At 69.4% G+C, this 57377-nt stretch carries 50 protein-coding genes and 2 pseudogenes (1 of these 52 running past the window's edge); 33 read left to right on the forward strand and 19 right to left on the reverse strand.

Annotation, left to right across the window (positions count from 1 at the left end; genetic code table 11):
• A partial coding sequence (locus QNA08_RS05650) for a hypothetical protein (RefSeq protein WP_283739716.1) occupies positions 1-204 on the reverse strand: 204 nt, incomplete at its 3' end.
• 631 nt (positions 205-835) lie between these two features.
• Here QNA08_RS05650 and QNA08_RS05655 point away from each other — a divergent pair.
• The 6 genes from QNA08_RS05655 to QNA08_RS05680 all read left to right on the forward strand — a co-directional run bounded on the left by QNA08_RS05655 (position 836) and on the right by QNA08_RS05680 (position 11109).
• On the forward strand, positions 836-2173 hold the full coding sequence (locus tag QNA08_RS05655; RefSeq protein ID WP_283739717.1) for a hypothetical protein: 1338 nt from the start codon (positions 836-838) through the stop codon (positions 2171-2173).
• Between the two features lie 194 nt (positions 2174-2367).
• Positions 2368-4083 carry a hypothetical protein gene (locus tag QNA08_RS05660; protein ID WP_283739718.1) on the forward strand — a complete coding sequence of 572 codons (1716 nt, stop codon included), beginning with the start codon at positions 2368-2370 and terminating at the stop codon, positions 4081-4083.
• 94 nt (positions 4084-4177) lie between these two features.
• The gene (locus QNA08_RS05665) at positions 4178-6196 is read left to right on the forward strand and encodes a type I secretion system permease/ATPase (protein ID WP_283739719.1); all 2019 of its coding nucleotides are present in this window, start codon (positions 4178-4180) and stop codon (positions 6194-6196) included.
• 77 nt (positions 6197-6273) lie between these two features.
• A complete protein-coding gene (locus QNA08_RS05670) occupies positions 6274-7614 on the forward strand; it encodes an HlyD family type I secretion periplasmic adaptor subunit (RefSeq protein ID WP_283739720.1) in 1341 nt (446 codons plus the stop codon).
• Positions 7615-8100: 486 nt separating this feature from the next.
• Complete coding sequence (locus QNA08_RS05675; RefSeq protein ID WP_283739721.1) at positions 8101-9237, forward strand: helix-turn-helix transcriptional regulator; 1137 nt, start codon at positions 8101-8103, stop codon at positions 9235-9237.
• 558 nt (positions 9238-9795) lie between these two features.
• Positions 9796-11109, forward strand: a complete 1314-nt coding sequence (locus tag QNA08_RS05680) for a methyltransferase family protein (protein WP_283739722.1) — start codon at positions 9796-9798, stop codon at positions 11107-11109.
• A gap of 14 nt (positions 11110-11123) precedes the next feature.
• On the opposite strand, the gene speB is transcribed toward QNA08_RS05680, so the two are convergent.
• Positions 11124-12179, reverse strand: coding sequence for an agmatinase (gene speB, locus QNA08_RS05685; protein WP_283739723.1), 1056 nt, complete (start codon positions 12177-12179; stop codon positions 11124-11126).
• A gap of 205 nt (positions 12180-12384) precedes the next feature.
• Between speB and QNA08_RS05690 the strand changes: the two genes are divergently transcribed.
• From QNA08_RS05690 to QNA08_RS05700, 3 genes are all read left to right on the forward strand, one after another.
• A complete protein-coding gene (locus tag QNA08_RS05690; protein WP_283739724.1) occupies positions 12385-13554 on the forward strand; it encodes an aminotransferase in 1170 nt (389 codons plus the stop codon).
• A 166-nt stretch (positions 13555-13720) separates the two neighbouring features.
• Entirely contained in the window at positions 13721-14950 is a 1230-nt protein-coding gene (gene rocD, locus QNA08_RS05695) for an ornithine--oxo-acid transaminase (RefSeq protein ID WP_283739725.1), read from the forward strand.
• A gap of 41 nt (positions 14951-14991) precedes the next feature.
• A complete protein-coding gene (locus tag QNA08_RS05700; RefSeq protein ID WP_283739726.1) occupies positions 14992-15891 on the forward strand; it encodes an arginase family protein in 900 nt (299 codons plus the stop codon).
• 202 nt (positions 15892-16093) lie between these two features.
• On the opposite strand, the gene QNA08_RS05705 is transcribed toward QNA08_RS05700, so the two are convergent.
• Both QNA08_RS05705 and QNA08_RS05710 read right to left on the reverse strand, forming a co-directional pair.
• Positions 16094-16588, reverse strand: coding sequence for an Lrp/AsnC family transcriptional regulator (locus QNA08_RS05705; RefSeq protein ID WP_283739727.1), 495 nt, complete (start codon positions 16586-16588; stop codon positions 16094-16096).
• A gap of 118 nt (positions 16589-16706) precedes the next feature.
• Positions 16707-17324: a biotin transporter BioY gene (locus QNA08_RS05710; protein WP_283739728.1), complete on the reverse strand. Its 618-nt coding sequence runs from the start codon at positions 17322-17324 to the stop codon at positions 16707-16709.
• A gap of 217 nt (positions 17325-17541) precedes the next feature.
• Here QNA08_RS05710 and QNA08_RS05715 point away from each other — a divergent pair, with 217 nt between their 5' ends.
• Positions 17542-18453, forward strand: coding sequence for an MBL fold metallo-hydrolase (locus QNA08_RS05715; RefSeq protein ID WP_283739729.1), 912 nt, complete (start codon positions 17542-17544; stop codon positions 18451-18453).
• Between the two features lie 142 nt (positions 18454-18595).
• Here the strand turns inward: QNA08_RS05715 and QNA08_RS05720 are convergent, their stop codons facing one another.
• From QNA08_RS05720 to QNA08_RS05740, 5 genes are all read right to left on the reverse strand, one after another.
• Positions 18596-19051: a DUF1842 domain-containing protein gene (locus tag QNA08_RS05720; RefSeq protein ID WP_283739730.1), complete on the reverse strand. Its 456-nt coding sequence runs from the start codon at positions 19049-19051 to the stop codon at positions 18596-18598.
• 267 nt (positions 19052-19318) lie between these two features.
• Positions 19319-20095: a DUF1499 domain-containing protein gene (locus tag QNA08_RS05725; protein WP_283739731.1), complete on the reverse strand. Its 777-nt coding sequence runs from the start codon at positions 20093-20095 to the stop codon at positions 19319-19321.
• Positions 20095-21171 (reverse strand): M48 family metallopeptidase, encoded by a 1077-nt coding sequence (locus QNA08_RS05730; RefSeq protein WP_283739732.1) that lies wholly within the window; start codon positions 21169-21171, stop codon positions 20095-20097. The genes QNA08_RS05725 and QNA08_RS05730 overlap by 1 nt, the downstream gene beginning before the upstream one ends.
• An 11-nt stretch (positions 21172-21182) precedes the next feature.
• Positions 21183-22412, reverse strand: a complete 1230-nt coding sequence (locus QNA08_RS05735; RefSeq protein ID WP_283739733.1) for a DUF898 family protein — start codon at positions 22410-22412, stop codon at positions 21183-21185.
• 77 nt (positions 22413-22489) lie between these two features.
• The gene (locus QNA08_RS05740; protein ID WP_283739734.1) at positions 22490-24124 is read right to left on the reverse strand and encodes a long-chain-fatty-acid--CoA ligase; all 1635 of its coding nucleotides are present in this window, start codon (positions 24122-24124) and stop codon (positions 22490-22492) included.
• A gap of 371 nt (positions 24125-24495) precedes the next feature.
• Between QNA08_RS05740 and QNA08_RS05745 the strand changes: the two genes are divergently transcribed.
• From QNA08_RS05745 to QNA08_RS05765, 5 genes are all read left to right on the forward strand, one after another.
• Entirely contained in the window at positions 24496-25008 is a 513-nt protein-coding gene (locus QNA08_RS05745) for a MarR family winged helix-turn-helix transcriptional regulator (protein ID WP_283740076.1), read from the forward strand.
• Between the two features lie 211 nt (positions 25009-25219).
• Entirely contained in the window at positions 25220-26668 is a 1449-nt protein-coding gene (locus QNA08_RS05750) for an amidase (RefSeq protein WP_283739735.1), read from the forward strand.
• 67 nt (positions 26669-26735) lie between these two features.
• Positions 26736-27626, forward strand: coding sequence for an extensin-like domain-containing protein (locus QNA08_RS05755; protein WP_283739736.1), 891 nt, complete (start codon positions 26736-26738; stop codon positions 27624-27626).
• Between the two features lie 141 nt (positions 27627-27767).
• On the forward strand, positions 27768-29147 hold the full coding sequence (locus QNA08_RS05760; RefSeq protein WP_283739737.1) for an aspartate aminotransferase family protein: 1380 nt from the start codon (positions 27768-27770) through the stop codon (positions 29145-29147).
• Between the two features lie 471 nt (positions 29148-29618).
• Positions 29619-30527, forward strand: coding sequence for a metallophosphoesterase (locus QNA08_RS05765; protein WP_283739738.1), 909 nt, complete (start codon positions 29619-29621; stop codon positions 30525-30527).
• A gap of 41 nt (positions 30528-30568) precedes the next feature.
• On the opposite strand, the gene QNA08_RS05770 is transcribed toward QNA08_RS05765, so the two are convergent.
• A complete protein-coding gene (locus tag QNA08_RS05770; RefSeq protein WP_283739739.1) occupies positions 30569-31162 on the reverse strand; it encodes a L,D-transpeptidase in 594 nt (197 codons plus the stop codon).
• A gap of 317 nt (positions 31163-31479) precedes the next feature.
• Here QNA08_RS05770 and QNA08_RS05775 point away from each other — a divergent pair, with 317 nt between their 5' ends.
• On the forward strand, positions 31480-32409 hold the full coding sequence (locus QNA08_RS05775; protein WP_283739740.1) for a histone deacetylase family protein: 930 nt from the start codon (positions 31480-31482) through the stop codon (positions 32407-32409).
• Positions 32410-32416: 7 nt separating this feature from the next.
• On the opposite strand, the gene ribB is transcribed toward QNA08_RS05775, so the two are convergent.
• The 6 genes from ribB to fabI all read right to left on the reverse strand — a co-directional run bounded on the left by ribB (position 32417) and on the right by fabI (position 42340).
• Positions 32417-33715, reverse strand: a complete 1299-nt coding sequence (gene ribB, locus QNA08_RS05780; RefSeq protein WP_283739741.1) for a 3,4-dihydroxy-2-butanone-4-phosphate synthase — start codon at positions 33713-33715, stop codon at positions 32417-32419.
• Positions 33716-33797: 82 nt separating this feature from the next.
• The gene (gene aroC / locus QNA08_RS05785; protein ID WP_283739742.1) at positions 33798-34913 is read right to left on the reverse strand and encodes a chorismate synthase; all 1116 of its coding nucleotides are present in this window, start codon (positions 34911-34913) and stop codon (positions 33798-33800) included.
• Between the two features lie 399 nt (positions 34914-35312).
• Positions 35313-36566, reverse strand: coding sequence for a GNAT family N-acetyltransferase (locus tag QNA08_RS05790; RefSeq protein WP_283739743.1), 1254 nt, complete (start codon positions 36564-36566; stop codon positions 35313-35315).
• A gap of 7 nt (positions 36567-36573) precedes the next feature.
• Entirely contained in the window at positions 36574-40647 is a 4074-nt protein-coding gene (locus QNA08_RS05795; protein WP_283739744.1) for a Pls/PosA family non-ribosomal peptide synthetase, read from the reverse strand.
• Between the two features lie 256 nt (positions 40648-40903).
• A complete protein-coding gene (locus QNA08_RS05800; RefSeq protein ID WP_283739745.1) occupies positions 40904-41500 on the reverse strand; it encodes a histidine phosphatase family protein in 597 nt (198 codons plus the stop codon).
• Between the two features lie 9 nt (positions 41501-41509).
• Complete coding sequence (gene fabI, locus QNA08_RS05805) at positions 41510-42340, reverse strand: enoyl-ACP reductase FabI (RefSeq protein ID WP_283739746.1); 831 nt, start codon at positions 42338-42340, stop codon at positions 41510-41512.
• A 171-nt stretch (positions 42341-42511) separates the two neighbouring features.
• On the opposite strand from fabI, the gene QNA08_RS05810 reads away from it, so the two are divergent.
• The 5 genes and pseudogenes from QNA08_RS05810 to QNA08_RS19020 form a co-directional block, all read left to right on the forward strand.
• Positions 42512-43012 carry a sigma-70 family RNA polymerase sigma factor gene (locus QNA08_RS05810; RefSeq protein WP_283739747.1) on the forward strand — a complete coding sequence of 167 codons (501 nt, stop codon included), beginning with the start codon at positions 42512-42514 and terminating at the stop codon, positions 43010-43012.
• Positions 43009-43833: an anti-sigma factor family protein gene (locus tag QNA08_RS05815; RefSeq protein WP_283739748.1), complete on the forward strand. Its 825-nt coding sequence runs from the start codon at positions 43009-43011 to the stop codon at positions 43831-43833. Before QNA08_RS05810 ends, QNA08_RS05815 begins: the two co-directional genes overlap by 4 nt.
• 427 nt (positions 43834-44260) lie before the next feature.
• A complete protein-coding gene (locus QNA08_RS05820) occupies positions 44261-46390 on the forward strand; it encodes a methyl-accepting chemotaxis protein (protein ID WP_283739749.1) in 2130 nt (709 codons plus the stop codon).
• 311 nt (positions 46391-46701) lie between these two features.
• A pseudogene (locus tag QNA08_RS05825) lies at positions 46702-46818 on the forward strand (KUP/HAK/KT family potassium transporter); the annotation flags it as partial.
• A pseudogene (locus QNA08_RS19020) lies at positions 46811-46930 on the forward strand (KUP/HAK/KT family potassium transporter); the annotation flags it as partial. The pseudogenes QNA08_RS05825 and QNA08_RS19020, both read left to right, overlap by 8 nt.
• Positions 46931-46969: 39 nt before the next feature.
• On the opposite strand, the gene QNA08_RS05830 reads toward QNA08_RS19020, so the two are convergent.
• On the reverse strand, positions 46970-47911 hold the full coding sequence (locus QNA08_RS05830; RefSeq protein ID WP_283739750.1) for a J domain-containing protein: 942 nt from the start codon (positions 47909-47911) through the stop codon (positions 46970-46972).
• Positions 47912-48022: 111 nt separating this feature from the next.
• Positions 48023-48526: an RT0821/Lpp0805 family surface protein gene (locus tag QNA08_RS05835; RefSeq protein WP_283739751.1), complete on the reverse strand. Its 504-nt coding sequence runs from the start codon at positions 48524-48526 to the stop codon at positions 48023-48025.
• A gap of 42 nt (positions 48527-48568) precedes the next feature.
• Between QNA08_RS05835 and pdxH the strand changes: the two genes are divergently transcribed.
• The 9 genes from pdxH to QNA08_RS05880 all read left to right on the forward strand — a co-directional run bounded on the left by pdxH (position 48569) and on the right by QNA08_RS05880 (position 54728).
• Positions 48569-49183 (forward strand): pyridoxamine 5'-phosphate oxidase, encoded by a 615-nt coding sequence (pdxH, locus tag QNA08_RS05840; RefSeq protein ID WP_283739752.1) that lies wholly within the window; start codon positions 48569-48571, stop codon positions 49181-49183.
• A gap of 116 nt (positions 49184-49299) precedes the next feature.
• On the forward strand, positions 49300-50022 hold the full coding sequence (locus tag QNA08_RS05845; protein ID WP_283740077.1) for an SDR family NAD(P)-dependent oxidoreductase: 723 nt from the start codon (positions 49300-49302) through the stop codon (positions 50020-50022).
• Positions 50023-50087: 65 nt separating this feature from the next.
• Complete coding sequence (locus tag QNA08_RS05850) at positions 50088-50525, forward strand: NUDIX hydrolase (protein WP_283739753.1); 438 nt, start codon at positions 50088-50090, stop codon at positions 50523-50525.
• Positions 50522-51067 (forward strand): TIGR02301 family protein, encoded by a 546-nt coding sequence (locus QNA08_RS05855; protein ID WP_283739754.1) that lies wholly within the window; start codon positions 50522-50524, stop codon positions 51065-51067. Before QNA08_RS05850 ends, QNA08_RS05855 begins: the two co-directional genes overlap by 4 nt.
• A gap of 132 nt (positions 51068-51199) precedes the next feature.
• A complete protein-coding gene (locus tag QNA08_RS05860) occupies positions 51200-51460 on the forward strand; it encodes a hypothetical protein (RefSeq protein WP_283739755.1) in 261 nt (86 codons plus the stop codon).
• Positions 51461-51549: 89 nt separating this feature from the next.
• Positions 51550-52173, forward strand: a complete 624-nt coding sequence (locus QNA08_RS05865; RefSeq protein ID WP_283739756.1) for a hypothetical protein — start codon at positions 51550-51552, stop codon at positions 52171-52173.
• A 231-nt stretch (positions 52174-52404) separates the two neighbouring features.
• Complete coding sequence (locus QNA08_RS05870; RefSeq protein ID WP_283739757.1) at positions 52405-52776, forward strand: YciI family protein; 372 nt, start codon at positions 52405-52407, stop codon at positions 52774-52776.
• On the forward strand, positions 52773-54044 hold the full coding sequence (locus QNA08_RS05875) for an RNA polymerase sigma factor (RefSeq protein ID WP_283739758.1): 1272 nt from the start codon (positions 52773-52775) through the stop codon (positions 54042-54044). Before QNA08_RS05870 ends, QNA08_RS05875 begins: the two co-directional genes overlap by 4 nt.
• A 201-nt stretch (positions 54045-54245) precedes the next feature.
• Positions 54246-54728 carry a DUF1579 domain-containing protein gene (locus QNA08_RS05880; RefSeq protein ID WP_283739759.1) on the forward strand — a complete coding sequence of 161 codons (483 nt, stop codon included), beginning with the start codon at positions 54246-54248 and terminating at the stop codon, positions 54726-54728.
• A 5-nt stretch (positions 54729-54733) separates the two neighbouring features.
• On the opposite strand, the gene QNA08_RS05885 is transcribed toward QNA08_RS05880, so the two are convergent.
• Positions 54734-55261, reverse strand: coding sequence for a winged helix-turn-helix transcriptional regulator (locus QNA08_RS05885; RefSeq protein ID WP_283739760.1), 528 nt, complete (start codon positions 55259-55261; stop codon positions 54734-54736).
• A gap of 235 nt (positions 55262-55496) precedes the next feature.
• Here QNA08_RS05885 and ygfZ point away from each other — a divergent pair, with 235 nt between their 5' ends.
• From ygfZ to QNA08_RS05900, 3 genes are all read left to right on the forward strand, one after another.
• Positions 55497-56372, forward strand: coding sequence for a CAF17-like 4Fe-4S cluster assembly/insertion protein YgfZ (gene ygfZ / locus QNA08_RS05890; RefSeq protein WP_283739761.1), 876 nt, complete (start codon positions 55497-55499; stop codon positions 56370-56372).
• Positions 56373-56488: 116 nt separating this feature from the next.
• Positions 56489-57097, forward strand: a complete 609-nt coding sequence (locus QNA08_RS05895; RefSeq protein WP_283739762.1) for a DNA-3-methyladenine glycosylase I — start codon at positions 56489-56491, stop codon at positions 57095-57097.
• A 92-nt stretch (positions 57098-57189) separates the two neighbouring features.
• A protein-coding gene (locus tag QNA08_RS05900; RefSeq protein WP_283739763.1) for an HD family hydrolase crosses the window boundary here: on the forward strand, positions 57190-57377 show its 5' portion. Its footprint extends 379 nt past the window's final position; only the first 188 of its 567 coding nucleotides appear in the window; it begins with the start codon at positions 57190-57192; the stop codon falls past the right edge of the window.

The following is a 57377-nucleotide window of genomic DNA, read 5'->3' on the forward strand; positions in this document are numbered from 1 at the left end:
CGCGCGGTCTTGCGCGGGGTCTTTCGCGCACGGCGGGCATTTGCGCCGCGCTCGGCGCGGACTATAGCCGGTGGCGGCGGCTCCGGCGGCGGCGGCTCCGGCGGCGGCGGCTCCGGTGGCGGTGGCTCCGGCGGCGGTGGCTCCGGCGGCGGCGGTCACGGCGGCGGCGGTCACGGCGGCGGCGGTCACGGCGGCGGCGGTCACGGCGGCGGGTCCGGCGGCAAGGGCTGACGGCCGCGCGGCGGCCGGACTTGAGCCGCCTCGCCTCTCGGCCTTCGCCGAACGCGGTCCTTGGACCGATCGGTCGGCAGACTGCGGATACGGCCGGCACCGGCCGTATCCCCTTGCCGGTTCCTGGTCCTCCAGGCCTTCTGCAGCCAGTGCGACTGGTGCATCTCGCTTCCGTTACTGGAAGTCGACTATTCCGCCCTTCCATCGCAGTTGCGAAGGCCGGCCATCCTCTTGAACAGGCAAGTATTCTGGGCCGCGACCGGGCAGGTCCGGAGCCTGGATTTCCGGCAGCCTGACGGCCGCAGCGCCCCGGCTTTCGGTGGTCGAACCGCACAAGCGCTGAACATGCTACCGCGTCCAGCTCGCCGATAATGAGTTCGAACTAATCACAGACCTTCCTCATATACCATATCCGCTATAAATATTCCGCTTCCGAAGTCGCTGACTATACGGCGCTTCCAAAATAACCAGGTCCGTTCAACCGATGCGCCCGCTCTGCGCGGCTGCACCGGGCGTATTTCTTTGGTCGACGGGTCGCAATTCACGACCAACTGCGCCTCAGCGCGGACGGATAATCCCTCGAACCCAGCTTTGGGAGGACGTCATGCCGGTGAACAACAACGACACCTACAACGTCAACCAAGCCAACGGCCTGAACGATTCCGACATCGACCTCAACGTCGCAACGGTCACCCAGCTCGGCATCGGCAACTTCGCCGGCGCCATCCAGGGCGTGAACAGCGGCGGCAACACACAGGGCAACGCCTCGGCGATCTTTGACACGGGAGGGACCGGCGGCCTGCTGAACGACAATGACGACTATCAGGTCGGCCAGCAGAACCTGATGAACGACGCTGACGGGAATCTCAACCTCGCCAATATCGGGCAGGCAGGCTTCGTGAACTTCGCCGGAGTTCATCAACACACGACGAGCGGCAACAACGATCAGACGAACATCTCGAGCATCGAGGACAGCGGCGGAGGATTCGGTTTCCTGAACAACAACGATGACTATCACGTCAACCAGTTCAACGGCCTGCTCGACAGCGACCAGAACATCAATGCCGCGCAGATCGGGCAGATCGGCCTCGCCAATCTGGCCGGGGTCGCCCAAGACACCGACAGCGGCGGCAACACCCAGAACAACACCTCCACCATCGACGACGGCGGCCTGTATCTGGGGGCGTTCAACGGCAATGATTCCTATCATGTCGGGCAGCAGAACAACCTGTTCGACCAGGATGCCAACGGCAATGGCGCCGGCATATACCAGTTCGGCATTCACAACTTCGCCGGCGTCCTGCAGAGCATCGACAGCGGTGGCAACAGTCAGGGCAACAGCTCGACGATCGCCGACTACGGCGGCGGCTTCGGGTTCGGCAACGGCAATGACACCTATGCGGTGAACCAGTTCAACGGTCTGCTCGACAGCGACCACAACACCAGCATCGGGCTGATCGGTCAGGCAGGCATCGGCAACATCGCCGGCGTCGACCAGGTGACGTGGAGCGGCGGCAACGACCAGAGCAACACGTCGAACATCGCTGACCTCGGCTTCGGCTGGGGCGTCGCGAGCAACAACGATCACTACACGGTCGGCCAGTCGAACATCATGTTCGACAACGACATCAACACGAATGTCGGCATCGTGGCGCAGCTCGGCGTCGGCAACTCGGCCTTCATCGACCAGGACATCTGGAGCGGCGGCAACAGCCAGAGCAACTCCTCCACGATCTACGACACGGGAGGCTCCGGCTTCTTCAGCAACAACGACACCTATGACGTGACGCAGGCAAACTACCTGAACGACCAGGACGCCAACGCCAACGCCTCCGTCGCCGCCCAGGTCGGTCTCGGCAACTTCGCCGGCTTCATCCAGGACATCGACAGCGGCGGCAACACGCAAGGCAACGTCAGCACCATTACCGATCTCGGCGCCTGACCTGGCACGCCGACTCCGGCGGATGGCGCCCATCCGCCGGCGTTCGGTGAGGCGCGATCGCCAGATCGCGCAGCACGGAGCGGACCCGCCGCACGGCGGGCCCGCCCTTCTCGGATAAGGGCCGAGCCATGCCACACGATCGCCTGTCCGAACTCCTCTGGAATTACCTTCGTGTGCACGAGCGCAGTCCCGCGATGACGAAGGCGACGGACGACGGCGCCGCCCACAGGACGTCGACAGAGGCGGAAATCGTCCAGATCGGCCCCGATCCGAGCAGCAAGCCGGCGACCGCAGAGGACGGACCGACAGGCCCGGAACCGCTCGCGATCGAGACCCAGCCCTTCCTCGACGGCTTGCACCTTCTGCCCGGATCGCCCGACCTTCCCGCGCCGGGTTTCTTCCAGGTCTCGGCAGGCCGGGAACTGGCGCAGCCGATCGCGAGCGCCACGCATCCCGCCCCCGGCGCGGGCTCCTCTCCGCCTCATCTCGTGCCCTCGCAGGGGCGGGGCGAACACGGAAGGGAAAATGACGGCTGGGAGAGAGGGATCAACGCCCCCGCCCCCCAGGGGCAGTCGCCCGCCGCCCTGGGCGCCGGCGATCAGGTGACATCGCATGGCCCCGCGCCCATCTCGCAGGTGATCCAAAGCGGCGGCAACCTGCAGCTCAATGAACTGATCATCCAGCTGGCGCCCCATCTCGACGGAGCCGCCCTCGGCAACACGACCATGCCGGCCGCCGACGTCCAGGCGCTGTCCGCCGACCTCTGGACGCTGGCCGAGCCGGGACACACGCCGGGATTGGAGATCGACAGGATCGCCGGCGACTACGCGTCCATCGTAGACGTCTCGCAGTCGAACATCATGTTCGACGAAGACCAGAACCTGCAGGCGGCCCTCGCGTTCCTCGATCCCGCTGATGCCGCGCTCCTCGGCCAGGCAACGGTCAGCGGCTCCAACAGCCTCGTCAATGAGGCCATCCTGCACACCGGGATGCAATACGACATCATCGCAGTGATGGGCAATTACTACGAATACAATATAATCATACAGATAAACCTAATCATTGACCAGGATCTGAACGCACTGCTCCTCACCGGGGACGGCGAGCCCGGCTCAGGCTCGGCCGAAGGGGGGCAGGGCCTCGCCTCCGGCGGCAACGTCCAGTCGAACGACGCCGCCATCGTCGACAGCAACAGCGGCGGCGGCCTCCAGCTCGTCGGCGGGCAGTACAGCGAGGTGTTCCTGGCGTCGCAGACATCGCTGATCCGCGACGGGGATCTCAACAGCATCCTCGCAGATCTCGGACCGCAGAGCCTCTTCGCCACGATGAATGCCAGTTTCGTGACGAGCGGCGGCAACACACAGACGAACCGCGGCCGCTTCGGGAGCGAAGAGGTCGCCCCGGGCGAGCCGCAGGTCGATCTCGCCAAGGGCCTCGGGCGGGGCGCCGTTCTCGAGATGCAGGACAACCTCGGGCGGCCGCTGCGCGCCCTCTTCGTCGACGGCGACTATTACGACGTCAACATGATCGTCCAGATCAACATCCTGAAGGACGGCGACATCAACGCGGCACGCGCGCAAGGGGGCGGCCGCTCACCGCACGCCCACGGTGACGGCCTTTCAGCCGACGGCTTTGTGACCCTCGACTTCGATCAGCTCGTGGATACCGGCCACAACGCGACCGCCAATCACGCCGTGATCATCGACGACAACGGCGGCTTCCAGTTGATGATCGTGGGCGGCAACTACGTCGAGACCAACGTCATTCATCAGGAGAACATCCTGGTGGATGGTGATGCGAACGTTGCCGAGGCCGCGCGGGCTCACCGGCCGGCTCCGGCCGGCGACGAGATCGACCAGGCGGCGCTGCACCATCACGCCAACGACTTGCTGCACACCCTCTCCGGTTGACGAGACGCCGGAGGGCCGACGCCGCGCGGAGAATTCGCGACCAACAGGAGAGGAACGGCCCGGCATGCCGTACGACTGCGCGAGGAATGGCGACATGTACGACGGTCCGACCTCGGAGCTGGCACCGGCCCGCCCGGATGCAAGCCGCCGGCGCCCCGAATTGCCGCCGCGCATGCCGGTGGCTGCCCGGCCGCCCCTCGAACCTGTCGCGCCGGACGAAGCCGGCCCGCCCCCGCCCTCCGGCCCGCATCACGCCGCCGAAACGGAGGGGCAATCGCTCGCCTTCGACCTGCCGGGCCGGCGCGGCGGCGGCGACGAGATCGTTCCGCCGCGTCCGAAGCCAACTGGCGACTCCCGGCCCCGCCGGCCGCAACGTCCGGGACTGGAGAGCCTGCGCGCGGCCCTGCGCGTGTGCAGCCAGGGCCTCTTCCACGTGGGCGCCTTCTCCATCGCCATCAACCTGCTGATGCTGACGGTGCCGCTCTATCTCTTCCAGATATCCGACCGCGTTCTCACGAGCCGCAGCACCGACACCCTCCTGATGCTCTCGCTCATCGCGGTCGGTGCCCTGACGCTGCTGTGCGTTCTCGATGCGCTGCGCCGCTTCGTGCTCACGCGCGTCGCCATGCAGACGGAAGCCCTGCTCGGCGCTCCGGTGATGACGGCGGCCCTTCGCTCGGCGGACGTGAGCGCCACGCGCGACATCCAGGCACTGCGCGACCTGCAGCAGGTCCGCTCCTTTGTCACCGGGCCGGTTGTGCTCATCCTGTTCGACGCGCCGATGGCCCCGCTCTACTTCGCCGCCGTCTTCTTCATCCATCCGACGCTCGGCTTCATCGCCCTCGTCGCGGGCGCCATCCTGCTCTTCATCGCCTGGGTCAACGAGGAGATGACAGCCAAGGACTACGGCGTCGCCAGCAACCATGCCATGAGGGCGACCGTGCAGGCGGCGGCGCAGGCGCGCAACGCCCAGATCATCAGCGCCATGGGCATGCTGGAGGAGGCGATCCAGCTCTGGGGCCGGGAGAACGCCGCGTCGATGCGAGCACAGGTTCTCGCCAGCGATCGCAACATCTATCTTGCAGGCCTGTCCCGCTATCTGCGCCTCCTCACACAGATCGCGATCCTCGGCACGGGAGCATATCTCGCGCTGGAGGCCCAGGTGACCGGCGGCATGATGATCGCCTCCTCGCTCATTGCCAGCCGGGCGCTCGCACCGGCGGAAGGCGCGATCGAAGGTTGGCGCAGCTTCGTGCAGGCCAAGACGTCCTACGACCGCATCAAGACCCTCCTCAACAGCCCGGTCCTTGAGCAGGAGCGCCTCATCCTGCCGAAGCCGGAGGGACGGCTGACGGTCGAGAGGTTGCTTTACATCCCCCCGGGCACGAAACGCACGGTGCTCAACGGCGTCACCTTCTCGCTCGCCCCCGGCGACTCGCTCGCCGTCATCGGGCCCTCCGGCGGCGGCAAGTCGACGCTTGCCCGCATGCTCGTCGGATGCATCCTCCCGACCGCCGGTCACGTCCGCCTTGACTACATGGACCTGCGCAACTGGGACCGCCGCCAGCTCGGCGAGAGTATCGGCTATCTGCCGCAGGACATCGAGCTCTTCCCCGGCACCATCAAGGCCAACATCGCCCGCATGCGGGAGGACGCCACGGACGAGAGCATCGCCCGAGCCGCGGCCCTCGCCGGCGTGCATGAGATGATCTCGCAGTTCACGGACGGCTACGAGACGGAGATCGCCGTCGACGGCAGCCCCCTGTCCGGCGGCCAGAAGCAGCAGATCGCACTCGCGCGGGCCTTCTTCGGCGACCCGCGCCTCATCGTCCTCGACGAACCGAACGCCAATCTCGACACCGTCGGTGAGCGGGCCCTGGCCACAGCCCTCGCTCGCGCGCGGGCGCAGGGCATAACCGTCGTACTCGTGACGCAACGTCCGGCCGTCCTGCAGAGCGTCGACAAGATCCTGGTGCTCCGGCAAGGCGTCGTCGCTGCCTTCGGCGAGCGCGAGCAGATCCTGCCGCGCCTGACGGGACAGCGCGAGGACGAACTCGGGATCGGCACGGCGAGCCGCGCCCGCTCTCCCGCGACGACACCGGGGGGCCTTTGAGACGACAGGGGAAGACTGGCGGAACACAGGCGGGGGCAGTGCCTGTCGCACCCGCGACGCAACGCCGGAGACAGGGCATGGACAAGGCGCTCATCATCGGCGGCGAATGGTATGCCGACGTGCCGCGCAGCACGCGCGTCCCGGTTGCCATTGGCCTGTTCGCGCTCGTCTTCGGTCTGGCCGGCTTCGGCATATGGGCAAGCCTTGCCCCCATCGACGGCGCCGTGGTGGCGCCGGGCACCTTCGTCGCGACGGGGCAGAACAAGATCATCCAGCACCTCGAGGGTGGCATCATCAGCGAGATCCTCGTGCGCGAGGGCGACGTGGTCGAACCCGGCGCCCCGCTCGTCCGCCTCGACCCGACGGATCCCCAGGCCAACCTGCGCCGCCTGTCCCTGCGCAACGACCGCCTCATGGCCATGCAGGCCCGCCTGCGCAGCGAGATCGACGGCAGGACGGACGTCGTCTTCCCCGCCGGCCTCGTCGGCAGGGCGGCCGACGGCGAGGTGGCGGCGATCATCGCCGGCCAGCGCGACGAATTCGTGGCCCGCCGGGAGCGCGCCCTGAGCGAGGTTGCGATCCTGGAACAGGGGATCGCCGCGCTGCGCGAGGGTATCGCGGGCAGTCAGGCGCAGCTCAGAGCCGTTGGCCTGCAGCTCGAGCTCGTGGAGCAGGAACTCGCCGGCAAGCTCGAGCTCCTGAAGAAGGGCTACGTACGCAAGCCCGACGTACTTGCCCTCGAGCGCGCCAGGGCCGGCCTCGAAGGCCAGATCGGCCAGCTCACGGCCGCCATCAGCGATGCCAAGGAACGCATCGCGCGCGAGCAGCAGAAGATCACGCACGTCAGGTCGCAGCTCGTGCAATCGGCCACGGAGCAGTTGCGCTCCACCGAGGCCGAGCTCGACGACGTCAGGGAACGGCTGCGCACGGCGGAGAACGTCCGCGGCCGCGTGTCGATCAATGCACCCGTGAAGGGCATCGTGGTCAAGATGATGGTCCACACGCCGGGCGGCGTCATCGCACCGGGCAAGGACATCCTCGAACTGCTGCCCATCAACGACGAGCTCATTATCGAGGCGCGTGTGCGGCCCCAGGACATCGACCGCCTGCACCAAGGCCAGGACGCGCTCGTGCGCCTGACCGCTCTGAACCAGCGCGTGACGCCCATGCTGCCCGGCCGCCTCGTCTACGTATCGGCGGACGCCCTGCCGGACGACAGGGCCGGTCGCGCGGCACCGACGAGCGCCTATGTGGCGCGCATCGCGCTCGACAAGGCCGAGGCCGCGAAACTCCCCGGCTTCCGCGCCACGCCCGGCATGCCCGCCGAGATCTTCATCAGGACGGGCGAACGCACCTTCTTCTCCTATCTGCTCAAGCCACTGGTGGACAGCTTCACCCGCGCATTCAGGGAACGCTGACCCCATCCTCCGTCCCTTGCGCCCGCGCCGGCAGCAACGGCCGCTCGGCAGGTTCGGAGCGGCGCGCTAGACTGGGGACCTCCGGCAGCGGGGCGACTGTCAAGCAGGGCGCACAACCCAGGCGCGCCAACCATATCGAGATCAACCACAGATACAGATTATTAATTCACTTCATATACTCGCGTATAGCTAATGAGAGAGAATACAAAGCCAGAATAGATCAATCAGCATGATTGACTTTCTCGAACTGAACGATTTGATTCTATAGAACAATCAAACTTTAATCCCGATGAAACTCTTGTCCAGTAAATATATGTAAACAAATGTATTGCCCCCGGAAGTAACCATCGCACTTTCTTGCAATTTGTGAAAAATGCGTGTAAATTTGATCTCTCATGGGATGGCGATCTCGGCTGCATGAATTGCGGCCGTTTTACCCATGACACAAGGAGAACGGGCAGGCCTCTGAAAGACGGGGAGTGCGTCATGCTGCCTTCGCTTGGGGCGGGACCGGACGGTCAATCCCATCATCGCGCCGCGCACGATGCCGGCGAGTCCAGAAGGACCGAAGTATTCCAGAGAACGGAGGCGATCGAGGCGGTTCCCTGCGCCCACCAGAACCTGGTGGGCGGCATCATCGACGTCTTCAGCCGCCTGTCCGGCTGCACCAGCAGCGTCGTCATCGAGACGAGCGGCGCCTCCTACGGCATCGTGCATATCGGCGGCGAGGCGGCGCCCGACATCACCGAGCATTGCCTGATGCGCCTGCGTTCCAGCGGCGCGAGCCTCGGTAGCGCGGCGGCATCTCGCGCCAATACCATGCTCATCCAGCGCGAACCCTTTCGCGACGGGCACCTGTTGACCGGTTCCATCCCCATTCTCGGGCACAATAACCGGCGGGCGCTGGTCAGCGTCCTGTTGCCCCAGATGCCGGGCTCCCTCGGCGCCGATCGCGAGGAAGTGTCCTTCACCGCTCTCCTGCACAGCGTGAGCGAGGCACTCGCCGTGCGCGACCGGCCGGAGGTCTCGCACCTCGACTGGGTGCGCTCGGGTGTCGTCGACCGCTGCGTGCCGTGGGGCTACGTCGTCGTCGACGACGAGGCCAATGTGCTCTTCTCCAACCATCGGGCGCAGAGTGCGCTGGCCCAGGGCGGCGGCATCGAGATCCGTTCCGGCCGCCTGAGGGCTGCGCGGTCGTCCGTCGATCGGGTCCTGCATTCGATCATCGCCAATGTGGCGCACGAAGGCGACGACGGCGGAGCTGTCAACGAGGTTGCGCGCGTGCTCGGCGTTCCCGGCACGGATGGCGAGAGTCGCTACGCGCTCAAGATCGCACCCTGTGACCGCTGCAGCGATCTCGACGTGCCGACGGCCTATGTCTTCATCATCGACCTGCGCGCCGAGCTGAAGGCGAGCCATTCCGACCTCGCCATCCTCTTCTCCCTGACCGAGAAGGAATCCCAGTTCGCCGAGCTGTTCTGCCAGGGGCACAAGCTCAGCGAGATCGCGGAGATGATGGGCATCGCCGTCAACACGGCGCGCGTCCATCTGCACAACCTCTTCAAGAAGACGCGCACGACGAGCCAGGTCGAGCTCGCCTGGAAGCTCGCGCGCGTCCTGTGACGCGATGGGCCCACGGCGCGGTGCTTCGGTGCCGCCCGCCGCTCCGCCCGCATTCCCGCCTCACACCGATCGTGCGGGTGAATGCCCGGTCGGCGCGCCGTGAAGGCCCTGCCACGAGGGGCGCACAATGGACGTTCCGGAGGTGAATCCGGCAACCGGGGGAGGTGTCCATCGCCAGCGGGGCGACCGGGTGCCCCACCCGACCGTGACACACACGGGATGGCGATCGCGCGGGAGAGTCGGGTGGGGCGGCGGGTACCGTAACGGAATACCCGCAGGCGGATTTGGCCAGACTTCGCCGCGCTTGTCCACTGCCAACCGGCTGCCACCGGCCGCGACATTGCGGACCATTCACGTGCCAGTGATCGGTCGCACGCGCCCGGCCGCTGTCGCACCGTCGCGGACAGGCGAATTCGTTGCAGATCGTCAGATCGCGGCCCCCGCGACGCGGGGGGCGCGACATTCCGGCGCGGCATCGCGCCGGGCGACACCCGGTCGAGGGCGATGATGCCTGCGCCCGACCAAGCCCCCCCTCGCCCGCAGACCGCGGCGCCCGCCTTGCCGGCATCGGCCGCGCGGCAGTGGATAAACCTGACGGCGCTCGCCGTCGTGCTCCTGACCCTCGTCGCGCTGAAAGCGGCGCAATGGGCGGATCCGCTCAAGGGCCTCCTCATCCTCCTCGTCGCCATGGCATTGCCCATCATCGGGCTCGAAGCCTGGTGCACACGCCATTCCGGGGCGGGCGCCGTCGGGCCGCAGGCCCGCCGCCGCGATGACCCCGACCGCCCCGCGCGTGTCGCGATCAAGCTCGTCGGCCTCCTCGCCACCTATGCCGCGATCGGCTTCGCCTATTGGCTCCTCCCCCTCTATCGCGACGGACAGGCGGTCGTACTCATCACCTTCGTGCAGATGATCGCGCCGCCCGCGGTTCTGGTTGCGCCGCTCTACGTCTGGGTCGCGGACCGGCGCCTCGGCGAGCCCCGTGACGGCTGCTACATGGCGGGCCTCGCGGCACTCGGCCGCTGGCCCGAGGTGAACCGCGATATCCTGCGCCAATATGCGCTCGGCTGGCTGGTGAAGGCCTTCTTCCTGCCCATCATGATCGCCTCGGCGCACGAGGACCTGCGCTGGTTCCTCGCCCTCGACATCGGCGGGTTCCTGAGAGGCTACGACTTCGGCTGGTACGAGTTCGCGTACCGCTTCCTCTATTTCATCGAAGTGTTCTGGGCGGCCGCGGGCTATCTCATGACCCTGCGCCTCGTCGGCGGCCACATCCGCTCGGCCGAGCCCACGCTCCTCGGCTGGGTGGTCTGCCTTGCCTGCTACGCGCCCTTCTGGGGCCTGCTCTCGCGCTCCTACTTCGCCTATGACGCCGGGTATCCCTGGGGCCTGTGGCTGGCGGACGCGCCTGTGGTCAAGCATGTGTGGGGCGTGGCCATCCTCTTGCTCCTTGCGGTCTATGCCTGGTCGACGATCGCCTTCGGCATTCGCTTCTCCAACCTGACGCACCGTGGCATCCTGACCAACGGGCCCTACCGGTGGACGAAGCACCCGGCCTACATCAGCAAGAACCTGACCTGGTGGCTGATCGCCGTGCCCTTCGCCGCGCAGGGCGGGACTGCCGAGGCGCTGCGCCAGTGCCTCATGCTCCTCGGCGTCAACGCCATCTATTTCATGCGCGCCAGGACCGAGGAACGGCACCTCGCGCGCGATCCCGACTACCGCGCCTATGCGGCGTGGATCGCCGAGCATGGGCTCTTCGCCCGGGCGCGGCGCCTCCTCGCCGAGATGCTCGGCCGGCGCATGGCGGTGGGGTCGCCCGCCGAGGTGCGCGAGGTGAGCTTTGTTCCCTCGCGGCGACGCGAGGGCTGACGGCCGGCCCCCGCTCAGTCCTTGCGCCCGCCGACCGAGGGGCTGAAGACCATCAGGCTCAGGATCTCGAAGAGCATCTGCGCGCCTGCATGCGCCGTGTTGGTGGTCGCGTCGTACTGCGGCGCGACCTCCACCACGTCGCCGCCGATGATGTCGAGCCCCTTGAGCCCGCGCAGGATCGCCAGCGCCTCGCGCGTCGTCAGCCCGCCGACCTCCGGCGTGCCGGTGCCGGGGGCGAAGGCGGGGTCGAGGCTGTCGATGTCGAAGGAGAGATAGACGGGCCCCTCGCCCACGACCTCGCGCGCCTTGGCGACGATCGTCTCGATACCCATGCGTCCGATCTCCTCGGCGTGGATCACCGTCATGCCGGAATCGTAGGAGAACTCCCACAGATATTCGGCCGAACCGCGAATGCCGATCTGGATCGTCCGCTTCGGATCGAGCACGCCGTCAAGCACCGCGTTGCGGAAGGGGCCGCCGTGGTGGAACTTCGACAGGTCGAACTCCCCGCCCGTATCGCAATGGGCGTCGATGTGGACCATGCCGACCGGCCGCTTCTTGCCCACGGCCTTGAGGATCGGATGCGTCACGGAATGGTCGCCGCCAACCGCCAGCGTGGCGATGCCCGCCTCGATGAGGCGTCCGAAGAAGGTCTCGATGTCGGCATGGCTCGTCTCGAGGTTGAAGCGGCTGCGGAAGGGCACGTCCCCCACGTCCGCCGCGCGCAGGTCCGCCAGGGGCATGCAGTCGAGCACGTGGTTGTAGGGCCCGATGCGCTCGATCGTCCGCACGGCCCGCGGGCCGAAGCGCGAGCCGTTGCGGTTCGTCACCCCGAGGTCCATCGGCACGCCGACGAGGGCGACCTGCAGGTCGCCGAAATCCGTGCCCTCGGCCGGCGCCGGCACATAGGGCGCGGCGAGGAAGGTCGGGATGCCCGCATAGGGCGAGACGCGCGTGCCGCGGGCGTTGAAGATCTTCTCCGCCACGCGCTTGAAGCGCGGATCGAACATCTCGCCGCCGTGGACACTGCCGTACTTGCGACGCAGGCGTTCGAGGTTCTCGCTGTCCATCGGCTTTCGTCTCCTTGACCGCTCGCGGGACCTGTCCGACGGCGGTCCCTGCGGCCACGATAACCGAGGCGCCGGCGCGCGCCAGCCCCGCCGGGCGCTCGCGGGCCGCATGGCGGGCGTGCCCTCACGGCAATTGCCTGCTAATCATCCGCTCGCCGTGCCGCGCGCACGGTCCCAGCCCTTGTCTCCGTCACAGAGCCTGCCCATGCCCGGGATCAATCCCCTTCTTGTCGACACCTGCAGCCCCCCGATCCCGGAAGCGCAGGGCTGGGCGCGCCGCTACGCGGGCGCGCACGGGCCCTTCGTCGACCTGTCCCAGGCCGTCCCCGGCTACCCGCCGCACGAGGGCATCCTCGCCCGCCTCGCCGAGGCGGCCGGCAGCCCGCGTTATGCCGGCTACGGCGCCATCCTCGGTGATCTTGCCCTGCGTGAGGCCTATGCGGAACATCTCGGCGAGCTCTACGGCGGCGCGTTGCGCGCGGCCGAGGTCGCCATCACCGCCGGCTGCAATCAGGCCTTCTTCGTCACGATGCTCGCCCTTGCCGGGGCGGGCGACGCCGTCATGCTGCCGACGCCGTGGTATTTCAACCACAAGATGACGCTCGACATGCTCGGCATCGAGGCCCGCCCCCTGCCCTGCGCCGCCGAGAGCGGTTTCGTGCCCGATCCCGACATCGCCGAGGGACTGGTCGACGAGCGGGTGAAGGCGATCGTGCTCGTGACCCCCAACGACCCGACGGGTGCGGTCTATTCGCCCGAAGTCATCGCCCGCTTCCAGGCCCTGTGCCGCAAGCGCGGCCGCTGGCTCGTCATCGACGAGACCTACCGCGACTTCCTCGCCTCCGGCGTGGAGCCGGCGCATCGCCTCTTCGCCGATCCGCACTGGGGCGACAGCCTCATCGAGCTCTACAGCTTCTCCAAGGCCTATTGCGTGCCCGGCCATCGCCTCGGCGCCATTACGGCCGCTGCACCGGTGATCGAGGAGATCGCCAAGGTCATGGACTGCGTGCAGATCTGCGCGGCGCGCCCCGGCCAGGCGGCGCTCGCCTGGGCCGTGCCCGCGCTGCGCGACTGGCGCGCCCACAACCGCGCCGAGATCGGTCGCCGGGTGGCCGCCTTCCGCGCCGCCCTCGCGCCCGTGCCGGGCTGGCGCATCGATTCCATCGGCGCCTATTTCGCCTATCTGCGCCACCCCTTCCCGGACGCGACCGCGCGCGAGGTGGCGGAAAGGCTCGTCGTCGAGCGCGGTGTGCTGGCGCTTCCCGGCAGCTACTTCGGCGAGGGGCAGGACGGGCACCTGCGCGTCGCCTTCGCCAATGTGGACGCGGTCGCCATCGGCACACTCGCGGCCCGTCTCGACGGATTCGCGCCCTGATCGGCCTGCGCGCCGCTGCGCCGCCCCCGTCCTCGAAGCATCTGCGCCCGCTGGCGGAGGCAACTGCAGCACCTCCGCCGGCACGACGGCAGAACCGCAGCCCCTGCGCCCGCCGCGGCGGCATAATTCCTCCAACGCCAGCCGGCCCGAGCCTGTGGGAGGAATCATGTCATCGAGCGACTTCATCGCGCGCGAAGATCGCTTCGGAGCGCGGAACTACGCGCCCCTGCCGGTGGTGCTCGCACGCGGCGAGGGGGCCTATCTGTGGGACGTGGAGGGACGGCGCTATCTCGACATGATGGGCGCCTATTCCGCCGTCAGCCACGGCCACATGCACCCGCGCATCGTCGCGGCGGCCAAGGCGCAGCTCGCGCGCGTCGGCGTCGTCTCGCGCGCCTATTATTCCGACCGTCTCGGCAGCTTCCTCGAAAAGCTCTGCGCCCTCTCCGGGCTCGACCGCTGCCTGCCCATGAACACGGGTGCCGAAGCGGTGGAGACCGCCATCAAGGCCGCCCGCCGCTGGAGCCACCGGGTGAAGGGCATCCCGGAGGGCAAGGCGGAGATCATCGTGGCCGAGGGCAATTTCCACGGCCGCACCACCACCATCGTCGGCTTCTCGAGCGAGCCGTCCTACCGCGAGGGCTTCGGACCCTTCGCCCCGGGCTTCGTCACGGTGCCCTTCGGCGACGCCGCCGCGATGGCCGCAGCCGTCACGGCCCATACGGCGGCCATCCTCGTCGAGCCCATCCAGGGCGAGGCCGGCATCCGCGTGCCGCCCGCGGGCTACCTCGGCGAGCTGCGCGCCATCTGCGACCGCAACAACGTGCTCCTCATCCTCGACGAGATCCAGTCGGGCCTCGGGCGCACGGGCCGCATGTTCTGCTTCGAGCACGAGGGCATCCGGCCGGACGGGCTCACCGTCGGCAAGGCGCTGGGCGGCGGCCTCCTGCCCGTCTCCGCCTTCCTTGCCCGCGCCGACGTCATGGCCGTCTTCGAGCCCGGCAGCCACGGCTCGACCTTCGGGGGCAATCCCCTCGCCGCCGCCGTGGCGGAAGCTGCGCTCGATACCCTCGTCGACGAGGCGCTCGTCGAGCGCAGCGCCGCCCTCGGCGAGACACTCCTCGCCCGCCTCGCCGCGGTCCGGCACGGCGCGATCCGCGACGTGCGCGGCAAGGGCCTGTGGGTGGGCGTCGAACTCGATCCTGCGCAGGCGCCGGCGCGCGAGGTCTGCCTCGCCATGATGCGCCGCGGCGTCCTGAGCAAGGAGACGCACGAGACGGTGGTGCGCTTCGCCCCGCCGCTCGTCGTTACGGAAGCGGAGATCGACCACGCGATCGACGTCTTCCAGGCTGCCTTGAGCGAGGTCGCGCCCCTGCACCGCGCCTCAGCCGCCTGACGCCGCCCGCGCCCATCACGATGAGACCCACGGAGCCATCCATGACGGCGATGACCGCTCACGTCGCCCCGCGTTCCCACCTCGGCAAGGCCGCCATCGGCACGGCACCCGACGCCCGCGGCACACGCATCGTCGCGGTGCAGGGCTGGACCTGCGACCGCACCAGCGGCGGCATGCGTGGCGCCGCCCTGCTCGCGCGCGCGGCCGAAAGGCGCTTCGGCCGGCCGGTCGATCTCGTCGGAGAGCCGCTGCCGCCGGCCGACCTGCCGTGGGACAGGGCACTCGCCCGCGCCCGCCCTGCGCTCGATGCGGCGCGGGAGGCGGTCGAGGCGGCGCTCGCCGCAGGAAGCCGGCCGCTCAACCTCCTCAACAAATGCGGCACCAGCATCGCCAGCCTGCCGCCGATCGTCCGCCACCATCCGGACGCCTGCCTCGTCTGGTGCGACGCTCACGGCGACTACAACACGCCCGAGATCACGCCGACGGGCTATCTCGGCGGCCTCGTCATCGCCGCGCTCTGCGGCCTGTGGGATTCGGGTTATGGCAACGGCCTGACGCCCGATCGCGTCATCCACGTCGGCGGGCGCGATCTCGACCCCGCCGAGCGGGACCTGATGCTCGCCCACGGCATCACCCTCGTCGAGGGCCGGCGCGACGCGCTCGACATCGACGCCGTGCGCCGGGCAGTGGGCGACCGGCCGGTCGTCTTCCACCTCGATTGCGACGTCATCGATCCCGGTTACCTGCCGGCCGAATACCGCGTGGCCGACGGCCTCACGCCCGCCGCTGCGAAGCGCCTCGCCCGCGCACTCGGCGAGCATCACGACATCGTCGCGGCCGAGATCACCGAGTTCGAGGCCCCCGAACTCGAACACATGGGACAGGGTGCCGTCGACACCATTCTCGACATCGTCGAGGCGCTCGGCATCATCGGGCGCTAGACCGCCACGGGCGCGGTCAACGCCCTCCACCCAAGGATCTGGGGCGTCACTTCCCCGCCGGCCGGGCGCCGGCCGGGCGCGTCCCGGCCAATCGCAACCGGTCAGGCGCGGCGCTCCTTCGCGCGTCATCCGCGGGACGCGCCCGGGGATGACGAGCGCAAGCGATCATCGAACGATCGACACCATCGTGCCGGGAGCACCGCTACCCGCCCGCGCCGGCAATCATCTCGCGCAAGGGATAGCCGTCGAAGAGCTTGGTCTGTTCGATGATCGGCACCGTCACGAATTTGGCGATGCCGATCTCGGCCTCGATGAGTTCGTCGGACAGTTGCCGCAACCTGTTCATGTCGGGCACCACGACCATGAGCAGATAGTCGAAGCGCCCGCTCACCTTGTAGCTCGCCACCACCTCCGGCTGCCGGGCGATCGCCTGGTCGAAGCGGCGGAAATCCGCCTGCCGGTGGTTTTCGAGCGTGATCTCGACGAAGGCCTTCAGTGTCGAGGCGATGCGATCGATGGCGACCTCGGCGAGATAGCGGCCGATCAGCCCTTCCTCCTCAAGTCGGCGCATGCGCGACAGGCAGGCGCTCGGCGAGAGGTTCACCCGTTCGGCGAGGTCCTGATTGGTGATGCGCGCATTCTTCTGCAGCTCTTCCAGGATGCGCAGATTGATGCGGTCGAGCTTCATCTCGGGCATGGGACCGACCTGTCGTCACCCCCGCCGCCTGAGCAGGGGCTCGAAGCGGCGAGGCCGCACCGATCGCCCGGCGCGGCCCCGCGAAAGCAGCCTGTTCGGAGCCCGGCTCCGGTGATCCTCACGCGCCGCGGCGCGCGGCCATGCTCCACAGGCCCGGCATGAGGGCCGCGCCCAGCGCCGTCTTGAGGAGCGTCGCCCAGTAGAAGGGAGCAACGCCGACGACCCAGGCCTTCTCGGCGCCGAAGAGCACGGCGAGCCAGGCAAAGCCCGCGACGAACACGGCAAGGTGGCCGAGCGCCATGGCGACGAACACGCGCCCGACCGAGCGGCCCCAGCCGTGCTCGGCGAGGAAGCCCGTGAGAGCCGCGCCGAGGACGAAGCCGATCAGATACCCGCCCGTCGGGCCGAGCATGTAGGGCACGCCGATGCCCTTCTCCGGCGTGCCGGCGAAGACGGGCAGGCCGAAAGCGCCCTCGACGAGATAGAGGGCGACGGTCGCCGTGCCGAGGCGCCAGCCGTAGGCAGCGCCGAGCATCAGGACGACCAGCGTCTGCATGGTCATCGGCACGGGATAGAAGGGCACCTGCACCTTGGCGGAAACGGTGAGCAGCAGCGTGCCGGCGAGCGCGAGCACGGCGGCGCGCAGGAGCTCCGCCGCCACGGCCGCCTGCCGCGGCCACAGCACACCCGCGAGTGTGGTCGAAAGGGAAGCGCTACGAACGGTGCCGTCCGGCATGGGGTCCTCTCCCTCGGCAGGGGGCGGCATCGCCCGCCGCCCTTGGAACGGATTCGTCCAGACCGGCTGGCAAATCCGCCCGGATGCAATAAGTGAGTGCGGAACCGGGCGGCGGACTCGCTTTTCATCCACCCGGTCCCGCGCTCCCGGCTCTATACGGGAGCGGCAACGCCCCCACAAGGCCGGCCGCCGGGCCGGGCGCCGCGATGGAGCGACCATGGCCGAGGACATCCCCTTCGAGCGCGACTTCGCCGCCGAGCCGGGCGCGGTCGTGGTGCTGACGCCCCTCGTGCGGCGCGTGCTCGTGCCGAATCCGGGTCCGTTCACCTATACGGGCACCTGCACCTACATCATCGGGCGCGGCACCGTGGCGATCCTTGATCCCGGCCCCGACGACGGAGCGCATGTCGCGGCCATCCTCGATGCCGTGCGCGGCGAGACGGTGAGCCATGTCGTCGTCACCCACACCCATCGCGACCACTCCCCCGCTGCGGGAGTGGTGAAGACGGCGACCGGCGCGATGATCGCCGGTTGTGCCCCGCACCACCCTGCCCGGCCCCTGGCGCTCGGCGAGATCAACCCGCTCGACGCGAGCGCCGACAGGGACTATGCGCCCGATCTCGTGCTCGACGACGGCGAGGCGGTGACCGGCCCGGGCTGGAGCCTCGCCGCCGTGGCAACGCCCGGCCACACGGCGAACCACCTCGCCTTTGCCCTTCCGGAGGAGAATGCCCTGTTTTCGGGCGACCACGTCATGGCCTGGTCGACCTCGATCGTCGCCCCGCCCGACGGCTCCATGGCGGACTACATGGCCTCCCTCGACAGGTTGCGCGGGCGCGGGGAGGCCGTCTATTGGCCCGGCCACGGCGGTCCGGTGCGCGAGCCACAGCGCTTCGTCCGCGCCCTCCTCGGCCATCGCCGCCAGCGCGAGGCGGCGATCCTCGCCCGCCTCGCCGCCGGCGACGAGACGATCGCGGCCATCGTGCCGAGGCTCTACGAGGGCCTCGCCCCGGCCCTGCATGGGGCTGCAGCCCTCTCCGTCTTCGCCCATCTCGAAGATCTGGTGGCGCGCGGCCTCGTCGTCGCCGACGGCCCGCCCGCGCTCGACGGGCGCTTCCGCCTCGCCTGACCGGGCGGCGGCCCGGCGCGAGGCTGGAACCCTTCCGGTTAGGCGGAGGCCGGTTCGGCCAGGCAGCCGACCGTCATGCCCGTCGAAACCGCGGCGCGGAACGCAGCTTCGGAGCATGACGGGCCGGGGCGATCCGAGAACCTCACTCTGCAGCCGCCTTGGCCGCCTCGAGCTCGATGACGTCGATCTCGGCCTTCGAGATGCAATCGACCGGAGCGTCCTTGACGTCGATGGGACCGAACTGGAAGCTGCCCTTGCCGCCCCAGTCCTTGGGATTGAGCGCCATCGTGCACTTGAACGGCCAGATAGCCGTGCCGATCGCCGGCGGCGGGACGCTGACGACGCCTTCACCGGTCAGCCCCACGAGGATCTTGTCCATCCCGAGCCCGGTATGATGGTAATGCCCCCTGACCGGGAAGGGGCGGAAGAGGTACGGTATGGGCTGCGTCACGCGCGCCACGCCGTGGACGTCGTCCGTCTGCTCGTCGAAGGTCAAGGCCAGATGCAGAAGCGGCGCACCCGGTACATTCTTGTAGCCGACCAACAGCAACTTGCTGAAAAGCTTCGATTTATTCGCGGTTCGGATCGTCGCGGACATAATCATCTCCCCTGAAAAGGCACTGGCTCTCAACGAGCGGCGGAATGGTAGCAAGGTAGCAAGGTAGCAAGGTATTGCAACCAGCAATTGAGTAAAATTAGATATTGCACGCTATGATTTTATGTCGGCGGGGCAAGGGCTTCGCCCAAGGACCTCCCTCACGCTTGCCGCCGAGCGAGGGCTCACGCTCATCCGGGGCGCCGCGGCCGAGGCTCGCCCGGAAGGGATCTGCTGCGGGACCTCTCCCGGTTCCGATGTTGCGCGCCCTCAGCGTGCCTCGGCCTGGGCCGAGACCTCCTCGAGGAAATCCGTGATCCGCGCGGCGTTCACGCCGAAATCATGCGCGCCGTACCGCGAGGCCGAGCGCACATCGATGCGCGTGCCCCCGACGCGCGGGCGCAGCCGGACCGTGATGTCGTCGGGAAAGCGCAGGATAAGGCTGCGGTCCACAGCGTCGAGCCGGCCGAGGCCGATGCGCCCGCCCGGCGGCGCGGCTTCCACGATCTCCCAGCCCATGACCTGCGCCGCCTTGCGCACCGCCTCAAAGGCCTCCTCCGGCGTCAGGTCGAGATGCAGCGGCGCGACGAGGGGATAGGCCTCGCGCTGCCGGCGCCGCGTGGCTGGCGCCACCTCGACCGGCACGTGGCCGCCGCGCGCGGCGAGCGCCGCGCGCGAGCGCGAGAAGGCCGGCGGCTCCTCGATATCGGTGCTGACGTCGTTGAGCTTCGGCAGGAGCACCGCCTTGAAGGCGAGGAACCCCGGCCAGGCGAGCACCGCGAGCGCGAGCACGAGCCCCTGCACGGCCCGGCCGAGCCCGCGCCGGCCTTCGAGCCAGATCATGGCGAAGGCGATCGCCGCAAGCCCGGCCGCGCCGAGTGCGAGAAGGAGCCCTGAGCCGAAGACGGCGAGCCCGGCCGTCATCTCGACGCGCTGCTGGCGTACCAGAAAGACACCGATGAGTGTAACGGCGAGCGCGAACCCGCCGATCCGGCGGCTCCAGACCGCGGCACGGGTGACGGGCTCTTCGAGGATCAGGCGGCGCATCACTTCGCTTTACAGATCGCCTTGAGCGACCGCCACTCCTCCTCGTCGAGGAGGGGCGCCCCGGTCGCGGCGGGTCTCCGCGTCGCGAGGGCCGCCATGCGCTCCTCGCTCATGGGGTGGCTCTGGAGGAAGGGGAGGCTGCTCGCCTTCTCCCCGGTGATCCGCAGCAGGAAGATGCCGAGCGGCTCGGCCGGGCGGCCGACGCCAGTCATCAGATCCGCGGCGAAACGGTCCGCCGCCCGCTCGGCATCGCGGGAATAGGCGCTGTCCACGAGCACCTGGCCGACGAGCACGAGCGCGCCGCTGCCGCTGATGTCTCCGAAAAGGAGCCCGAGCAGGAAGGAGCTGCCGCCCGTCTGGATGAGCTTGCGCAGCCCGTCCCGGCCGGCGACATGGCCCATCTCGTGGGCGAGCACCGCCCCCACCTCGTCCGCGTTCTCCGCCCGCTGCAGGAGACCGTCGAGCAGGTAGATCCGCCCGCCCGGCAGGGCGAAGGCGTTCGGCACCTGGGAGGGCAGCACCGCCACCTCGACCTCCATGGGCAGTGCCGCCCTGGCAGCGAGGCGGGCGACGAGGCGGTCGAGCGCCCACCGCCCGGGAGCCCCGGCGCAGGCCCGCGCGCCGAACAGCTCGCGCACCTGGCTGTCGACGGCCTGGCCCAGCCGCCGTTCGGCCCCGAGCGGAATGAGCGGCGCCAGCCGATCGGCTGCAAGCGGCACGAGATAGACGACGGTGAGAATGATCGAGGCGGCCGCCGCCAGCGAGACGGCGACGATCTTCGGCACGGCGCGCCCCGCCGCCCTCTCCTGCTCATCGAGGCGCGGACAGCGCCGCGCGACCTCGACGGCGTGCGGCCCGTCCGCAAGCTCGAGCCGCGCAAGCTCGGGCGCGGAGCCGCAGCGCAGGCGCAGGAGGCCCGGCGGCCCCTCGATGCGTCGGATCTCGGCATAGGGCCAGCGGGCGAGGGGCGCGCCGGCCTCGCTGATCATCACGGCGTCGGTGTCGAGCGCGAGCGTCACGTGGCGCCGCCTCGCCGTGGCGCCGTCGTAGAAGCCCGCGCGGGTTTCGCCGTCCATGGCTCCGCCTTCTAGAACCCGCCGACGTCCAGCGCATCGGCGAGCCCTTCGCCCAGTGCGCCGGCGGGCGTGCCGCGCGCCGCCACATCGTCGAGCGCCGCGAGGTTGGCGATGGAGATGGAGGCGACCGCCGCCGCCCACAGGCCGCGTTCGAGATAGAGGCGCCGGATGATGCCGAAACCGAGGAGAAAGAGGAGATAGATGGCTCCCGTGGCAACACCGCCCATGATCGTCCCGGTCAAGCTGGCTCCGAGGCTCGCCACGGGCACCGCCCCGGCGAGAAGCCACAGGCAGAGCGCGATGCCCCCGGCACCGACCAGCGCATAGGCGATGCTGACACCGAGCGTCCTGGCGTAGCAGGCGAAGACGCTGCGCATGGAGAGATCGCTCGCCACCGTGATCGGGCCGAAGCGCAGGCCTTCCAGCACCCAGCGCATCTCGATGGCGCGGAACAGCGGATAGATGACGAAGGCCGCGAAGAGCAGGATGAGAATGATGATCGATCCGCCGATGTAGCCCCCCGCGCGCGGCCCCGCCACTCGCCCGATCGATTGCGCGGCAAATGTGCTGATGAACGCCACCACCGCGGTGAGCACGGCGACCAGCCACAGCCAGACGCCGCGCTTGAAGAACACCCAGCCGGTGCTCGCGAAATCCCCCGAAAGATCGCCGAAGCGGGTATGGGCGAGCTTGTAGCGTTCGAGCGCCGCCGCCCGCCAGGGATAGGCGAGCCCGAGCGTCAGAAGCGTGAGGCCATCCCACAGGGCGGCGCGCCCGGCATAGGCCCAGGCCGAGCCCGTCATCCAGAAGCGCAGGCCTCGGAAGACGGTGCGCGTCGCACGATACCGGCGGGCACGGTAGGAGGCGTATTGGCCGAGCAGGTAGAGCACCACGAACAGCGGCAGGCTGGCGAAAGCCTCCAGGCGCTCCGCCTCGAGGCCGACGAGGAAATAGACGACGTAGATCGGGGCGAGCACGGTGAGCGCGACAAGGAAGCCGATGAGGAGCTCGCGTGCGGTCCCCGTATATTCGAAGGCTTCGCGGCCGAGGCGCGTGTGCGCCCACAGATGCCGGCGGATGTCGGTGACGAGCCAGAAGCGGTAGAAGCCGAGCGTCGGCAGCTGCAGGAGGCTGCCGCGCGCAACGAGGCGAAGGAACGGCGCCCTCTCCCCGGCAAAGCTCAGGCGCTCCATCTCTCCCTCGGACCCCCGCGGCAGCGGAACCGACGGCACGACGCTCATCAAAAGACTCCTGCGCAATGAATCGAGATGCGCCACGTTAGCGTGCCGCTCCCGTTGCGTCATGCAGGCGTGGGCCCTCAGACCGTGGAGCTCGGCAGGCGGTAGTCGCGGAACTGCTCGCGCAGGGCCGTCTTCTGGATCTTGCCGGTCGCCGTATGCGGGATCGCCTCGACGAAGACGACGTCGTCCGGCAGCCACCACTTGGCGACCTTGCCGCGCATGAAGGCGAGGAGGCCCTCCCGCGTGGGCTCACGTCCCGCCTTGGGCACCACGACGAGGAGCGGCCGCTCGTCCCATTTGGGATGGGAGACGCCGATCACCGCCGCCTCGGCCACGTCCGGGTGGCCGACGGCGAGGTTCTCGAGTTCGATGGAGGAGATCCACTCGCCCCCCGACTTGATGACGTCCTTCGCCCGGTCGGTGATGCGCATGTAGCCGTGCGGGTCGATGGTGGCGACATCGCCCGTGTCGAAGAAGCCCTCCGCATCGAGGATCGCCCCGCCCTCGCCCCTGAAATAGGCGCGCGCCACGGCCGGCCCCCGCACCTTGAGCCGCCCGAAGGTCTCCCCGTCCCAGGGCAGGCGCCGCCCGGCATCATCCGTGACGACCATCTCCACCATGAAGGGGGCGAAGCCCTGCTTCGTCTTGAGGTCGAAGAGGGCCTCGCCGTCGAGCCCCGCCACCTCGGGCTTGAGCGAGCAGAAGGAGCCGAGCGGGCTCATCTCCGTCATGCCCCAGGCGTGGGAGACGGTGACGCCATAGGCCCGCTCGAACTTTTCCGTCATGGCGCGCGGACAGGCCGAGCCGCCGATGACGACGCGCTTCAGCGTCGAGAGCCCCGCCCCCGTCGCCTCGAGATGCTGCAGGAGGCCGAGCCATACGGTCGGCACCGCGGCGGTCACCGTCACGCCCTCCTCTTCGAGCAGCTGATGGATCGACGCCCCGTCGAGCTTCGCGCCGGGCAGCACGAGGCCCGCCCCCGCCATCGGCGCGGAGAAGGCGAAGGACCAGCCGTTCGCATGGAACAGCGGCACCACGGGCATGGCGATGTCACGGCTCGACAGGCCGAAGCAGTCGGCCATGTTGACGGCGAGCGCATGCAGCACGTTGGAGCGGTGCGAATAGACGACGCCCTTCGGGTGGCCCGTGGTCCCCGAGGTGTAGCACATGCCCGCCGCCGCGTTCTCGTCGAGCGGCACCCAGGCGAAATCCCCGTCCGCCTCCGCGATCCACTCCTCGTAAGGTATGGCGTTCCGCAGCGCCGTCGCCGGCATGTGCGCCGCATCCGTCAGCACGACGTAGCGCTCGACCGCCGGCAGGCGCGGGGCGAGCTTCTCCACGAGCGGCACGAAGGTGAGGTCGAGGAGGAGGATGCGGTCCTCGGCATGGTTGACGATATAGGCGATCTGGTCCTCGAAGAGACGCGGATTGACGGTGTGATAGACGGCGCCGAGGCCGGTGATGCCGTACCAGGCTTCGAGATGCCGCCAGGTGTTCCAGGCAAGCGTCGCCACCCGGTCGCCCGGCCCGATGCCGTCCCGCGCCAGGCGCTGCGCCACCTTGAGGGCGCGCGCCCTGAGGTCGCGGTAGGTCGTGCGGTGCATCGGTCCCTCGACCGAGCGCGAGACGACGGCGCGTCCCCCGTGCTGGACGGCGGCATGGTCGATGATGCGGTGAATGAGGAGCGGCCAGTCCTGCATCAGCCCCAGCATGTCGTTCCCTCCCGAAGAACGTGCGGCGACCTGTCGGCTGACGTTACGATAGAGGCGGAATCCGGCTGCGGCCAAGGGGTCGGGACAGCGGCGAAGGGCGCGGCGGAAGGCTCCCGAATGCGGAGCCCGCCGGGACCCCTCGCCGGCAGGCGTGCCTGCCCGCGAGGGAGCCTCCGACGGCCGGTCGGCGCCCGACCGATAGGCCAGCCACCCCGCCGGGTGGAATGACGGAGGCGAGGGGCTCCGGCCCTCGTCCGACCCTGCCGGTTGCATTCACGCTCCCGGCTCGCGCCATTCCCGGAAATAGGCTATTTTTCGACGAGATGGTTTTTATGTGAACCATCGCGTGGCGATCGATGCGGGCAGGAATGATGGCGGGTGTGACCGAGGCCCCGGTGGCGGCTGAGCGGGACGTGAATCTCTTGCGGGTCTGGTTCCGCTTCATCCGGATGGAGCGCAGGCTCTTTGCGGCCATCGGCCTGCGCCTGCGCGAGATCGGGCTTTCCATCCCGCAGTTCGACCTGCTCTCCACCCTCACCGAGCGCGAGGGCATCAGCCAGCAGGAGCTGGCCGAGCGGCTCTACGTGACCAAGGGCAACGTCTCTGGCCTCGTCGACCGGCTGGTGGCGGGCGACCTCGTGGAGCGCCGGGCGCTCGCCGGCGACAGGCGCTCGCACGCCCTCTTCCTCACCCCGAAGGGGCGTGCCCTCGCCGAGGAGGGCATCGCCATCCAGCGCGCCTACGTCACCGAGACGCTCGGCCGCCTGCCCGACCGCGACCTCGAGGAACTCGAGCGCATCATCCTCGCCTGGCGCGACATCCTGCGCGCGCAGGATGCTGCCCCGAAGCCCGCCGCACGCCGCCGGGGCGCGGCGTCGGCTTGAATCGATCCTGGGACGCCGAAGGGATCAGTCCCGGCGCGCCGGGCCGCACCCCGCCGGGGAGCCGCGCATCGCGGGCAGGCGCATGCAATTGTGCACTTCCGCCTTGGCGGGTCGCGGTTTTGCGTCCGCGCGGGGTGCCGCTATTGAATGCGGTGTCGATCCGGCGCGCCGGAAACGACCGGAGCCCGAGACAAGCGGAGTCCTTGCCGCCGTGGACCTTCTCAACGAACCCGCCCATGCCATCCTTGCCGCGCTCGACCGGCGAGAGCTCTCGGCCGCCGAACTGCTCGACGAGACGCTGGAGCGCATCGCCGCCGTCAACCCCGCACTCAACGCCATCGTCGCCCTCGATACCGAAGCCGCCCGCACGGCCGCCGACGCGGCGGATGCGCGGCGGGGGAAGGGCGAGGCCCGGGCGCTCGACGGCCTTGTCATCACCATCAAGGACGCCTTCGACGTCGCCGGCCTCGTCTCGACGGCCGGCGCCCCGACCTACCGCGAACGCGTGCCCGAGCGGGACGCCGCGGCGGTGGCGAGGCTGCGCGCCGCCGGCGCCGTCATCCTCGGCAAGACCAATGTGCCGGCCTTCTCGGGCGACTTCCAAGCTTACAATCCGATCTACGGCGCGACCAACAATCCCTGGGACCGCAGCCGCTCCACCGGCGGGTCGTCGGGCGGCGCGGCGGCCGCCGTCGCCACCGGCATGAGCGCCTTCGAGCTCGGTTCCGACCTCGGCGGCTCCATCCGCTGGCCGGCGCATGCCTGCGGCATCTTCGGCCTCAAGCCGACCTGGGGCCTCGTCTCGACGCGCGGCCACGTGCCGCCGCCGCCCGGCGTGACGGCCGAGGGCGACCTCGTCGCCGCCGGCCCCCTCGCCCGCTCCGCCGCCGACCTCGATCTCGTCCTCTCCGTCATCGCCGGCCCGGCCGACCCCGACGGGGTCAAGCCGCGGCTCGCCCCGCCGCGGCGCACGACGCCCGCCGGCCTGCGCGTGGCGCTGTGGGCGAACGAGACCTTCGCGCCGGTCGATGCCTCCGTGTCCGGGGCTGTCGAGCGTGCGGGGGCGCTGCTCGCCGGCGCCGGCGCAACGGTCGACGCCGCGGCACGCCCGGCCTTCGCCTTCGAGGAGGCCTTCGAGGTCTATGCCCTGATGAACCACGCGATCGTCGCCGCCGGCCTGCCGCAGAAGGTGCGCGACAGACTCGCCGCCGACGCCGTGAACTACGCGCCCGGCGACCTCTCGCATCGCGCCCTGCAGGCGCGCGGCGCGCGGCTCGATGCGGGCACCTGGGTCGCCCTGCAGGAGCGGCGCCAGGCCCTGAAGACGGCCTGGGACGCCTTCTTCAGGGATTGGGACGTGGTGCTCATGCCGCCAGCACCCGTGCCTGCGATCCCCCACGACCACTCGCCCGACTTCCACGCCCGCACGCTCGACGTAAACGGCGAGAAGCGTCCCTATTTCGACTTCCTGATGTGGTCCTCCCTCGCGAGCGGCGCGCATCTGCCGGCCGCCGTCGCCCCCGTCGCGCAGACCGCCGGCGGGCTGCCGCTCGGCGTGCAGATCGTCGCCGCCGAGGGCGCAGACCGCACCGCCATCGCGGTCGCCGGCATGCTGGAGGCCCTCGGCTGCCGCTACCGGGTGCCGCCCTTGCTGCGCTGACGCGCCAGGCGCGGCGGCGGCAGGGCGCCGCCACATCGTCGCCGCATTGTCGGCCTCATGGGGGCGGATGAGCGATCGCCGGGTGCGACGACGCCCCTTCCCGCCGCAGCGCCTTGCGCGCCTTGCCCCGCCGGTGCTGGCGGCGATGGCGGTGCTCGCCGGTTCCGGGGTCGCGGCGGCTGCCGGAATGGTGGCGGACGCCGCGCCCCTCGCCATTCACGTGCAGCTCCCCCCGCCGCGCCCCGCCGACCTCGATCGTGTCGTGAGCCTGCCGCGCACGGCCCCGCTGCCGCCACCCGATCCGCGCCGGCAGCCGGCGGTCGAGGAGGCCACGGCCCCCGCAGGGACGGAAGCGACACCGGCCGCACCGAGCGGCAGCGAAGGCGGTCGCGAGCCGCCCGCCGAGGCCGATGCCTGCGACCGCCTTCTCCCCGACGCCCGCGTCGTCGCGCGCCGCCTGGAGCCGATGGGCTACGGCAGCGGTTGCGGCATCCCCGACCCCGTGCAGCTCGAGGCGGTGGTCCTCGACGACGGACGCCGCGTTCCCATCGAGCCGGCGCCCGTCATGCGCTGCGCGCTCGCCGCAGCCGTCGCCGACTGGGCACGGCAGGATCTCGCGGCCATCGCGGCGAAAGCCGGCGCGCCGCTCACCCGCATCGCCAACGCTGCCGCCTACGACTGCCGCGGCCGCAACCGCGTCAACGGCGCCAAGCTCAGCGAGCACGGGCGCGGCAACGCCATCGACATCCGCTCGCTCACCCTCGCCGACGGGCGCGTCCTCGGCATCGCGCCGCGCGGCCTACCCGCAGGCATCGCCGTCGCCTGGAGGGAGAGCGCCTGCGCGCGCTTCACGACCGTGCTCGGCCCCGGCTCCGACGGCTACCACGAGGAGCACCTGCACGTGGATCTCGCCGCGCGGCGCAACGGCCTGCGCCTGTGCCGCTGGACCCTGCAATAGGGACATGGCCGCGCGCGGAGAGGAAATTATGATGCATCTTCCGCAACCGCCCACCTGCCCCTACCATCCTGTCGTTCCTGCAACGGCCGGATCGTCAGCCAGCCGGACTGGTGCGCGAGGGGCCAAGTCACGAAGGCGATCATGCTCAGCAATCTCGCGACGCGCGACGTCGAGACCCTGATCCACCCCTACACCAATCTAGCCGGCTTCCGCGAAACCGGCCCGCTCGTGCTCGAGCGCGGCGAGGGCGTGCGCGTCTACGACAGCGAGGGCAAGGCCTATATCGAGGGCATGGCCGGCCTCTGGTGCACCTCCCTCGGCTACGGCAATGCCGAGCTCGTCGAGGTGGCGCGCGAGCAGATGGCGAAGCTCCCCTTCACCCATCTCTTCGGCGGCAAGAGCCACGATCCGGCGATCGAGCTCGCCGAGAAGCTGAAGGAGATCGCCCCCGTCCCGATTTCCAAGGTGTTCTTCTGCAATTCTGGATCGGAGGCGAACGACACCCAGGTCAAGCTCGTCTGGTACATGAACAACGCGCTCGGCCGGCCGAAGAAGAAGAAGATCATCTCGCGCATCAAGGCCTATCACGGTGTCACCGTGGCCTCGGCGTCGCTCACGGGCCTCGTCAACAACCACCGCGACTTCGATCTGCCCATCGCCAACATCCTGCACACGGCCTGCCCGCACCACTACCGCTTTGCCGAGCCGGGCGAGACGGAGGAGGATTTTGCGAGCCGCCTCGCCACCGAGCTCGAGAGGATGATCCTTGCGGAGGGGCCTGAGACGGTCGCCGCCTTCATTGCCGAACCGGTGATGGGTGCGGGCGGCGTCATCGTGCCGCCCGCCACCTACTACGAGAAGATCGCGCCCGTTCTCGCCAGGTACGATGTCTTCTTCATCGCCGACGAGGTCATTTGCGGCTTCGGCCGGCTCGGCGAGATGTTCGGCTCGCCGGTCATGGGCATGAAGCCCCAGTCCATCTCCATCGCCAAGGCGCTGTCCTCCGCCTATCTGCCCATCGGCGGCGTCATGGTGCCGGAGGTGATGTACCAGGCGATGCTGGACGAAAGCCGCAAGATCGGCACCTTCGGCCACGGCTTTACCTATTCCGGCCATCCCGTCACGGCGGCAGTGGCGCTGAAGACGCTCGAGATCTACGAGCGCGACGACCTCGTCGGCAAGGTCAGGAAGCTCATCCCCGTATTCCAGAAGCGCCTCGGCGCCCTCGCCGACCATCCGCTCGTCGGCGAGGCGCGCGGCAAGGGCTTCGTCGGCGCCGTCGAGCTCGTCGCCGACAAGGCAACGAAGCGCGCCTTCGATCCCAAGCAGGGGGTCGGTGCGCGCTGCGCCGCCTTCGCCCAGGACGAGGGGCTCATCGCCCGCGCCATGGGCGACGCGGTGGCGCTGTGCCCGCCGCTCGTCATCACCGAGGCCGAGGTCGAGGAGATGTTCGACATGCTCGGACGCGCCCTCGATCGCACCGAGGCCTGGGTCGCCAAGGAAAGGCTGCGGGCGGCCTGAGACAACGCGCGGGAAACACCCCCGGTCATCCCGGGGCGGGGTCGGCAGGAGTGCGACCGCTTGACGACAGCGGGAGCGGTGGCCGGACGGACCGGGGGCGAACGCACCCCGCCCGCCAGAGCGTTCACGGAGCAAGCCTCAAACACCGCGGGCGGGAGCCGCACCCCCGGCCCTCTCATGCATGCCCTGCATGCGGCACCGCCGGACGGCCAGCTCCCGCCCCGAGCCCTCCACGCCAAACAGGCGGCGGAGACGAAGGCGCGGGCCCGCCGAGACAGGCCACGGTCTTCATCGTGCCGCGCAGGCGGCGTCGCCGCGAGGGGCATGCGGGGAAGACGACCAGGAGGCTCGACCGGGACACGCCCAGCGGTCATGCTTGCATCCACGAAACCGGCCGGGCGGCCGGGCCGCGGCCCCGACAAGGGACGGCCGGCCTCCGCCCGCCACCAACCGAACGGACGCGCATCCCCCATGCCGAACCGGCGCATCGTCCTGAAAGGCCTCACCGGCGCGGCGCTCGGCGCCGTGGCCTTCTCCACCTATGCCTTCGGGGTCGAGCCCGGCTTCCGGCTCGTCGTCACGGATTATGCCCTGACGCCCGACCGCTGGCCGCGGGATCTGCCGCTGACCGTCGCCGTGATCGCCGACATTCACGCCAGCGAGCCACACATGTCACTCGCGCGCGTGCGCCATATCGTCGAGACGACGAACGCGCTGGGGGCCGACCTGATCGTGCTCCTCGGCGATTTCATGACGTCGAACCGCTTCGTCACGCGACATGTGCTGCCCGACGAGTGGGGACCGGTGCTCGGCCTGCTCAAGGCACCGCTGGGCGTCCATTCCGTCCTCGGCAACCACGACTGGTGGCACGGACCGGTGCCCGGCGCACCGCCGGACGGGGCACGCGGCGTGCGGGAGGCCCTCAAGGCCGCCGGCATCACCGTGCTGGAGAACGATGCCCTGCGCCTCGCCAAGAACGGTCGCCCCTTCTGGCTGCTCGGCCTCGGCGATCAGATTGCCTACGTGCTCGGGCCGCGCCGCTTCCGCGGCGTAGACGACCTGCCCGGCACCCTCGCCAAGGTGACGGACGATGCCCCCATCATCCTGCTCGCCCACGAGCCGGACATCTTTCCGCGCGTGCCGGCCCGCGTGTCGCTGACGCTCGCCGGCCACACCCACGGCGGCCAGGTGCGCATCCTGGGCTACTCACCCATTGTGCCGTCGGAATTCGGCAACCGCTTCGCCTACGGCCTCGTACAGGAGGACGGCCGCAGCATGATCGTCTCGGGCGGCCTCGGCACGAGCATCATGCCCGTGCGCCTCGGCGTTCCGCCCGAGATCGTCACCGTGCGCCTCGGCGGCGCCCCGGCGCTGGCCTAAACCTGCCGGCGGTCGCCAGCAGACCGCCGCAAGACCTGTGCCTACTTGACGACGACCTTCGCACCGACCTGGACGCGGTTGTACAGGTCGATCACGTCGAGGTTGCGCATGCGGATGCAGCCCGAGGACACGGCCTGCCCGATCTTCTCCGGCTCGTTGGTGCCGTGGATGCGATAGAGCGTGTCGCGACCGTTCTCGTCGTAGAGATAGAGGGCGCGGGCGCCGAGCGGATTGTTGGGGCCGCCCTTGGTCGGCCTGACGTGCGGCCAGCGCTTGACCATCTCCGCCGGCGGGTTCCAGTCCGGCCATTCGGCCTTGCGCGCCATGGTCGCCGTTCCGGTCCAGCCGTAGGCCTCGTCGCCCACCGCGACGCCGTAGCGGATCGCGCGCTTGTTGGGCAGCACGTAGTAGAGCTGACGCTCACGCTGGTCGACCACGATGGTGCCCGGCGCCTCACCCGTCGGATCGCTGATCTCGTAGCGGCCGAAGATCGGATCGACCGGCGCCTGCGGCACGAGCGCCATCCACTCGCTGTCGCGCGCGGAAACCGCCGGGTCCGGAACGCCCTTGAAGGTGCAGCCAGCGAGCAGGGCCGCGGCCACCGTCAGAACCGAGATTGTCGCACCACGGCGCATCACCGCCTCGTCGCCCCTTCTGGCCCGCTGATTCGCTCGGCGAGCGCCCATCGCAATGTCGGGCGTGCTTTAGTGCAGGCCCCCAGTCGGCACAACGCCGAGTAGTGTCTGAAATCCGCGCAAGCGCGAAAAGGCGGACGAGCGTGGCATGGACACCACGCTCCCGCCTTGCGACAGTGCCGGTCATGCGAGCGTCACCCCCCGCGGCCACGAGCGGATCGGGCGGCGAGCGCGCTCGACGAACGAGCATGACCCGATCTCTCTAGCCGCTTTCATGACGTGAATGTTGCGGCGACACCGGACGCTGGGACGGCAAAGTGACCACACTCCTCGTTTCGCACCCCGCCTGCCTTGAGCATGAGATGCCTGCGGGCCACCCCGAGCGGCCGGACCGGCTGCGCGCCGTGGAGCGCGCGCTCGAGCAGGAGAAGTTCATGGCGCTGGTGCGCGAGGCCGCCCCCAGGGGCGGGCTGGACGCCATCACGCGCGTCCACCCGCAGGCCTATGCGGCTGCCATTGCCGAATCGGTGCCGCGCGCGGGCTTCGTCGACGTGGATGCGGACACCTCGATGTCGCCCGGAACCTACGAAGCCGCCCTGAGGGCCGTCGGCGCCTGCACCCTCGCCGTGGACGAGGTGGTGGCGGGCCGCGCCGCCAACGCCTTCTGCGCCATCCGCCCGCCCGGCCATCACGCCGAGCAGCGCCGGGCCATGGGTTTCTGCTTCTTCAACAACGTCGCCGTCGCCGCCCGGCATGCCCAGAAGGCGCACGGGCTCGAACGCGTGGCCATCGTCGACTGGGACGTGCATCACGGCAACGGCACGCAGCACATCTTCTGGTCAGACGCCAGCGTGCTCTACTGCTCGACCCACGAGATGCCGCTCTATCCCGGCACCGGTGCCGTCTCCGAGCGCGGGGAGCACGACACGATCGTCAATGCGCCGCTGCGGGCCGGGGATGGCGGCGAGGTCTTCCGCGACGCCATGGAGGCCGCGATCTTTCCCCGGATCTCGGCCTTCAGACCGGACCTCATCCTCATCTCGGCCGGGTTCGATGCCCATTGGCGCGACCCGCTCGCCAACATCAATCTGACGGAAGCCGATTTCGCCTGGGCGACGCGCGAACTCATGACGATCGCCGACCGGCAGTGCGGCGGGCGCATCGTCTCGATCCTGGAAGGCGGCTACGACCTCGAGGGCCTCGCGTCCTCCTCCGCCGCCCACGTCCTGGCGCTCATGAGGGGCTGAGGTCCGCTCAGCCCTCGAGGATCTCCGTCGCCGCGATCTCGATGCCGAAGCCGGCAAGGCCGACATAGGCGCGGGACATCGAGGTGAGGTTGCGGATCGAGGCGACGCCGAGATCCCGGAGGATCTGGGCCCCGAGGCCGACCTCGCGCCACTGCCGGTGGCGCTGGACCTCGGAATCCGCAGCCGCCTCCTCCGACAGCCCCATGACGGGGACGCCGGCAGTGCCCTCGCGCAGATAGACGAGCACACCCCGCCCCTCTGCGGCGAAGCGGGCGAGCGCCGCATGCAGCACCTTGGCGCCGCAGAACACGTCGGAAATGACATTGGCACGGTGCAGCCGTGTCGGCACGTTGCGCCCGTCGCCGACCGCACCGTAGACGAAGGCGAAATGGTGCACCGTGTCGAAGGGCGTCATGTAGGCGTGGCCGGTGAGCTCGCCGATCTCCGTCTGCACGGGGAACGTCGCGATGCGCTCGACGAGCTTCTCACGTGCCTGGCGGTAGGCGATGAGATCGGCGACCGAGATGCGCTTCAGCCGGTGCTTCTCGGCGAAGGCCTCGATCTGCGCGCCCTTCATCACGGTGCCGTCGTCGTTGGCGAGCTCACAGATCACGCCGACCGGCGGCAACCCCGCGAGCCTGCACAGGTCGACCGCCGCCTCCGTGTGGCCGGAGCGCATGAGCACGCCGCCCTCCTTGGCGATGAGCGGGAAGACGTGGCCCGGGCGCACGAAGTCGGTTGCGCCCATGTTGTTGTTGGCGAGCGCCCGCACCGTGTTGGCGCGCTGCTCGGCCGAGATGCCCGTGGTCAGCCCGTGGCGCACGTCGACGCTCACCGTGAAGGCCGTGCCGAGCGGCGCATCGTTCGAGGCCACCATCGGGTCGAGCCTGAGGCGCCTGGCGTCGGCGACCGTCAGCGGCGCGCAGACGATGCCGCAGGTGTTGCGGATGATGAAGGCCATCTTCTCGGGCGTGCAGAGCGAGGCGGCGCAGACGAGATCCCCCTCGTTCTCGCGGTCGTCGTCGTCGGTGACGACGACGATTTCGCCATGGGCGATCGCCTCGATGGCCTCGGTGACGGAACTGAGCATGGCGGCCTCCTCGCGGCCGGCCGCGGCCGCGCCGATGAAATCGTTGGGCGTGACGGCCCCTCCCGTCTCGCGCAGGATGAGCTCGGCCGTCTCACGCGACAGCCAGGCACCGTCGCTGTTGCACAGCTGGGTGACCGCGCCGGGCGACATTCCCAGGCGCCGCGCGAATTCCACGCGCGTCATGCGGTTGCGGGCGAGCCAGTCGGCGAGCTTCATGCCGCTGATCTACGCCCGCACCAGATTCATTTCAAGTGAATGCGCTGCCGATCGTCCAGCGCTATTTTACTGTCACTGAAACTCACGCCGGGAACGGCCAGGACGAGCTCTGCCCCACCTGGCCACGGTGGCGGAGGTAGTGATCGGCCATCACACAAGCGACCATGGCTTCCCCCACGGGTACGGCGCGGATGCCGACGCAGGGGTCGTGGCGCCCCTTGGTGAGCACGTCGGCCTCGTGGCCGTAACGATCGACCGACAGGCGTGGATTGAGGATGGAGGAGGTGGGCTTCACGGCGAAGCGCGCCACCACCGGCTGGCCCGTGGAGATGCCGCCCAGGATGCCGCCAGCGTGGTTCGACAGGAAGAGCGGCTTGCCGTCGTTGCCAAGGCGCATCTCGTCGGCGTTCTCCTCGCCCGTCAGCGCGGCGGCCTCGAAGCCCTCGCCGATCTCCACGCCCTTGACGGCGTTGATGCTCATCAGTGCCGCCGCGAGATCGGCATCGAGCTTGCCGTAGACAGGGGCCCCGAGCCCGGCGGGCACGCCCTCGGCCACGATCTCGATGACGGCACCGATGGACGAGCCGTTCTTTCGGATGCCGTCGAGATAGTCGGCGAAGAAGGCCGCGGCCTTCGCGTCGGGGCAGAAGAAGGGATTGCGCCCGACCTCCTCCCAGTCCCAGTTGCCGCGGTCGATCTTGTGCGGGCCGATCTGCACCAGCGCGCCGCGCACCACGAGACCGGGCACGACCTTGCGGGCGATGGCGCCGGCCGCGACCCGCATCGCCGTCTCGCGGGCGGAGGCACGCCCGCCGCCGCGGTAGTCTCGGATGCCGTATTTCACGTCGTAGGTGAAGTCGGCATGGCCGGGGCGGTAGCGGTCCTTGATCTCGCCGTAGTCCTTGGAGCGCTGGTCGACGTTCTCGATCACGAGGCCGATGGGCGTGCCGGTCGTCACCTGCTTCCCCGTCCGCTCGTCGGTGAACACGCCCGAGACGATCCTGACCGTGTCGGGCTCGCGCCGCTGCGTCGTGAAGCGCGACTGGCCCGGCCGGCGCCGGTCGAGCTCGGCCTGGATGTCCGCCTCGGTGAGCGGGATGCGCGGCGGACAGCCGTCGACGACGCAGCCGATGGCCGGGCCGTGGCTCTCGCCGAAGGTGGTGATGCGGAAGAGGTGGCCGAAGCTGTTGTGGGACATGGGAACCGCCGCTGCAGACGCGGCGGTCTTAGAGGCAAAGCGGCGCGCCGGTCAAACGCGGCGATCTCACTGCACAGTCACGACATAGCCGACGCTCGTCGTCGACGTACGCCCGGCATCGTCCCAATCATAGACCTCGTTCACCGTGAACCGGTCCTCGCCCCTGAACGCCTTGTCGGGCGTGTAGCTGACGGGCGTACCCGTCGTCGGGGCACCCCTGCAGGGATGCTGCGGGTCGGTGAATGCGAGCCTGCCCTGCCAGAACCGTCCTGGCCGTGTTTCGGCCCGCTACCCAGGCTGGGACGCGGCGGCGCCCCGTTGTCGCAGCCGCGGGTGCAAAGCGCCATCCTGCCGAAGGGGTGCAAGGAGGCGCGGCGAGGGCTGGTGTTTCCCCGGTCGTCAGGCCATCCCGAAGCCGGTGCGGCGCTGGACGGACAGGGCCAGTCGCAGGAGCCGCGGCCGCGTCTTCACGGCGAAACGCAGGCGCTCCAAGGCCATGAGCACCAGGGCGGCCAGACGCCCCTTGAGCGTCAGGCCCTCGACGCGCGTGAAGGTTTCGATGCGCTCCGGGCAATAGCGGTGCTTGTATGCGGCCTCGCCCACGCCGAGGTCGAACCAGTGGAAGCCGCGATCGCACAGATCGGCGATGACATTTGCCACCAGGACGTCGCCGGGGCTGAATGCGGCGACCGTCGGCTCCGTCTCGTACGACAGGAACATCGCCGAGAACTCCCGCCCGTCGGAGGCTCCCCCGAGAACGGCGACCACACGCGCATCAAGCTGCAGCGCATAGAGTTCGAGGGCCGCCGGCCTTCCTCGGCGCGCCGCGGCGAGGCGGGCGAGAAAGGCTTCAGCTCCCGGCTCGGCGAAGGGATTGCGTTGCCCCATCTCCCGGAACCGCTCGGCCTTCTGGGCGAGGAAGGCCGACAGGACGCGCGCGGCATCGCGCTCCGGCTCGATGCGCGCGATACCGAATGCACCGAGACGCCCGAGCGCCTGCATCTTGTAGCGCAGCTTCTTGCGCCGGCTCTTCGACAGGATGCGCGCGGCGACCTCCTCGGCCGGCCCGTCGAGCACCAGGCCGAAGCCCGGGTCGGGCGCCGGCAGCGGCCGGCCCCCAAGCAGCGGATTGCCACGCCCGCGCCAGCGACCTGGGAGGTTGCGCAGCACGACAACGTCGGCAAGGCCGCTTGAAACGACGGCTTCGTCGAGCACCTGCGTCAACGCACGCGCGTCGATTGCGCCGGCGAGGTTGCGAGAGACGAGCGGCAGGCAGAAATTCGCGTGACGGCCACCGGGACAGGTGGCGATCCGCAGGCCGAAGCGCCGCGCGACAGCGAGCGGCAGGAGGATCTCCACTGCGCCCTCGGCGTCTCGGCCAGCGACGACCGCAGGCGTCGCGCCCATCCGCTCGCCGATGGTCTCGAACCAGGCGGAGAGGAAATCGAAACGCTGATAGGGAGTTGCGTCTGACCGCGCCTCGAGGTCGCGCCAAGCCCCCTCCACTTCGCCGAAGCGGCCATGGACTGTCCAGGTGAGCCCGATCAGCCCCCGCGAGACCTCCGGGCGGCCGCGCCGCTCGCCCGGCCGCGCTTCGGCAGCCGACGCGGATCGTTGCCGGCACTCCGTGGTCAGGGGGGCAGCCTCCGGCATGGAAAGCTCACGCGGCGTTCTGCAGGAAGTGGACGACGGCGCGCGCCTCGGCCGCCGGCGCGCGCTCGGCCGGTGCCCCATGCCACTCGCCGTGAGCCGGGATGCATTCACCCTTCATGACCAGCGTGAGCGGACCGAGCCGTGCGAAGTCCCCCACGAAGGTGTCGTAAAGCACGGTCGAGCCTGCGCCAATGGTGACGCCATCGCCCACGGTGACGCGGCCGACCTTCATGACGCGGTCTTCGTAGAGATGCGTCTGCAGGGCCGACAGGGCGTTGACGGCGCAGAAATCGCCGACCTTGACGCAGTCGAACTCCGTGATGTCGGTCGTGTCCATGAAGACGCCCTTGCCGAACCTGCAGCCGAAGAGGCGCAGCACCCAAGGCAGCATCGGCGAGCCGCGCAGGTGGTCAAGCAGCACCTTGCCGGCGAGGCCCCAGTACATGACCGCGACGGCCTCGGTGCGCAGCGCCCACCAGGACCACATGGGCTTCATGGTCGGCCTGTAGACGCCCATCAGCGTCCATTTCACGCCGATGACGACGAGCGCCATGGCGCAGGAGATGACGACGCTCGCCGCCAGGAAGAGCGGAAGGAGCGTCCACCATTCGCCCCCGATGATCGACGGTGCCAGCACCTCGACGGCGAGCGTGCCGAAGGTGATGAACAGCATCGTCGGCAGGGAGAGGTTGAAGGCCTCGAAGACGGCCCGGCCGAGACGGCGCCACCGCGAGGGCTCGAAGGTCCAGTTGGCGCCGATGCCGTCGAACCTCTGGCGCACCGGCAGCTTGATCGGCGGCGAGCCGAACCAGGTATCGCCGGCGCTCATCAGGGTGTTTGCCGGCGGCTTCGACTTGATGCCGATGAGCGAGCCCGTCGGAATGTGGCTGCCGGGCGGCACGACGGCGTCGTTGCCGACGAAGACCCGCGCCTCGGTCTTCACCGCCTTCAAGGTCATCCAGCCGCGGCGCACGTCCTCGTCGCCGAGGACGACCTCGTCGGCGATGAAGCACTTCTCACCGATCTCGGTGAGATCGTAGCGGCCAGCCAGGTTGCAGGAGATCTCGGCGTCCTTGCCGATCCTGGCGCCCATCAGGCGATACCAGCCGCGCATGTAGACCGTCGCATAGAGCGAGGACAGCGTGTCGAGCGTCACCTCCGTGGCGAGCGCGACGATCCACTTGCGCAGGTAGAAGCCCGAGTGGACGGAGTAGACGCCCTCGCGCACCCGCGGCAGCACCAGCCAGCGAAGGGCTGCGACGAGCAGCACCGTCACCGCCACGAGCGCCATGGCCGTCGGCCAGGCGACGAGCGGCAGATAGGTGGTGTAGCCGAGGCGCGTCAGCCCACCGATCAGCGTGTCGAGCTGGTCGAAGAGATAGAAGGCCGGGAAAATCGGCAGCAGGCTCACCGGCGGCAGGATGAGGAGCGCGAGGATGTAGACGAAGGCGTTGAGGGCCTTGCGTCCCCGCGAGGCGTCGGCAGGGGCCGGCAGTTCGTCCTTCGGGACGGTGCCGACGCGGCGTCCCGGCGACCCGTCCCACTTCTCCCAGGCGCCGACGCGCGTCTCGGCGGCGATCGCCGTCAGGTCGCCGAGCTCGGCGCCCTCCCCGATCACGACGTCGTGCCCGATGACGCAGGAGGTACCGACATAGGCGTCGTCGCCGATCGTGATCTCGCCGATGATCAGCTCGTTGCCGACGACCTCGGCATTCGCGAGCTTGACCTTGCCGCCGATGGAGGCCCCCCGGCCGATGCTGACGAGGTCAATGGCGCCGCTCTCCACCTCGGCAACGAGCGCGTCCGCCCCGACCTTCGCGCCGAGCGCCCGCAGATAGACGCGCATGATCGGCGAGCCCTGGAACCACTTCAGGTGGGTGAGGCTCGTCAGGCGCTGTGCCAGCCACCAGCGATAGTAGTATACGCCCCACAGGGGATAGCGCCCCGGCCTTGTCCGTCCGATGACGAGCCACTTGCCGGCGATGGCGACAGCGACCGTGATGACGTTGATCGCCATGTAGACGGCGAGCAACGTCGCAAGCTCGACCAGGAAGCCCGCCCCCTCGCCCGAGATGATCATGTAGCTCACGAAGACGCCGAGCCACTGGGCGGTCATCAGGCCGAGGATGACGGGCAGCGCCGCCGCCTGGGCAAGGCCACAGAGGAAGCGGCGCAGGAGCGGCGGGGGCTCGAATTCGAGGTTCTGCGGCGGCAGCCCTTCCGCCGGCGCCCTTTCGTCGAGCCGGGCGGCCATCGCCCTGAGCGAGCGCGCGGCGTAGACGTCCTGCAGCGTGATGCCGGCAAGCGCCGGATTCTCGCGCACGGCCGAGACGAAGCGGGCGGCAAGAAGCGAATGGCCACCGAGCTCGGTGAAGAAATCCGCCTCGAGCGGCAGGGCCTGGCCGGGGAAGACCCCCTGGGCGGCGGCGAGGAGCGCCGCCTCGGTCGGCGTGCGCGGCTCGTCCTGCATCTCCGTCCGCTCGGCGACGGTGAGCACAGCCGCCTTCAGCACTTTGCGGTCGACCTTGCCGGAGACGAGGCGCGGCAGGCTGTCCACGACCTCGAAATGGGCCGGTACCATGTAGGACGGCAGCTTGTCGCGCAACGACATGCGCAGCCCCAGCCTGTCGATGCTCCTGCCCGGGTCGGGCACGAGGAAGGCGACAAGCCGGTCGAGGCCGTCGTCCTGGCGCAGCACGACGGCGGCCTGCGAAACGCCGGGGAAATCGGCGAGCTTCGCCTCGATTTCCCCAAGTTCGACACGGAAACCGCGGATCTTCACCTGGTCGTCGATGCGGCCGTGAAAGACGATGTTGCCGGCCTGATCGAGGCTGACGGCGTCCCCCGAGCGGTAGAGGATCGGATCGCCTGCGTCCGAGGTGAACGGATTGACGATGAACTTCTCCGCCGTCAGCTCCGGGCGGCCGAGATAGCCCTGCGCCACGCCCGGCCCGCCGATCAGCAGCTCGCCCTGCACGCCGGGCGGCAGGAGTTCCAGCGCGTCGTCGACGACATAGGCCGTGTAGTTCGGAAGCGGCCGGCCGATCGTCACTGCCTCGCCCGGCCGCACCTCGGCGACGGTCGCGACCACCGTCGCCTCGGTCGGTCCGTAGCTGTTGAAGATGCGCCGGCCGGGACGCGACCAGCGTGCCGCGACGGAAGGCGGGCAGGCCTCGCCGCCAAGGATGATGACACGCAGGCTCGGCACGTCGCGGGCGAGCATGGCGAGGAGCGTCGGCACGGTGTCGAGCACGGTGACACCCGCTTCGGCCAGCAGGTCGGGCAGGCGATCGGTGTCGCCCATCATCTCCGGCGTCGCGACGAAAAGCGTCGCGCCGACGAGATAGGGCACCCAGATCTCCTCCATCGAGAGATCGAAGGCGACCGAGGCACCCTGGAAGACGACGTCCTCCGGCACGAGGCCGTAGACGGCATTCGCCGCCCGCAGGAAATGGCAGATGTTGCGCTGGGAGACGACGATGCCCTTGGGCGTGCCCGTGGAGCCCGAGGTGTAGATGAGATAGGCGGGATGGTCGGCGGTAAGCCCGCGGGCGCGGGGATTGACGGGGCGGTCGTCCGTCGGATCGACGAGCTCCGCCGGCGTCCAGACCGTGCGCCCCGTCGCCTCGGCCCGCGGGGCGAAGGCCTCGCTCGTCAGGAGCCCGCTCGCCCCCGCGTCGCCGAGACAGGTGGCGATGCGCTCGACGGGCGCGTCCGCATCGAAGGGCAGCCAGGCCGCGCCCGATTTCGCGACGGCGATCTGGGCGATGAGCAGCTCGGGGCCGCGCGCCATCCACAGGCCCACCACGTCCCCCGGACGAATGCCGGCGCGAATGAGACCGCGGGCCACGGCATCGGCCTCGGCATCGACCTGTGCATAGGTCCAGACGCGGCTGCCGCTGACGAGGGCGATGCGATAGCCGCGCTGGCGTGCCGTCGTCGAGAAGATGTCGGCCAGAACCTCGTCGCGCAGGAGGTCGGGGCGGACCTCGCCCACGAGTCGCGCCTCGAGCCGCGCGCCGGCCGCCGGGTCCGCCTCTCCCGCCTCGAGGAGCGATCGGTTCGTGACAATCTGGTTCATCGGCGCCTCACGCCGGAGACGCACACGCCAGCCTCTCCCGCACAACCTCACGGCCACGCGGGCTGCATCGGCCGAAGCCGACAGCAAGACCCTCGAGTGCTGCCCCGTTCCTGACTCCGCGCCCCGGGCCGGCTGCCCCCAACCGTCGTCGCCCGGTCGGCGCGAGGCGGATTTACCCACCCCGCCTCCAGTACCTATTGCCGTGAGACGCGTGAACCCACGATGAACGAATCTGAACGCCGGCTGCCCGGGGCTCTCAGGTCGCTGCGGGCACCCATTCTGCGGCGCCCCCCGCGAAGACCAGGATGCGGCCCTGCCAGATGTCGACGCCCGGCGCCTCGTCCTTCGGCGCTCCGGCGAAGAGCGCCAGGAGGGCGCGCGCAACACCTCCGTGCGACACGACGACCGTGTCGCGCGTCAGGCCCTCCATGAAGGGCCGCACCCGCTCGGCGAGCATGGCGTAGCTCTCACCACCCGGGGGCACGTAGTGCCAGCGGTCCGCCCTGCTGGCGCGGTGACCCTGCGGATCCCGCGCGCGGATCTCCCCCCAGGTCAGCCCTTCCCATTGGCCGAAGGCGATTTCGCGCAGTCGCTCGTCGACATCGTAGTCGTGAGGATCGAGCCCGATGGCGCCGCGCAGCCCCTCGATGGTCTCACGCGTACGCAGCATCGGGCTGGCAACGAAGTCGAGGTCCGCGCAGCCGAGCCCGAGCTTCTGCAGGAGAGCACCGGCCCGCGCCGCCTGCTCACGGCCGACATCGTTCAGGGGCACGTCGCGCGTGCCCTGCAGGCGGCCCTCGGCGTTCCAGTCGGTCTCGCCGTGGCGGACGAAATAGACGGTCGGACGCGTCACCCGAGCGGCTCACTCCTTGCCGAGCACGATATCGGGCGCTTCCGGATTCTTCATGCCGACGACGTGGTAGCCGGCGTCGACGTGGTGGACCTCGCCGGTGACGCCGCGCGACATGTCGGAGAGCAGATAGACCGCCGTGTCGCCCACCTCCTCCGTGGTCACCGTCCGACGCAATGGAGAGTTGTATTCATTCCACTTCAGGATGTACCGGAAGTCGCCGATGCCGGAGGCGGCGAGCGTCTTGATCGGCCCGGCCGAGATGGCATTGACGCGCACGTTCTTCGGGCCGAGGTCGGCGGCGAGATAGCGTACGCTCGCCTCGAGCGCCGCCTTGGCGACGCCCATGACGTTGTAGTGCGGCATCCACTTCTCGGCCCCGTAGTAGGTCAGCGTGAGCAGCGAGCCGCCGTCCGCCATCAGCTTCTCGGCCCGCTGGGCAACGGCCGTGAAGGAGTAGCAGGAGATGAGCAGGCTCTTCGTGAAGTTGTCCTGCGTCGTGTCCACGTAGCGGCCCGTGAGCTCGTCCTTGTCGGAGAAGGCGATGGCGTGGACGACGAAGTCGAGCTTGCCCCACCGCTTCTCCGTCTCGGCGAAGACGGCGTCGATCGTCGCCGCATCCGTGACGTCGCAGTGCCCGACCACGGCGGCGCCGAGCTCGGCCGCCAGGGGCTCCACCCTCTTCTTCAGGGCATCGCCCTGATAGGTGAAGGCGAGCTCCGCGCCATGGGCGCGGGCGGCCTTGGCGATGCCCCAGGCGATCGAACGGTTGTTCGCGACACCCATGATGAGTCCGCGCTTGCCGGACATGAGGGGGGCGGGCGTCGCTGTCGTGTCTGCCATGGCGATCCGAACGCTTCTCGGTGGATGGACGGGGCGAGGCCCCCGGGAAAGGTTGCGCATCATTAGCCGAGGCGGGCTCCGGACGGAAGCCCGCCGCCCGGCGGAATAGTCGCGCCCCGTGCGGTGTCCTATCCTCACGGGCGGCAGCGTCGGTCCGCCGGGAGGCGATGCATGGGGTTCAGGCAGGCGTTGGAGGCCGAGATCCCGGCCCTGCGTCGTTATGCGCGAGCGCTGGCGCGCGACCGCGACGTGGCCGACGACCTCGTCCAGGACACGCTGCTGCGCGCCCTCGGCGCCGAGTCGCGCTGGCGGGACGGCAATTTGCGCACGTGGCTCTTCACCATTCTGACGAACCTCAACCGCAATCGCCTGCGCGGCCTCGCGCGCCGCCCGCCGCGTGCCGAGGTGGAGACGATCGACCTCGCCCACGCAGCACCCGCGCCGAGCGCCGAGATGTACGACATCCTGCGGGCGCTCGACCAACTGACCACCGAGCAGAGGGAGATCCTGCTTCTCGTGGCCCTCGAAGGCTTGAGCTATGCCGAAGGCGCCGAGGTTCTCGGCATCCCGCTCGGTACGGTGATGTCGCGCCTGTCGCGCGCTCGCGCGGCCTTCCGCACGGCGCTCGGGGGCGAGCGCCCGGCCTCCACCCGCTTGAGGATCGTCAAATGAGCGAGCGCTCCCATCGCATCGACGAGCACGAGCTGCACGCCTTCCTCGACGACGAGCTGCCCCCCGAGCGGCGCGCCGCGGTGGAGACCCATCTCGCCGAGAGCCCGGAGGATGCGGCCCTCATTGCCGAGTGGCGCCGCCAGGGCGAGCTGCTGCACGCCGCCTTCGACCGCGTGGCGGCCGAGCCCGTGCCCCACCGCCTGTCACCGGCAAGGGAGTTTGCGGCACGCCGCTCCATCCGGCCTGCGGCGCGGACCGGCCCGCGCTTCGCCCTGGCCTCGCTCGCCTTCGTCGCCGGCCTCGGCGTCGGCGGCATCGTCACGGTAGAGCTCGTTTCGGACAGCCGCCCGCCGGTGACCGTGGCGACCAGCCGGCCGGACGAGCTCGCCGAGCGCGCGCTCGTCGCCCACCAGGTCTTTGCGGCGGAGGTGCGCCACCCCGTCGAGGTGTCCGCTGCCGAAGAGGCGCACCTCGTGCAATGGCTGTCGAAGCGCCTCGCCTATCCCATCCGCGTGCCGGACCTCGCCTCCGAGGGCTATCGCCTGCTCGGTGGCCGCCTGCTCGCCGGGGAGGCGGGCCCGGCGGCCCTGCTCATGTTCGAGAACAGCGCCGGCGAACGGCTGACGCTCTACTGCGCCCGCCCGGACGGGCGCGGCGAAACCGCCTTCCGCTACGTGCAGGCCGGGACCACCGCAGCCTTCTACTGGCGCGACAAGGATGCGGCCTGCGCCCTGAGCGGCCCGGCCGAGCGCGACAAGCTGCTGCGTATCGCCAAGCGCGTCTACGAGACCTTCGACGCGCCGGCCGGGGCGCCCATCTAGCCGGCCGCCGGCCGGCGATCTCCGAAGCAAGCCTTGCGACCGCCCCGGCGCACAGCCGGGCTCTCGACCGCGGCCTCATCCCCCCGTCGGCGGGGTCGCATGCGGCCCGACGCATTCCGCGCCCTCCCAGCGGGAGGGAGAAACAACAGAAAAATCAACGAACTGGACGGCCATATTCATACTATTTTACCGAACAATTCGAACAACCAATTATTAAATGTCGGAGAAATAGAGTCCAGATGCCGCTAACGGCCACCATTCACCCCGTCGCGGAAACAAGAGAACAACACGATGCCAGAGATGGATTGACATTCATCGAACCGGCATTGTGGAACCGCGACATATCTCTAGATTGGCCAAGCTGATGACTGTCAAGCGCATCTTCTCTGTGCTTGTACTGCTGAATGTCCTTTCAGCAGTCCTTCTCGTGACCGGGCTCGTAGGCTATCGCGGCGCGGTCAACGCAACGAGCGAGGCCCAGGAGCGCAAATATGCTTCCTATCTCCTCGCCGACGAGCTCCGGCAGAGTTCCGACGACTTGACCCGGCTGGCGCGCACCTACGTCGTCACCGGCGACCCGTCCTACAAGAAACAATACATGGACATCGTCGACATCCGCGACGGCAAGAAGGCGCGGCCGGCCGACTACCACCGCATCTACTGGGATTTCGTCGCCGGCGGCGAGGCGTCGCCACGGCCCGCGGGGCGGCAGGCTCCCCTGCTGACGCTGATGCAGGAGGCCGGTTTCACCCAGGACGAATTCGCCAAGCTCGACGAGGCCAAGGCCCGGTCGGACGCCCTCATCGGCCTCGAGACCGAGGCGATGAACCTCGTCGAAGGCAAGGACAAGGCCGGCAAGCCGCTTGCGGCGCCCGATCCGGCCAGGGCGCGCGACCTCGTGCACTCGCGCGACTATCACGTCTACAAGGCGCGGATCATGCGCCCGATCGACGAGTTCTTCGTAAAGCTCGAGCAGCGCACGCAGGGCGCCGTCGAGGCAGCGGAATTCCGCAGGAGCCTCTATGCGGCGCTCGCCTTCGTCGGCGCAGCTTTCCTCGTCCTGTCCGTCGTTGCCCTGTGCGTCTTCGTATCGAGCCGCGTCCTGAAGGGGCTAGACGGTCTGCGCACCGCCATGGGCGAGATCATCGGCGGCAATCTCGACGTTGCTGTCGCCGGGGCCGGCCGGCCCGACGAGATCGGCGAGATGGCCGGCGCGCTGCAGACCTTCAGGGATAATGCCGTGCGCATGAAGGAACTCGAGGCCGACGAGCGCACGGCCGCCGGCGAGCGTGTGCGCCGCGCCGAAGCCATGGCCGCGGTGGTCGAGGAGGTCTCGGTCGTGGTCGAGGCAGCGGTGAACGGCGACTTCAGCGCCCGTGCCCGGGTGAATGGCGGCGAGGCTGCCCTGACGAAGCTCGTCGAAGGCATCAACGAGATCAACGCTGTGGTCGACAGCGCCACGACCGAGTTCGCTGCCGTGCTCGCCGCCCTCGCGCAGGGCGACCTCACGGGCCAGGTGACGACAGACTACCGCGGCCGCTTCGGCGAACTGAAGACCGCGGTGAACGAGACCATCACGCGCCTCGCCGAGATGGTGGCGACCATCCAGACGACTGCTGTCGACGTCTCCTCGACGGCCCGCGAGATCAGCGGCGGCGCCAGGGATCTGTCGCAGCGCACCGAGGACCAGGCGTCGTCGCTCGAGGAGACGGCTGCCACCACGGAGGAGCTCACCGCCTCGGTCAAGGCGAGCGCCCAGGCCTCGCACGAGGCCGCGAGCCTGGCACAGGAAGCCATGCAAGTGGCCGAGAACGGCGGCGCGATCGTCAACGATGCCATCGCCGCCATGGCCCGCATCGAGCAGGCATCGCAGAAGATCTCGGACATCACCTCGATGATCGACGAGATCGCCTTCCAGACCAACCTTCTCGCGCTCAACGCGGCGGTGGAGGCGGCGCGTGCCGGAGACGCCGGCAACGGCTTCGCCGTGGTCGCGGCCGAGGTGCGCACGCTCGCGCAGCGCTCGGGCGATGCGGCCAAGGGCATCACCCAGCTCATCTCATCCTCCGCCGCCGAGGTCGCCGCCGGGGTCAGGCTCGTGCGCGAGGCCGGCGATGCGCTCGGCCGCATCGTCGAGGCCTCGCGCAAGGTGGCGAGGACCGTCTCGGAGATCTCCTCCGCCTCGAGCGAGCAGGCCAACGGCATCGATGAGATGAGCCAGGTGGTCGCCCAGATGGATCAGATGACCCAGCAGAATGCGGCGCTCGCCGAGGAGAGTGCCGCGGCGGCGACCGCCCTGACGGATCGCATCCGCGAGCTGAATGACCTCGTCACGGCCTTTCGCATCAGGCAGAACGTGACATCCGGCGCGCGGGGACCCGCCGGGACGAACCTTCCCGCGCATCTGCAGTCGCTCGCCCGGAAGGCCTTCGCCGACCGCACCCCGCCGGCCAACGACGCCTCCGACCGCCGGCTGCAGGCAATGACCGCACCGGCCGAACGGCCAGCCCGCAGGGCGGCGGCCGGGCGCGGCGACAGCGGCTGGGCGGAATTCTGAGTTGCGGACGGCGCCATTGGAGCGCCACAAGGAGGGAGGTCGGGCCACGGCCCGGCCTCCGGCACGGTCCAGCAGGCCGGAGACGCGGGCACCATCAGCCGTCCCCGGAGGTGGGCTGCCATGCGCCCGGCGCAACCAAGAGCCGCAAGGCCGGTGATACAAGCCGCGCCTTCCGCGCATGCTGCGCCGCAACATCGACATCTCACCATGTCAATGTCCACGGCGGCCATCGAGGCCGCAGGCACCCCGGCCGCCGAGACCGGACCGGACGCGCCAAGACGCGCTTCTGAGTCCTGGTGCTCGGAAGCACCGGCGCCGTCCTCCTGGCGGTCACGGGGGCGGAGGCGCTCTACGCCGACCTCGGCCATTTCGGCCGTCGGCCCATCCGCACGGCCTGGCTCTGCCTCGTGCTGCCGGCGCTTGCCGCGCTGGCAGAACCGCCTGTTTCTCAACCTCGCCCGCAACGCCGCCGACGCCACGGATTTCTTCCAGATCCCGACGGGCCGCGTCGTCGAGGTGGGCACGCAGATCTCGCTCTGACCGCTCGGGTCCCGCGCATTCCTCGGCGGAGCCCCGCGGTCAGCGCCCGCTCGTCTCGGCGGTCGCGCGGCGCTTGCGCATGAGGGCTTCGAGCTCAGGATCCGGCCCCTTCGGCAGTTCGATGTCGATCGTGACGATGAGATCGCCGGCACCATCCTTGGCCGGCAGGCCCTTGCCGCGCAGCCGGAAGCTTCTGCCGCCGCTCGACATCGGCGGAATGGTCATGCTGACCACGCCATCGAGTGTCGGGACGTGCACCTTGGCACCGAGCACCGCATCGGCAAGCGGCACGGACAGGCGCTGCCGCAGCGTCTTGCCCTCGACGGTGAAGCGCTCGTGCGGCGCGATATGGATGGTGAGCAGCGCATCGCCCGGCTCGCCGCCAAACGGGCTCGGCTCGCCGAGGCCGCGCAGGCGGATGGTCTTGCCGTCGGTGATGCCGGTCGGGATCATCACGTCGACCTCGCGCCCGGTCGGCAGTGTGATGCGGCGCTTGCCGCCGCCGGCCGCCTCCTCGAGCGTGATCGTCATGGAAACGGTGACGTCCTCGCCGCGCGGGTAATGCGCGCGGGCGCGCCCGCCACCGCCGCCCGCCGCACGGCCGCCCATCGCCTCGCCGAAGATGTCGGCGAAGAGGTCCTGCGGGTCGAAGCCGCCTCCCCTGCGCCCGCCGCGGCCGAAGCTGAAATTGAAGCCCTCGAAGCCGCCGGCGTGCGGCCCGCTGCTGCGGGTGAATCCGTCGAAGCCCTGGAAGCGCGGTTTGCCCTCGGCGTCGATCTCGCCGCGGTCGTACTGCGAGCGTTTGTCCTTGTCGCCCAGGATCTCGTAGGCGGCGTTGATCTCGGCGAACTTCTCCTTGGCCTTCGGATCGTCCCTGTTCTGATCGGGATGATAGACCTTGGCGAGGCGCCGGAACGCCTTCTTCACATCGGCCTCACTCGCCGACTTGCTCAAGCCGAGGACGGTATAGGGATCACGCATGGGGACCTGTCTCCGAGACCCGTCTCGGGACGGCTCTCGCTGACCGATATGGGACGCATGTTGCAGAAACGCAACGGCCGTTCAGGACGGCCGCCGGTCTGGTTTAGCCCGTCAGGCGGGCTTCTTCCAGGGTTTGACGTCCTTCACGGTCCATTCGCCGCCGGAGGGTCGGCAGGCGGTACCCTGCAGGCTGCTCTTGCTGCTGCGCAGACTGAGGTCGGCAAGGAAGACGCGGCAGATCTCGTCATTGCTGACGAACGGGCGGCCGACGGGCACGAAGCTGCCCTTGAAGCCGCTCTCGGGATTGTCCCAGGAGACGCTGGAGCCGTTGCCCTTCGGATCGAGGGCCACGGCGAGCGCGCTCTTCGCCCGGCGCCAGTCCTCGCCAGCGAGCTCGGGCGACAGGGGCGACACGTCAATCGGCTTGATCGATCCGGTGACGAGGGGCTCCTCGCCCGTGTCGAGAAGCGAGCCGATCGGAAAGGTGACGCTGCAACCGGCCGCGACGAGGGCGATGACCGCCGCACATGCCACGGCGACACCACGGCGCAGTTGCGCCGCTTCGCCTCCGCCGTCCTTTGCCCTATAGATCGTGCGCTCGCCGGAGCGTGTCACGCGTTGCCTCGCCATCCCTCTCGATTCTTGAGGATTTAAGCTTTGGAACCGTTAACGGGCAGTGACTTCTCGACCGCGACGGACCCCTTGTCCCTCTTCGAGAGCTGGCTCGCCGACGCCACGAAGACCGAGCCGAACGATCCGAACGCGATGGCGCTCGCCACCGTGGACGCGGACAGCCTGCCGGACGTGCGCATGGTGCTGCTCAAGGGCTTCGACGCGCAAGGCTTCGTCTTCTACACGAACAGCGAGAGCGCCAAGGGCCGCCAGCTCGCCGGCAACATGAAGGCCGCCCTGCTGTTCCACTGGAAGAGCCTGACGCGCCAGGTGCGCGTGCGCGGCCCGGTGGAGCTGGTGACGCCGGCGGAGGCGGACGCCTATTTCGCCTCCCGGCCGCGCGGCAGTCGCATCGGCGCCTGGGCCTCGCAGCAGTCGCGCCCGCTCGAGAGCCGCTTCGCCCTGGAGAAGGCCGTGGCCTACTACACGGCCAAGTATCCGGTGGGCGACATTCCGCGGCCCGAATACTGGAAGGGCTACCGCGTGCGCCCCATCTCCATCGAGTTCTGGCACGACCGTCCCTTCAGGCTGCACGACCGCATCGTCTTCCGCCGCGAGACGCCGGACGCCGCCTGGACGACGGAGCGCCTCTATCCCTGATCGCGGCCGGTGGACCGGCCGGGCCAGCCGGCGTAGGTTGCCGCGCCGCAGCATTCCCCGATCGAGCGAGACCCGCCTTGTCGACCTCCGCGCCCTCGAATCAGCCCCGCCGCGTCATGCTCCTCACCGGGGCGAGCCGCGGCATCGGCCACGCCACTGTCAAGCGCTTCTCCGCCGCCGGCTGGCGCGTCATCACCTGCTCGCGCCACGCCTTCCCCGAGCAATGCCCGTGGGAGATGGGGCCGGAGGACCACATTCAGGTCGATCTCGCCGACGTCGAGAACACCTATGCGGCGATCGACGAGATCAAGCGCCGCCTCGAGCCCGAGGGCGGCGTGCTGCACGCGCTCGTCAATAACGCCGGCATCTCGCCCAAGGGGCCGGGCGGTGCCCGCCTCGGCGCCATCGACACGACGGTGGAAGACTGGCAGCACGTCTTCCAGGTGAACTTCTTCGCCTCCATCATGCTGGCGCGCGGCCTCATCGAGGAGTTGAAGCGCGTCAGGGGCTCGGTAGTGAACGTCACCTCCATCGCCGGCTCGCGCGTGCATCCCTTCGCTGGCGCGGCCTACGCCACATCCAAGGCGGCTCTGGCCGCCCTGACGCGCGAGATGGCGGCCGACTTCGGCCCGCTCGGCATCCGCGTCAACGCCATCTCCCCCGGCGAGATCGACACCGCCATCCTGTCACCGGGCACCGAGAAGCTCGTCGAGCAGATCCCGCTGCGGCGGCTCGGCACGCCCGACGAAGTGGCCAAGGCCATCTATTTCCTGTGCACCGAGGCCTCGTCCTACGTGACAGGCGCCGAACTGCACATCAACGGCGGCCAGCACGTCTGAACGGACGGCTGCCTCGCGGCGCCCGGACGGGCGCCGGGCGCCCGCCGCGACCTGCGAGCGAAGCCATGCCGGACGCACGCCTCTACCCGACGCGCCCCTTCCTCGCCGCGAGCGTCGCCGTATTCCGCGACGGCAGGGTGCTCCTCGCGGCGCGGGCCAATCCGCCCATGGCGGGACGCTTCAGCCTGCCCGGCGGCCTCGTCGAGCCGGGCGAGACACTGCGCGAAGCCGCGTTGCGCGAACTCGCGGAGGAGGTCGGCATCGAGGCCGAGATCATCGGGTTCGCCGACCATGTCGAGGTCGTCGAGCGTGACGAGCGGGGCGTGAAGTTCCATTTCGTCATCGCCGCCTTCGCGGCGCGCTGGCGCGCCGGCGAACCCTGCCCGAGCGCAGAGACGGGTGCGGTCGTCTGGGCCGATCCCGCCGACATCGGCGCCCTTCCCACCACCGCCGGCCTCGCGGCTATAGTGGCGAAAGCCCAATCGGTCCTGCTGAGCGCGTGAACGTCTTCCATCCTTCCTACCTCAGATCCGCGGCACGCGGCGCAGCCGTCGCCGCAGCGCTGGCATCGACCGTCGCGCTCACGCCCGCCGCTGCGCAGCAGGAGCAGCAGCGGCCGGCGAGCCCGCGCTCCGCCCCGGCGAAACCCGCGCCGAAGGCCGAGCCCAATGCCGCCGCCAAGCCCGGGGCCAGGCCTGGGCCCTCATCCAATTCCGCGCCCGAGCAGCCGCCGGCCGAACCCGCGCCGCCCTATGAGCGCGAGATGCTGCGGCTCTCGGAGATCATGGGCGCCCTCGCCTTCCTGCGCGGCCTGTGCGGCGGGAGCGATGCACCGCAGTGGCGGGCCGAGATGACGGCGCTCCTCGAGGCGGAAGCGACGACGCCCGCCCGCCGCGAGCGGCTCGCGGGCGCCTACAACCGCGGCTACAAGGGCTTCGCCCTCACCTACCGCTCCTGCACCCCGTCGGCGCAGGCCGTCATCGACCGCTATCTGGCCGAGGGCGCGGCGCTGTCGCGGGCGATCTCCGGGCGCTTCGGTGGCTGATTTGCAACGTTAACCGAAAAACGCCAGTTCTCCCCAAATCGTTAACCTCCCAGAAAGAACCGGCTGGTGTCGCACGGGCCGCGCGCTATTCTCGATTCGTGAGCGGCGCTGGATGCCGCGCGATTCGGCGCCATGACATACGATCAACAGCACGACGCTTTCGAAGGCTACGACGTCAGCGAGGACAAGCGCGCCGCGCTGACCTACCTGAGCGAGGCCTTTGCCGAAGCCCAGCTCGACGGGCTCGACGGCGATTGCGTTGCGCATGCCGCGCTGTTCACCGCCTTCCACGAGCTCGTGGACATCTACGGCGAGGAAGCGGTGGCGCGCTTCGCCGAAAGCTTGCCGGAGCGTATCCGCGGCGGCGGCTTCTCCACCGCGCCGCGCCACTGAGCGCGCGCTGCCGCCCCGGGCATGGTTGCCCGGCCGCAGCCTCGCCGCATTCGACGGGGCATCATCCGGCCATGACAATGGTTGCCGGAATGAACGTCGCCCTTCGGCTGCGACGCTTTCTCCTGCTCGGCGCAGTCGCGGTCGCGGCGCCCGCCGCGGCACAGAAGGCGAAGCCCGACGCGAAGGGCGCTGGGGCCACGCCGCCCGCGGCCGCGCCCGCGAAACCGACCGACGTCCCGCCCAGGGCACTGCCGACGATCGAGCGTGATGTCGCACGGCTGCCGCTCCGCGTCGCGGCCATGCGCGAGGCGATCCTCGATGCGGCGGCGACGGGCGACGCCGAGAAGCTGCGCCTCGTCCTCGAACGGAACGAAATGCCGCCCGTCCTCGCCCGCGGCCAGAAGGGCGATGCGATCGCCGGCCTGAAGAGACGCTCCGGCGACGGCGAGGCGCGCGAGACGCTGGGACTGCTCACCGCGCTCCTCGAAGCTCCCTATGTGCGTATCGGCATCGGCACGGCGCAAGAGATGTACGTCTGGCCGTGGTTTGCAGAATATCCGCCCCAGTCATTGACCCCGGAGCAGCTCGTCGAGGTGTATCGCATCCTGCGGGCGGGCGAATTCAAGGAGTCGCTCGCCAAGGGCAAGTACGTCAGCTGGCGCCTCGGCATCGGCCCGGACGGGACGTGGCACTATTTCTTCACGGGCGAGTGAGGCGCTGAGCGGGCGGCAGGCTGAGCAGGCCGGTACCCATTCCCGCCGGCTGCGGGCATAGTCCGACCTTGCGGCGGTCGTCTTCCGATTCCACCGAAACGGAAGGCGCGTCCGACATCTGGAGAACAATGGACCACCACCGGTGCGCCATCGCCGGCCCGGGCCCCGGTACGCCGCCGACTGCCCCCCCCTCGGCGTAGAGACGCGCCGAACAGGAACGAGGAACGCCCCATGCGCTATGCCATCCTCTGCTACCACGACGAGAACGTCGTCGGCTCCTGGACGAAGGAGGAGGATGAGGCGGTGATGGCCCGGCTCGCGGTCGTGCAGGAGAGGCTCGCGATGAACGGCAAGCTCGGCCCCGTCGCGCGCCTGATGCCGACCACCGCAGCAACGACGCTGCGCAAGGACCGCGATCCGCCCCTGGTGCTCGACGGCCCCTTCGCCGAGACCAAGGAGCAGTTGCTCGGCTTCTACGTGGTCGACTGCTCGGGGCCCGAGGAGGCGCTAGACATCGCCCGGGATCTCGCCCGCGCCAACCCCGGCGGCGCCTATGAGATCCGCCCGGTCTCGCTCTTCCAGCCCGGGAGCGGCGCAACGTGACCGTCGTCACATGGATCGAGGCCACGCTGACCGCGGCGCGCGCCCAGGCGCTCGCCGCCCTTTTGCGCTATTTCCGCGACCTCGACACGGCCGAGGAGGCCCTGCAGGACGCCTGCCTGAAGGCGTTGCAGACATGGCCGCAGAAGGGTCCGCCGCGCGACCCTGTCGCTTGGCTCGTCTTCGTCGGGCGCAACGCCGCCATCGACGCAGTGCGCCGACGGAACAGGCAGGAGCCGCTGCCGGCGGAAGAGGCGATCTCCGACCTCGATGACGCCGAGGCCGCGATCGTCGAGCGGCTTGACGGTGCACACTATCGCGACGATGTCCTGCGCCTCCTTTTCATCTGCTGCCATCCGGAGCTGCCCGCAGCCCAGCAGATCGCGCTCGCGCTGCGCATCGTCTCGGGCCTCACGGTCAAGCAGATCGCCCGCGCCTTCCTCGTCGGCGAGAGCGCCATGGAGCAGCGCATCACGCGGGCAAAGGCGCGCATCGCGGCCGCCGACGTGCCTTTCGAGGCGCCGGGGCCGACCGGGCGGGCGGAGCGGCTCGCCGCCGTCGCCGCGATGATCTACCTCGTCTTCAACGAGGGCTATTCGGCGGCGGCAGACACGGCGCCCGCGCGCGCGCCGCTCTGCGAGGAGGCGATCCGCCTGGCGCGGCTGCTGCTCAGGCTGTTCCCGGGCGAGGCCGAAGTCATGGGGCTGGCGGCGCTCCTCCTCCTGCAGCACGCGCGCGCGCCGGCCCGGTTCGACGCAGCGGGGCACATCGTCCTGCTGGAAGATCAGGACCGCAGCCTCTGGGACCGCGGGATGATCGCCGAAGGGCTCGCGCTTCTCGACGAGGCGATCCGCCACGGGCCTCCCGGCCCCTATCAGGTGCAGGCCGCAATCGCGGCCGTGCATGCCCGGGCTGCGCGTCCGGCGGAAACCGACTGGGCAGGCATCGACCTGCTCTACGCCACGCTCGAGCGCCTGCAGCCCTCGCCCGTCATCACGCTGAACCGTGCCGTCGCCGTCGCCAAGGTCCGCGGTGCGGCAGCCGCCCTCGCCATGGTCGAGCCGCTCGCGCCGCAACTCTCCGGCTATTTCCATTTCTTCGGCGTGAAGGGTGCTCTCCTTCTGCAGCTCGGTCGCACGGACGAGGCCCGCATCGCCTTCGACCGGGCCATCACGCTCGCCCGCACGGCATCGGAGGCGGCCCATATCAGATTGCAGATCGATCGCCTCATGGCCGGCGCAACGGGCGAAGACGCGCGGGCGAAAATCTGACTGCTGAGGATTGCTGCGCCTCCTGCGTCGTTGTCGGAACGTCGCACAGCCGTTCGTCCTTGGGACGGACCCATGGATCGAGGAAGGCCGGCGCCGGAGCGCGACCTGTCTTGCGGATCTTCCTTCCGAGCCAGGGCCCGGGGGCGTTGGCATGGCCACGCGATTTTCTTGAATGTCGTTGATTTTGACGAGGAGATGACGATGAACAGCGAACCCCGGAAGGAACATGCCTGGCTGCACAAATTCGTCGGCGAGTGGGCCTACGAGGGCGAGTGCGTCATGGGCCCGGATCAGCCGCCGGCGAAGGCCACGGGCCTGGAGACCGTCCGCTCGCTCGGCGGCCTTTGGGTGATGGGCGAGGGCCAGGGCGAGATGCCCGGCTGCGGGCCTGCGAGTACGGTGATCACGCTCGGCTACGACCCGCAGAAGCAGCGCTTCGTCGGCACCTTCATCGGCTCGATGATGACGCACTTGTGGATCTATGACGGGGCGCTCGACGCGTCGGGCAAGGTGCTGACACTCGACACCGAGGGGCCGAGTTTCGGCGACAACGGCAAGATGGCGAGATACCAGGACGTGGTGACGCTCGTGAGCGACGATCACCGGGTGATGACCTCGCGCGTGCTGGAAGAGGACGGCACCTGGCGTGAGTTCATGACGGCGCACTACCGGCGCAAGGGATAGCCGGCTCAGGCTGCGCCCTGCTGCGCCCGGCGTTGCGCCACGACCTCGTCGTAGGCGGCCTGCATCCGGGCGGCGACGGATGCGCCGCCCGGCTGTGCGCCGGCGCCGGCCGGAGCGCCGAGATGCGTCTCGCGCAGCTCGGACATGAACGCCTCCCACAGCGTCGGCCCGCCCTCCTCGAGGAGCTGCGCGCGGATGTCCAGCTCCTCGCTCACCGGCAGGTACCTGCGCCCCCAGATCGCCATCTGGGCGAGCACCGGCAACAGCTCGATGCCCTGTTCGGTGAGGCTGTAGATCGCCTTCTGCTTGTGGCTAGGATCATCCGCCTTCGTGACGATCCCCTGATCGAGAAGCCTCTTCAGACGGTCGGCGAGGATGTTGGAGGCAATTCCCTCGTCCGATTGGTTGAGCAGCTCGCGGAAGTGACGCCGGTTGCCGAAGATCATGTCCCGGATGATGAGGAGGCTCCACTTGTCCCCCAGGATCTCCAGCGTGAGATTGATCGGGCAGCCCGACCTGTGACCGTCCTTCATCCGTCACCTCGATTGCAGCCACTGCATTATCGGAATGCGCCCGCACCAATATACAACTGGTTGCCAAAGCGAATCATCCGATTGAGCCATGCCCCCGCCGGACGTTCTTCGGCAATGGCGGGACTGTGCGACCGGTGGAGCGGACCACCGGCCGCTTCGCCCTTGAGAGGGCCCGACGGGCGTCCTATGTCACGCGCCGGGGCGGAGCAAATCATCTTGGCGGGCGGAGGGCACGATGCCGGCGGCTCATCTTGCGGATCGCGGCGTGGTGAAAGTGGCGGGCGACGACGCCCGGCACTTCCTGCACAACCTCGTCACGAGCGACGTCGCCCGGCTCGATGCCGGGGCGGCGAGGCTTGCCGCACTCCTGTCGCCGCAGGGCAAGATCCTCTTCGACTTCCTCGTCGTCGCCGCCCCCGAGAGTCACGGCGGCGGCTTTCTGCTCGACGCGCCGCTCCCCCTTGTCGGCGATCTCGTCAAGCGCCTCAACTTCTACAAGCTGCGCGCCAAGGTCATCGTCGAAGACCTGTCGGAGGTGCTGGCCGTCGCCGCCTTCTGGGACATGCCCGGCACGCCGGGCGACGACTTCGGCCTCGTCTTCGCCGACCCGCGCCTGTCGGCGCTCGGCCAACGGGCCATCGGCGAGCGGATGCGCATCGAGGCACTGGGCACGGAGGCTGGCCCTCTCTATCACGCCCGCCGGATCGCGCTCGGCGTGCCGGAGGGTGGCAAGGATTTCGCCTACGGCGACGCCTTCCCGCATGAGGCTCTGATGGATGCGCTGGGCGGCGTCGACTTCGGCAAGGGCTGCTATGTCGGTCAGGAGGTGGTGTCGCGCATGCAGCACCGCGGTACGGCGCGCACGCGTATCCTGCCCGTCGTCTTCCGCGACGGTTTCGTCTGCGAGGACGGGGCCGAGGTGCTCGCCGGGGCCAAGCCCGCGGGCCATGTCGGCTCCACCGCCAACGGGCGCGCCCTCGCCATGCTGCGCCTCGACCGCCTGGCGGACGCCTTCGCCGCCGGCGAGGCGATCACCGCTGGCGGGCTCGCGCTCATCGTCGAGAAGCCTGCTTTCGCGCAGTTCGAGGTGCCGGCGCCGGCGGAGGCGTGACGGCGGAGCGCCGGCAGGCGGGCGATGCCCTTGCCGGTCCTTCCGTACCGCGGCATAACGACGGCGGCCTGTCCTGCTGCCAGGAGTTGTCAGGAGCGGGGCATTAAGGGCACCGTATGACAAGCGATCTCATTGTCCATCCCGACGGCAAGGCTCGCTGCCGCTGGCCGGGGACCGATCCGCTCTATGTCGCCTATCACGACAGCGAGTGGGGCGTGCCCGAGTACGACGATCGCGCCCTCTTCGAGAAGCTGATCCTCGACGGCTTCCAGGCCGGCCTTTCCTGGATCACCATTCTCCGCAAGCGCGACAACTTCCGCCGCGCCTTCGCCGGCTTCGAGCCGGAGGCGATCGTGCGCTTCGACGAGCACAAGCTCGCGGCGCTCATGGCCGACGCGGGCATCGTGCGCAACCGCGCCAAGATCGTCGGTACCGTGGCGAGCGCGCGCGCCTATCTCTCCATCCAGGAGAAGCGGGGCTTTGCGAACTTCCTGTGGGATTTCCTGGATGGCCGCACGATGCAGAACAGCTTCCGCTCCATGAGCGAGGTGCCGACCGAGACGCTGGCGGCCGAGCGCATGTCGAAGGCGCTGAAACAGGCGGGCTTCACCTTCTGCGGGCCGACCATCGTCTATGCCTTCATGCAGGCGGTGGGCATGGTCAACGACCATCTCGTCGGCTGTTTCCGCCACGCCGAATGCGCGGCGCTCGCGCGGGACGTCTGATGCCGCCGGACACGCCGCCCGACGGGAAGCGATCATCGCCCAAGAGGACGCCAAGGGGAGGCCGTGCGAAGGAGCCGCGCGCCTGGCAGCGGATGCTCTCCGGGCGTCGCCTCGACCTCCTCGATCCATCGCCGCTCGACATTGAGATCGAGGACATCGCCCACGGCCTTGCCCGGGTGGCGCGTTGGAACGGCCAGACGACGGGGCCGCACATCTTCTCGGTCGCCCAGCACTCCCTGCTCGTCGAGGCGATCGCCAGCACCCTGCACGCGGAGCTCTC

Source organism: Chelatococcus albus (assembly GCF_030067675.1).
GTDB lineage: Bacteria > Pseudomonadota > Alphaproteobacteria > Rhizobiales > Beijerinckiaceae > Chelatococcus_A > Chelatococcus_A albus.

Bases quoted from the DNA above. Each gene is read 5' to 3' on its own strand.
- QNA08_RS05655 (WP_283739717.1), top strand. From the start codon at position 836: ATGCCGGTGAACAACAACGACACCTACAACGTCAACCAAGCCAACGGC.
- QNA08_RS05660 (WP_283739718.1), top strand. From the start codon at position 2,368: ATGACGAAGGCGACGGACGACGGCGCCGCCCACAGGACGTCGACAGAG.
- QNA08_RS05665 (WP_283739719.1), top strand. From the start codon at position 4,178: ATGTACGACGGTCCGACCTCGGAGCTGGCACCGGCCCGCCCGGATGCA.
- QNA08_RS05670 (WP_283739720.1), top strand. From the start codon at position 6,274: ATGGACAAGGCGCTCATCATCGGCGGCGAATGGTATGCCGACGTGCCG.
- QNA08_RS05675 (WP_283739721.1), top strand. From the start codon at position 8,101: ATGCTGCCTTCGCTTGGGGCGGGACCGGACGGTCAATCCCATCATCGC.
- speB (WP_283739723.1), bottom strand. From the start codon at position 12,179: ATGGACAGCGAGAACCTCGAACGCCTGCGTCGCAAGTACGGCAGTGTC.
- QNA08_RS05690 (WP_283739724.1), top strand. From the start codon at position 12,385: ATGCCCGGGATCAATCCCCTTCTTGTCGACACCTGCAGCCCCCCGATC.
- rocD (WP_283739725.1), top strand. From the start codon at position 13,721: ATGTCATCGAGCGACTTCATCGCGCGCGAAGATCGCTTCGGAGCGCGG.
- QNA08_RS05700 (WP_283739726.1), top strand. From the start codon at position 14,992: ATGACGGCGATGACCGCTCACGTCGCCCCGCGTTCCCACCTCGGCAAG.
- QNA08_RS05705 (WP_283739727.1), bottom strand. From the start codon at position 16,588: ATGCCCGAGATGAAGCTCGACCGCATCAATCTGCGCATCCTGGAAGAG.
- QNA08_RS05710 (WP_283739728.1), bottom strand. From the start codon at position 17,324: ATGCCGGACGGCACCGTTCGTAGCGCTTCCCTTTCGACCACACTCGCG.
- QNA08_RS05715 (WP_283739729.1), top strand. From the start codon at position 17,542: ATGGCCGAGGACATCCCCTTCGAGCGCGACTTCGCCGCCGAGCCGGGC.
- QNA08_RS05720 (WP_283739730.1), bottom strand. From the start codon at position 19,051: ATGTCCGCGACGATCCGAACCGCGAATAAATCGAAGCTTTTCAGCAAG.
- QNA08_RS05725 (WP_283739731.1), bottom strand. From the start codon at position 20,095: ATGCGCCGCCTGATCCTCGAAGAGCCCGTCACCCGTGCCGCGGTCTGG.
- QNA08_RS05730 (WP_283739732.1), bottom strand. From the start codon at position 21,171: ATGGACGGCGAAACCCGCGCGGGCTTCTACGACGGCGCCACGGCGAGG.
- QNA08_RS05735 (WP_283739733.1), bottom strand. From the start codon at position 22,412: ATGAGCGTCGTGCCGTCGGTTCCGCTGCCGCGGGGGTCCGAGGGAGAG.
- QNA08_RS05740 (WP_283739734.1), bottom strand. From the start codon at position 24,124: ATGCTGGGGCTGATGCAGGACTGGCCGCTCCTCATTCACCGCATCATC.
- QNA08_RS05745 (WP_283740076.1), top strand. From the start codon at position 24,496: ATGGCGGGTGTGACCGAGGCCCCGGTGGCGGCTGAGCGGGACGTGAAT.
- QNA08_RS05755 (WP_283739736.1), top strand. From the start codon at position 26,736: ATGAGCGATCGCCGGGTGCGACGACGCCCCTTCCCGCCGCAGCGCCTT.
- QNA08_RS05760 (WP_283739737.1), top strand. From the start codon at position 27,768: ATGCTCAGCAATCTCGCGACGCGCGACGTCGAGACCCTGATCCACCCC.
- QNA08_RS05765 (WP_283739738.1), top strand. From the start codon at position 29,619: ATGCCGAACCGGCGCATCGTCCTGAAAGGCCTCACCGGCGCGGCGCTC.
- QNA08_RS05770 (WP_283739739.1), bottom strand. From the start codon at position 31,162: ATGCGCCGTGGTGCGACAATCTCGGTTCTGACGGTGGCCGCGGCCCTG.
- ribB (WP_283739741.1), bottom strand. From the start codon at position 33,715: ATGAAGCTCGCCGACTGGCTCGCCCGCAACCGCATGACGCGCGTGGAA.
- aroC (WP_283739742.1), bottom strand. From the start codon at position 34,913: ATGTCCCACAACAGCTTCGGCCACCTCTTCCGCATCACCACCTTCGGC.
- QNA08_RS05790 (WP_283739743.1), bottom strand. From the start codon at position 36,566: ATGCCGGAGGCTGCCCCCCTGACCACGGAGTGCCGGCAACGATCCGCG.
- QNA08_RS05795 (WP_283739744.1), bottom strand. From the start codon at position 40,647: ATGAACCAGATTGTCACGAACCGATCGCTCCTCGAGGCGGGAGAGGCG.
- fabI (WP_283739746.1), bottom strand. From the start codon at position 42,340: ATGGCAGACACGACAGCGACGCCCGCCCCCCTCATGTCCGGCAAGCGC.
- QNA08_RS05810 (WP_283739747.1), top strand. From the start codon at position 42,512: ATGGGGTTCAGGCAGGCGTTGGAGGCCGAGATCCCGGCCCTGCGTCGT.
- QNA08_RS05815 (WP_283739748.1), top strand. From the start codon at position 43,009: ATGAGCGAGCGCTCCCATCGCATCGACGAGCACGAGCTGCACGCCTTC.
- QNA08_RS05830 (WP_283739750.1), bottom strand. From the start codon at position 47,911: ATGCGTGATCCCTATACCGTCCTCGGCTTGAGCAAGTCGGCGAGTGAG.
- QNA08_RS05845 (WP_283740077.1), top strand. From the start codon at position 49,300: ATGCTCCTCACCGGGGCGAGCCGCGGCATCGGCCACGCCACTGTCAAG.
- QNA08_RS05850 (WP_283739753.1), top strand. From the start codon at position 50,088: ATGCCGGACGCACGCCTCTACCCGACGCGCCCCTTCCTCGCCGCGAGC.
- QNA08_RS05860 (WP_283739755.1), top strand. From the start codon at position 51,200: ATGACATACGATCAACAGCACGACGCTTTCGAAGGCTACGACGTCAGC.
- QNA08_RS05865 (WP_283739756.1), top strand. From the start codon at position 51,550: ATGAACGTCGCCCTTCGGCTGCGACGCTTTCTCCTGCTCGGCGCAGTC.
- QNA08_RS05870 (WP_283739757.1), top strand. From the start codon at position 52,405: ATGCGCTATGCCATCCTCTGCTACCACGACGAGAACGTCGTCGGCTCC.
- QNA08_RS05880 (WP_283739759.1), top strand. From the start codon at position 54,246: ATGAACAGCGAACCCCGGAAGGAACATGCCTGGCTGCACAAATTCGTC.
- QNA08_RS05885 (WP_283739760.1), bottom strand. From the start codon at position 55,261: ATGAAGGACGGTCACAGGTCGGGCTGCCCGATCAATCTCACGCTGGAG.
- ygfZ (WP_283739761.1), top strand. From the start codon at position 55,497: ATGCCGGCGGCTCATCTTGCGGATCGCGGCGTGGTGAAAGTGGCGGGC.
- QNA08_RS05895 (WP_283739762.1), top strand. From the start codon at position 56,489: ATGACAAGCGATCTCATTGTCCATCCCGACGGCAAGGCTCGCTGCCGC.